The 57,671-nt window shown below is 59.9% G+C and carries 49 protein-coding genes and 1 pseudogene (1 of these 50 running past the window's edge); 23 read left to right on the forward strand and 27 right to left on the reverse strand.

Features of this window, described 5'->3' with window-relative positions; translation table 11 throughout:
• Positions 1 to 150: 150 nt before the first annotated feature.
• The 4 genes from AB4Z13_RS14575 (at position 151) to AB4Z13_RS14590 (ending at position 6,945) form a co-directional block, all read left to right on the forward strand.
• Complete coding sequence (locus tag AB4Z13_RS14575; RefSeq protein ID WP_442206251.1) at positions 151 to 1,518, forward strand: ISNCY family transposase; 1,368 nt, start codon at positions 151 to 153, stop codon at positions 1,516 to 1,518.
• A gap of 322 nt (positions 1,519 to 1,840) precedes the next feature.
• A complete protein-coding gene (locus tag AB4Z13_RS14580) occupies positions 1,841 to 3,268 on the forward strand; it encodes an ISNCY family transposase (RefSeq protein WP_439014963.1) in 1,428 nt (475 codons plus the stop codon).
• 417 nt (positions 3,269 to 3,685) lie between these two features.
• Positions 3,686 to 6,523, forward strand: a complete 2,838-nt coding sequence (locus tag AB4Z13_RS14585; RefSeq protein WP_439014961.1) for a M16 family metallopeptidase — start codon at positions 3,686 to 3,688, stop codon at positions 6,521 to 6,523.
• A gap of 194 nt (positions 6,524 to 6,717) precedes the next feature.
• Positions 6,718 to 6,945 carry a hypothetical protein gene (locus AB4Z13_RS14590; protein ID WP_113319935.1) on the forward strand — a complete coding sequence of 76 codons (228 nt, stop codon included), beginning with the start codon at positions 6,718 to 6,720 and terminating at the stop codon, positions 6,943 to 6,945.
• On the opposite strand, the gene AB4Z13_RS14595 is transcribed toward AB4Z13_RS14590, so the two are convergent.
• Positions 6,909 to 7,391, reverse strand: coding sequence for a phage regulatory CII family protein (locus tag AB4Z13_RS14595; RefSeq protein WP_439014960.1), 483 nt, complete (start codon positions 7,389 to 7,391; stop codon positions 6,909 to 6,911). The two genes, AB4Z13_RS14590 and AB4Z13_RS14595, sit on opposite strands and share 37 nt — an antisense overlap.
• A 333-nt stretch (positions 7,392 to 7,724) precedes the next feature.
• Here AB4Z13_RS14595 and fdhA point away from each other — a divergent pair, with 333 nt between their 5' ends.
• Positions 7,725 to 8,915 carry a formaldehyde dehydrogenase, glutathione-independent gene (gene fdhA / locus AB4Z13_RS14600; protein WP_439014959.1) on the forward strand — a complete coding sequence of 397 codons (1,191 nt, stop codon included), beginning with the start codon at positions 7,725 to 7,727 and terminating at the stop codon, positions 8,913 to 8,915.
• Positions 8,916 to 9,169: 254 nt separating this feature from the next.
• On the opposite strand, the gene AB4Z13_RS14605 is transcribed toward fdhA, so the two are convergent.
• Entirely contained in the window at positions 9,170 to 9,391 is a 222-nt protein-coding gene (locus AB4Z13_RS14605) for a hypothetical protein (RefSeq protein WP_439014958.1), read from the reverse strand.
• 185 nt (positions 9,392 to 9,576) lie between these two features.
• On the opposite strand from AB4Z13_RS14605, the gene AB4Z13_RS14610 reads away from it, so the two are divergent.
• The 6 genes and pseudogenes from AB4Z13_RS14610 to AB4Z13_RS14635 all read left to right on the forward strand — a co-directional run bounded on the left by AB4Z13_RS14610 (position 9,577) and on the right by AB4Z13_RS14635 (position 15,269).
• Positions 9,577 to 11,925 (forward strand): calcium-binding protein, encoded by a 2,349-nt coding sequence (locus AB4Z13_RS14610; protein ID WP_439014957.1) that lies wholly within the window; start codon positions 9,577 to 9,579, stop codon positions 11,923 to 11,925.
• A 125-nt stretch (positions 11,926 to 12,050) separates the two neighbouring features.
• Positions 12,051 to 12,358 (forward strand): annotated as a pseudogene (locus AB4Z13_RS14615) (hypothetical protein).
• Between the two features lie 63 nt (positions 12,359 to 12,421).
• Complete coding sequence (locus AB4Z13_RS14620; protein ID WP_439014955.1) at positions 12,422 to 12,928, forward strand: winged helix-turn-helix transcriptional regulator; 507 nt, start codon at positions 12,422 to 12,424, stop codon at positions 12,926 to 12,928.
• A 114-nt stretch (positions 12,929 to 13,042) separates the two neighbouring features.
• Positions 13,043 to 14,308 (forward strand): beta-ketoacyl-ACP synthase II, encoded by a 1,266-nt coding sequence (gene fabF / locus AB4Z13_RS14625; protein WP_439014953.1) that lies wholly within the window; start codon positions 13,043 to 13,045, stop codon positions 14,306 to 14,308.
• 62 nt (positions 14,309 to 14,370) lie between these two features.
• A complete protein-coding gene (locus AB4Z13_RS14630; protein ID WP_113319928.1) occupies positions 14,371 to 14,796 on the forward strand; it encodes a DUF4864 domain-containing protein in 426 nt (141 codons plus the stop codon).
• A gap of 143 nt (positions 14,797 to 14,939) precedes the next feature.
• The gene (locus AB4Z13_RS14635; RefSeq protein WP_439014952.1) at positions 14,940 to 15,269 is read left to right on the forward strand and encodes a hypothetical protein; all 330 of its coding nucleotides are present in this window, start codon (positions 14,940 to 14,942) and stop codon (positions 15,267 to 15,269) included.
• Between the two features lie 72 nt (positions 15,270 to 15,341).
• Here the strand turns inward: AB4Z13_RS14635 and tgt are convergent, their stop codons facing one another.
• The 5 genes from tgt to coaD form a co-directional block, all read right to left on the reverse strand.
• Complete coding sequence (gene tgt / locus AB4Z13_RS14640) at positions 15,342 to 16,475, reverse strand: tRNA guanosine(34) transglycosylase Tgt (RefSeq protein WP_439014951.1); 1,134 nt, start codon at positions 16,473 to 16,475, stop codon at positions 15,342 to 15,344.
• Positions 16,472 to 17,557, reverse strand: a complete 1,086-nt coding sequence (gene queA / locus AB4Z13_RS14645) for a tRNA preQ1(34) S-adenosylmethionine ribosyltransferase-isomerase QueA (protein WP_439014950.1) — start codon at positions 17,555 to 17,557, stop codon at positions 16,472 to 16,474. Before queA ends, tgt begins: the two co-directional genes overlap by 4 nt.
• A 72-nt stretch (positions 17,558 to 17,629) precedes the next feature.
• Positions 17,630 to 18,139, reverse strand: coding sequence for a peptidylprolyl isomerase (locus AB4Z13_RS14650; protein WP_439014949.1), 510 nt, complete (start codon positions 18,137 to 18,139; stop codon positions 17,630 to 17,632).
• A gap of 25 nt (positions 18,140 to 18,164) precedes the next feature.
• Positions 18,165 to 18,737, reverse strand: a complete 573-nt coding sequence (locus AB4Z13_RS14655) for a peptidylprolyl isomerase (RefSeq protein WP_113183026.1) — start codon at positions 18,735 to 18,737, stop codon at positions 18,165 to 18,167.
• A 26-nt stretch (positions 18,738 to 18,763) separates the two neighbouring features.
• Entirely contained in the window at positions 18,764 to 19,258 is a 495-nt protein-coding gene (gene coaD / locus AB4Z13_RS14660; protein ID WP_113319923.1) for a pantetheine-phosphate adenylyltransferase, read from the reverse strand.
• 92 nt (positions 19,259 to 19,350) lie between these two features.
• On the opposite strand from coaD, the gene AB4Z13_RS14665 reads away from it, so the two are divergent.
• On the forward strand, positions 19,351 to 19,626 hold the full coding sequence (locus AB4Z13_RS14665) for a hypothetical protein (protein WP_439014947.1): 276 nt from the start codon (positions 19,351 to 19,353) through the stop codon (positions 19,624 to 19,626).
• A 146-nt stretch (positions 19,627 to 19,772) separates the two neighbouring features.
• On the forward strand, positions 19,773 to 19,934 hold the full coding sequence (locus tag AB4Z13_RS14670) for a hypothetical protein (protein ID WP_442206252.1): 162 nt from the start codon (positions 19,773 to 19,775) through the stop codon (positions 19,932 to 19,934).
• Positions 19,935 to 20,164: 230 nt separating this feature from the next.
• On the opposite strand, the gene AB4Z13_RS14675 is transcribed toward AB4Z13_RS14670, so the two are convergent.
• The 5 genes from AB4Z13_RS14675 to gyrA form a co-directional block, all read right to left on the reverse strand.
• Entirely contained in the window at positions 20,165 to 20,458 is a 294-nt protein-coding gene (locus tag AB4Z13_RS14675) for a hypothetical protein (protein WP_439014945.1), read from the reverse strand.
• Positions 20,459 to 20,490: 32 nt separating this feature from the next.
• Entirely contained in the window at positions 20,491 to 21,564 is a 1,074-nt protein-coding gene (locus tag AB4Z13_RS14680) for a hypothetical protein (RefSeq protein WP_439014943.1), read from the reverse strand.
• The gene (locus AB4Z13_RS14685; protein WP_439014941.1) at positions 21,564 to 21,971 is read right to left on the reverse strand and encodes a hypothetical protein; all 408 of its coding nucleotides are present in this window, start codon (positions 21,969 to 21,971) and stop codon (positions 21,564 to 21,566) included. Before AB4Z13_RS14685 ends, AB4Z13_RS14680 begins: the two co-directional genes overlap by 1 nt.
• A 10-nt stretch (positions 21,972 to 21,981) precedes the next feature.
• Positions 21,982 to 23,475 (reverse strand): FAD-binding protein, encoded by a 1,494-nt coding sequence (locus AB4Z13_RS14690; protein WP_439014940.1) that lies wholly within the window; start codon positions 23,473 to 23,475, stop codon positions 21,982 to 21,984.
• 95 nt (positions 23,476 to 23,570) lie between these two features.
• A complete protein-coding gene (gyrA, locus tag AB4Z13_RS14695) occupies positions 23,571 to 26,372 on the reverse strand; it encodes a DNA gyrase subunit A (RefSeq protein ID WP_439014939.1) in 2,802 nt (933 codons plus the stop codon).
• Between the two features lie 225 nt (positions 26,373 to 26,597).
• On the opposite strand from gyrA, the gene AB4Z13_RS14700 reads away from it, so the two are divergent.
• Positions 26,598 to 27,245 carry a MarC family protein gene (locus AB4Z13_RS14700; RefSeq protein ID WP_113319917.1) on the forward strand — a complete coding sequence of 216 codons (648 nt, stop codon included), beginning with the start codon at positions 26,598 to 26,600 and terminating at the stop codon, positions 27,243 to 27,245.
• Between the two features lie 42 nt (positions 27,246 to 27,287).
• On the opposite strand, the gene AB4Z13_RS14705 is transcribed toward AB4Z13_RS14700, so the two are convergent.
• Complete coding sequence (locus tag AB4Z13_RS14705) at positions 27,288 to 27,851, reverse strand: single-stranded DNA-binding protein (RefSeq protein WP_439014938.1); 564 nt, start codon at positions 27,849 to 27,851, stop codon at positions 27,288 to 27,290.
• A gap of 254 nt (positions 27,852 to 28,105) precedes the next feature.
• Here AB4Z13_RS14705 and uvrA point away from each other — a divergent pair, with 254 nt between their 5' ends.
• Genes uvrA through AB4Z13_RS14720 form a run of 3 tightly spaced genes read left to right on the forward strand, consistent with a single transcriptional unit; the run spans position 28,106 to position 32,319 of the window.
• Positions 28,106 to 31,030: an excinuclease ABC subunit UvrA gene (uvrA, locus tag AB4Z13_RS14710; protein ID WP_113319916.1), complete on the forward strand. Its 2,925-nt coding sequence runs from the start codon at positions 28,106 to 28,108 to the stop codon at positions 31,028 to 31,030.
• Positions 31,027 to 31,488, forward strand: a complete 462-nt coding sequence (locus tag AB4Z13_RS14715; protein ID WP_439014937.1) for a GNAT family N-acetyltransferase — start codon at positions 31,027 to 31,029, stop codon at positions 31,486 to 31,488. Before uvrA ends, AB4Z13_RS14715 begins: the two co-directional genes overlap by 4 nt.
• Positions 31,489 to 31,512: 24 nt before the next feature.
• A complete protein-coding gene (locus AB4Z13_RS14720; protein WP_439014936.1) occupies positions 31,513 to 32,319 on the forward strand; it encodes a DUF72 domain-containing protein in 807 nt (268 codons plus the stop codon).
• Between the two features lie 4 nt (positions 32,320 to 32,323).
• Here the strand turns inward: AB4Z13_RS14720 and AB4Z13_RS14725 are convergent, their stop codons facing one another.
• Positions 32,324 to 33,796 (reverse strand): NAD(P)H-hydrate dehydratase, encoded by a 1,473-nt coding sequence (locus tag AB4Z13_RS14725; RefSeq protein WP_439014935.1) that lies wholly within the window; start codon positions 33,794 to 33,796, stop codon positions 32,324 to 32,326.
• Between the two features lie 344 nt (positions 33,797 to 34,140).
• Here AB4Z13_RS14725 and AB4Z13_RS14730 point away from each other — a divergent pair, with 344 nt between their 5' ends.
• The 3 genes from AB4Z13_RS14730 (at position 34,141) to hspQ (ending at position 36,450) form a co-directional block, all read left to right on the forward strand.
• Entirely contained in the window at positions 34,141 to 34,479 is a 339-nt protein-coding gene (locus AB4Z13_RS14730) for a P-II family nitrogen regulator (RefSeq protein ID WP_003539626.1), read from the forward strand.
• 77 nt (positions 34,480 to 34,556) lie between these two features.
• Entirely contained in the window at positions 34,557 to 35,966 is a 1,410-nt protein-coding gene (gene glnA / locus AB4Z13_RS14735; RefSeq protein ID WP_007811957.1) for a type I glutamate--ammonia ligase, read from the forward strand.
• Positions 35,967 to 36,120: 154 nt separating this feature from the next.
• Positions 36,121 to 36,450 carry a heat shock protein HspQ gene (hspQ, locus tag AB4Z13_RS14740; protein WP_007811955.1) on the forward strand — a complete coding sequence of 110 codons (330 nt, stop codon included), beginning with the start codon at positions 36,121 to 36,123 and terminating at the stop codon, positions 36,448 to 36,450.
• A 110-nt stretch (positions 36,451 to 36,560) separates the two neighbouring features.
• On the opposite strand, the gene AB4Z13_RS14745 is transcribed toward hspQ, so the two are convergent.
• The gene (locus AB4Z13_RS14745; RefSeq protein WP_113319913.1) at positions 36,561 to 37,232 is read right to left on the reverse strand and encodes an invasion associated locus B family protein; all 672 of its coding nucleotides are present in this window, start codon (positions 37,230 to 37,232) and stop codon (positions 36,561 to 36,563) included.
• 284 nt (positions 37,233 to 37,516) lie between these two features.
• On the opposite strand from AB4Z13_RS14745, the gene AB4Z13_RS14750 reads away from it, so the two are divergent.
• A complete protein-coding gene (locus tag AB4Z13_RS14750; protein WP_439014934.1) occupies positions 37,517 to 39,319 on the forward strand; it encodes an extracellular solute-binding protein in 1,803 nt (600 codons plus the stop codon).
• Positions 39,320 to 39,445: 126 nt separating this feature from the next.
• Positions 39,446 to 40,117, forward strand: a complete 672-nt coding sequence (locus AB4Z13_RS14755) for a DsbA family oxidoreductase (RefSeq protein ID WP_439014933.1) — start codon at positions 39,446 to 39,448, stop codon at positions 40,115 to 40,117.
• A gap of 65 nt (positions 40,118 to 40,182) precedes the next feature.
• Here the strand turns inward: AB4Z13_RS14755 and mfd are convergent, their stop codons facing one another.
• Both mfd and AB4Z13_RS14765 read right to left on the reverse strand, forming a co-directional pair.
• On the reverse strand, positions 40,183 to 43,689 hold the full coding sequence (gene mfd, locus AB4Z13_RS14760) for a transcription-repair coupling factor (protein ID WP_439014932.1): 3,507 nt from the start codon (positions 43,687 to 43,689) through the stop codon (positions 40,183 to 40,185).
• Positions 43,686 to 43,988, reverse strand: a complete 303-nt coding sequence (locus AB4Z13_RS14765; RefSeq protein ID WP_007811944.1) for an FAD assembly factor SdhE — start codon at positions 43,986 to 43,988, stop codon at positions 43,686 to 43,688. Before AB4Z13_RS14765 ends, mfd begins: the two co-directional genes overlap by 4 nt.
• 95 nt (positions 43,989 to 44,083) lie before the next feature.
• Here AB4Z13_RS14765 and recG point away from each other — a divergent pair, with 95 nt between their 5' ends.
• Entirely contained in the window at positions 44,084 to 46,189 is a 2,106-nt protein-coding gene (gene recG / locus AB4Z13_RS14770; RefSeq protein ID WP_439014931.1) for an ATP-dependent DNA helicase RecG, read from the forward strand.
• Here recG and AB4Z13_RS14775 read toward each other — a convergent pair.
• The 10 genes from AB4Z13_RS14775 to AB4Z13_RS14820 form a co-directional block, all read right to left on the reverse strand.
• Positions 46,186 to 46,872 (reverse strand): DUF502 domain-containing protein, encoded by a 687-nt coding sequence (locus AB4Z13_RS14775; protein ID WP_113319907.1) that lies wholly within the window; start codon positions 46,870 to 46,872, stop codon positions 46,186 to 46,188. The genes recG and AB4Z13_RS14775 overlap by 4 nt on opposite strands.
• A gap of 124 nt (positions 46,873 to 46,996) precedes the next feature.
• The gene (gene glmS / locus AB4Z13_RS14780; protein WP_439014930.1) at positions 46,997 to 48,823 is read right to left on the reverse strand and encodes a glutamine--fructose-6-phosphate transaminase (isomerizing); all 1,827 of its coding nucleotides are present in this window, start codon (positions 48,821 to 48,823) and stop codon (positions 46,997 to 46,999) included.
• 108 nt (positions 48,824 to 48,931) lie between these two features.
• Positions 48,932 to 50,293, reverse strand: a complete 1,362-nt coding sequence (gene glmU / locus AB4Z13_RS14785) for a bifunctional UDP-N-acetylglucosamine diphosphorylase/glucosamine-1-phosphate N-acetyltransferase GlmU (protein ID WP_439014929.1) — start codon at positions 50,291 to 50,293, stop codon at positions 48,932 to 48,934.
• Positions 50,294 to 50,357: 64 nt separating this feature from the next.
• Positions 50,358 to 51,131 (reverse strand): FadR/GntR family transcriptional regulator, encoded by a 774-nt coding sequence (locus AB4Z13_RS14790; protein WP_442206253.1) that lies wholly within the window; start codon positions 51,129 to 51,131, stop codon positions 50,358 to 50,360.
• A 13-nt stretch (positions 51,132 to 51,144) separates the two neighbouring features.
• Entirely contained in the window at positions 51,145 to 52,113 is a 969-nt protein-coding gene (gene yjfF / locus AB4Z13_RS14795; RefSeq protein WP_037106090.1) for a galactofuranose ABC transporter, permease protein YjfF, read from the reverse strand.
• Entirely contained in the window at positions 52,110 to 53,120 is a 1,011-nt protein-coding gene (locus AB4Z13_RS14800; RefSeq protein WP_439014927.1) for an ABC transporter permease, read from the reverse strand. Before AB4Z13_RS14800 ends, yjfF begins: the two co-directional genes overlap by 4 nt.
• Entirely contained in the window at positions 53,117 to 54,640 is a 1,524-nt protein-coding gene (gene ytfR / locus AB4Z13_RS14805; protein ID WP_439014926.1) for a galactofuranose ABC transporter, ATP-binding protein YtfR, read from the reverse strand. The genes AB4Z13_RS14800 and ytfR overlap by 4 nt, the downstream gene beginning before the upstream one ends.
• Positions 54,641 to 54,758: 118 nt before the next feature.
• Positions 54,759 to 55,721 carry a galactofuranose ABC transporter, galactofuranose-binding protein YtfQ gene (gene ytfQ, locus AB4Z13_RS14810; RefSeq protein ID WP_310389604.1) on the reverse strand — a complete coding sequence of 321 codons (963 nt, stop codon included), beginning with the start codon at positions 55,719 to 55,721 and terminating at the stop codon, positions 54,759 to 54,761.
• 146 nt (positions 55,722 to 55,867) lie between these two features.
• Entirely contained in the window at positions 55,868 to 56,944 is a 1,077-nt protein-coding gene (locus AB4Z13_RS14815; RefSeq protein ID WP_439014925.1) for a BMP family ABC transporter substrate-binding protein, read from the reverse strand.
• A gap of 52 nt (positions 56,945 to 56,996) precedes the next feature.
• Positions 56,997 to 57,671, reverse strand: the 3' portion of a protein-coding gene (locus AB4Z13_RS14820; RefSeq protein ID WP_439014924.1) for an ABC transporter permease. Its footprint extends 246 nt past the window's final position; the window shows 675 of its 921 coding nt (coding positions 247-921); the start codon falls outside the window, past its right edge — the gene reads right to left on this strand; its stop codon occupies positions 56,997 to 56,999.

Here is a 57,671-nt window from a genome sequence, read left to right on the forward strand (position 1 = left end):
CTATTTGCGCGAGGGTGGCTGATGCCCTACCCTCCAAGGCGGCCATGATGCACTTGGGTTAGCTTCTCCACCGCAAAGTTAGAATGTCCTGTTTCTGCAAAGTTGGAATGTCACTCTCCCCGGGTCCAAGCGACGTCTGGGAGATTGCGAATGGGATTGATTGCGATGAGCGAGCGCGATCTGCAGCGGATCGAGATTTTATCGAAAGTGATCGCCGGCCGGATGACCACGGTGTCTGCGGCACATATTCTTGACCTGAGCGAGCGCCAGGTGCGTCGGCTGCTGCAGCGGATACGAACCGGCGGCGCGGCTTCGATCCGGCACAAGGCGATCGGCCGGCCGTCGAACAACCGGATCAGCGATGGTGTTCGCGATTACGCAGTGACGCTGGTTCGTGAACGCTACGCGGACTTCGGTCCGACGCTGGCGGCCGAGAAGCTGACCGAGCGTGATGGTCTGCGGGTGTCGCGCGAGACATTGCGTGGCTGGATGTCGGAGGCCGGGCTTTGGCTGTCGCGCAAACAGCGTCGAACGTTTCATCAGCCGCGGCTGCGACGCGAGGCCTATGGCGAGCTGGTGCAGATCGATGGGTCCGAGCATCGCTGGTTCGAGGATCGCGGTGACCCGTGCTCGCTGCTGGTCTTTGTCGATGATGCGACTGGTCGATTGATGCAGTTGCGCTTTGTGCGATCGGAAAGCGCCTTCACTTACTTCGAGGCATTGGAGCTCTATCTCGAGCGTCATGGCGCACCGGTTGCCTTCTATTCGGACAAGCATTCGGTGTTCCGGGTGGCGAAGAAGGATGCCAAGGGTGGCCAGGGCATGACCCAGTTCGGGCGTGCGCTTTGCGAGCTAAGCATCGAGATTCTTTGCGCAAATTCCAGTCAGGCCAAGGGCCGTGTCGAGCGGATGAACCGGACGCTGCAAGATCGGCTGGTCAAGGAGTTGCGGCTGGCCGGGATCTGCAACATGAAGCCAGGCAATGCGTTGTTGCCTGGCTTCATGGAAGACTACAACGCACGCTTTGCGATTGCCCCTGCCCGGCCCGACGATCTGCATCGTCCAATGAATCTTGCGCCGGATCGGTTGAAGGAGATCCTGTGCAAACGAGAGCAGCGCTATGTCGGATCGCAGTTGACGTTTTCGTTCGAGCGCAAGCGGATCATGCTGGAGGAGACCGAGGTGACGCGTGGTCTGGTCGGACGCTATGTCGAGACCTATGCCTATGCTGACGGACGCCTGGATGTGCGCTGGAAGGGGTATTGCCTGCCCTACACGGTGTTCGACAAGGATCAGCGAGTGACACATGCGGCGATTACCGAGAACAAGCGGCTTGGCGATGTGCTGGCCTATATCAAGGAACGCCAGGATCAGCCGCAGCCGAAGGTGAAGACCAACAGCGCCAAGAATGGCTATACGCCGCGTGGCCGCAAGCCTGGGCCAAAGACGGATTTCATCAACGATCCGGCGGTGATTCTGCGGCGCGCGAAGGCGTTATCGCGACCTGCTGCGGAGTGAATGGTCGATCGGATAGTCTCAAAGCTAAAGCCGAAGCGGTGTGCCTCACCCGCCCCGATCTGATCTTGCAAGCGGGATCAGCCGCTCAGATCGGAGCTGATCGCCGTGCCGTGCCGAAGCGCAAAGTGACATTTTAACTTTGCGCACAAACGGACATTCCAACTTCCCCGCCACATTGTGTGTAGGGGCTATTTAGTAATGCGACAGTTGGGCCTGTTAGAGATGCGACAGTCTCGCCTGTCGACGTTCTGGTCAATGTCAACGTTGGGAGCAAGGATGACGATCTTCAGCCTGGTCGAGACCAGGAGCGGTCGGAGTCGTCATGTCCTTTACGATCACCATGTCGCAGAAAGAATTGCATCGCCTCGAAGTCATCCAGAAGATCCGTGACCGGCGTCTGAGCGTCGTCCAGGCCGCCGAGTTGCTCAGGCTTAGCCGAAGTCAGGTGCACAGGCTGCTGCAGGCCTATGTTCAGTATGGTCCGGCCGGTCTGGTTTCGAAGAAGCGATCGCGGCCAAGCAACCGGCGCCACAGCGAGGAGTTTCGCAATGCGGCGCTGGACCTGATCCGCGAACGCTATCTGGATTTCGGTCCGACGCTGGCACGCGAGAAGCTGATCGAGCTGCACCGGATCTCGGTGGGCAAGGAAACGCTGCGGCAATGGATGACCGAGGCCGGCATCTGGATCTCGCGCCGCGAGCGCAAGAAGCGGGTTTTCCAGCCACGCGGCCGGCGCGACTGCTTTGGCGAACTGGTGCAGATCGATGGTTCGCATCACTGGTGGTTCGAGAACCGCGGCCCCAAATGCGCCCTGCTCGTCTATATCGATGACGCCACCGGCAAACTGCTGCATCTGCGGTTTGCCGGATCGGAGAACACATTCGACTATCTGCACGCGGCGAAGGCCTATCTGCAGCAATGGGGCAAGCCGCTGGCGTTCTACAGCGACAAACATGGCGTTTTCCGCAGTACGCATGCGTCTGAGAAAGACCGGACGAGCGGCCTGACACAGTTCGGCCGGGCGCTTTATGAGCTGAACATCGACATTATCTGCGCCAACACTCCGCAGGCCAAAGGTCGCGTGGAACGCGCCAACCAGACGCTGCAGGACCGGCTGGTGAAGGAGATGCGGCTTCGCGGCATCGACACGATCGAGGCTGCCAATGCCTATGCGTCAGAATTCATTGCGGATTTCAATATCCGTCTCGGTAAGCCGCCGCGCAATCCGAAGGACATGCATCGTCCGCTGGCCGACCATGAGAATCTCGATGGCGCCATGTGTCGGAAAGAAGTCCGCACTCTGTCGCAGTCCCTGACGCTGCGTTACGACAAGGTGTTGTTCATTCTTGATCCGACAGAGCAGGCAAAGGCGCTGGCAGGAAAGAAGGTCATCGTTTGCGACTATCCGGACGGCCGCCTCGAGATCATGCACGAGAGCTTTGCCCTGCCCTACAGAACCTTTGACACCTTGCGATCGGTGCACCGACCCGAAGTGGTCGAGAACAAGCGGCTGGACGACATGCTGTCGATCATGGCCGAGATGCAGGCCGGGCGGGAACAGCGGCGCAGCAAGAGCGGGCCTCGGCGCACCGGCCAGACGGATCATATGTTCGGCATTCGCGATGGCAGCCAGAGCAACGGTTATCAAAAACGCGGCCACAAGCCCGGTCGGAGGACCGATTTCGTGAATGATCCGGAGGTCATTGCGAAACGGCAAAAGGCGCTGGCGAGGATGGAGGCTGCGGAATGAAGGGTGCGGACAGAGTCTCAAAGCTAAAGCCGAAGGGGTGCATCCCACCCGCCCCCGCTCCGCCCTTTCCACCCGGCCCAGCCGGTCGGATCGGGGGCTGACCGACGGCGCCAGTGTCGCATCTCTAACTGGCTGACCACGTCGCAGCCCTATTCAGCTTTGACATTATGTGTAGCCGGGTACATTCTATTTTCAAGCGCGACATGCCAATGATTTCAATGGCTTCCTGTCGAATGTTTTGGCGTGTCTCTATGCTATCAGCCATTGTCCCTCGCCGACGACGCGCATGGCGATGATTGTAGCGACGCATCCATCCCGTAAATAGACGTTGATGTGAGATGCAACCTGTCTGATAGTTCGCGCAACGTCACATACTCTCTTCATGCTCACCATCAGAACAGAATGCGCATTAAACATATGAGATTCCCTATTTTTCTTCGTTTCCTGGCAGCGTTCACGCTTGCTGCAGCCTGCACGCCAGAGTCGCCGGCCCACGCGGAAAGCCCGGCCGCACCATGGCCACAGACACTCAGCGATCTGCCGGCGGAACCTGGCATCCGCTTCGGCACGCTCGAAAACGGTATGCGGTTTGCGATCATGCGCAACGCCACACCGCCGGGACAGGCCGCGATCCGCTTCCGTATCGGCGCCGGCTCGCTTGATGAGAACGACAATCAGCAAGGGCTCGCGCATTTCCTCGAACATATGGCCTTCAAGGGCTCGACGCATGTTGCCGGTGACGAGATGATTCGCATCCTGCAGCGCAAGGGCCTGGCCTTTGGGCCGGACACCAACGCCAATACCTCCTATGATGAGACCGTCTATGCGCTCGATCTTCCCGAGGTCGATGCGGACACGCTTTCGACCGGCCTGATGCTGATGCGCGAAACGGCGAGCGAGCTGACGCTGGATGCTGGCGCCTTCGACCGCGAGCGCGGCGTCATCCTGTCGGAAGAGCGGCTGCGCGACACGCCGCAATATCGCGCCGCAATCGGCGTCACGAACTCCCTACTCGCTGGCCAGCGCGTGACGAGGCGCTCACCGATCGGCAAGATCGACATCATCAGCCATGCGCCTGTCGATCTGCTGCGTGATTTTTACCGCACCAACTACCGGCCTGATCGAGCCACACTGATCGTAGTGGGCGATGTCGACCCTGCTGCCATGGAAATCGAAATCAGGCAGCGCTTCAGCGACTGGAAGGCGGCCGCCCCGGCCCCGCAAAAACCCGATCTCGGGCCGTTGAAGCCGAAAAGCGAAAGCGCCGAGGTCATCACGGTCCCCGGCGGCACAACGAATGTTCAGATCGCCTGGACGCGTCCCTATGACACTTCCCCTGACACGTTCGCCAAACGCCGGGCAGAACTGATGGAGGACCTCGGACTTCTGGTGCTGAAGCGCCGTCTGGGTGCTATCGCCAGCAAAGGCAACGCGCCCTTCATCAGCGCCGCCGTCGGCTCCCAGGATCTTTTCGACTCCGCCCGTCTCGTTGTCGTCATGGCGAATTGCGAGCCCGATAAATGGCAGGCGGCGGTCACGGCCCTCGACCAGGAACAGCGCCGCTTCCAACAATTCGGGGCCGACCAGGCAGAGGTCGATCGCGAGATCCTCGAATATCGCTCGCTCCTGCAGGCCACTGCGGCAGGCGCCTCGACCCGCACGAGCACCGACGTCGCTTCGATGCTGGCCTCCAGCGTCGATGACAATCAGGTCTTCACCTCGCCAGCGGAAGATCTGTCGATGTTCGAGACCATGACAAAGGGTGTTACGGCTGCCGAGGTCAATCAAGTCCTGCAGCATGTCTTCTCCGGTAACGGCCCGCAACTCGTGCTGCAGACTGCGCAATCACCGCAGGGTGGTGCCGACGATGTCAGACAAGTCTATGACGCGTCTCGGGCGGTATCGGTCACGGCTCCATCGAGTACAGCAGCCGTCGTCTGGCCCTATACCCATTTCGGTGCGCCTGGCGCCATCGTCGAACGCCGCACGGTCGAGGATCTCGGCCTGACAATGGTGCGCTTTGCCAACGGAGTGCGGCTCACCGTCAAGCCAACCAAGCTGCGAGCCAACGAGGTGCTGGTGCGCGAGGATATCGGTCGAGGCCGCCTGGACCTGCCGGATGACCGCCCCTTGGCGATCTGGACATCGCCGGCCGTGGTATTATCAGGCACGAAAGCCATGGATTACCAGGACATGCAGAAAGCGCTGGCGGCCAATATCGCCAGCATCGATTTCTCCGTGGACGACAGCTCCTTCCAGTTCGACGGGCGTACGCGGACGGAGGATCTTGCGACGCAGCTGCAGATGATGACGGCTTACACCTCAGATCCCGCTTATCGGCCCGAAGCCTTCAAGCGCGTCCAGCAAGCCTATTTGAACAACCTCGATCAGTATGAGGCGACGCCGGGTGCCATTATCAACCGCGATTTCGCCGGCCTCGTTCATTCCGGCGACCCGCGCTGGACCTTCCCCGATCGCGCCCAATTGTCAGCCGCGAAGCCGGAAGATTTCGAGGCGCTGTTCGGGGGCCATATTTCCACGGGGCCGATCGATATCACCATCGTCGGCGATATAACGGCGGACGATGCCATCCGCCTGACGGGCGAAACCTTTGGTGCTCTGCCGGCCCGCCCGGACAAGACGTCGAGCGACGACGCAAAGAACGTGCATTTCCCGATGCCCACCGCAACACCCGTCACGCAGACCCACAGCGGCAGGGCCGACAACGCCGCGGCGATTGTCGCCGCCCCTATCGGCGACATGCTCTCGGATATGCAGCGGGGCTTTACCGCAAACGTCGCCGGCCAGATCTTCGAAAACAGGCTGATCGACCAGTTCCGCATTGCCGAAGGCGCGACTTACAGTCCGCAAGGCGATATGGACCTCTCCTGGGAGATTCCCGGTTACGGTTACGCCTATCTCTATGTCGAAACGACGCCGGCCAAGATCAACGATTTCTATGCGCTTGTGGACAGGATCGCCACCGATCTCAGGTCAAACGACGTCTCGCCGGACGAACTGGTTCGCGCTCGTGAACCCATTATCGAGACATTGAAGCACCGGCAGCAGAGCAACGAATATTGGATTCAATATCTGCACCGCGCTCAAACGGACCCTCGCCGTCTGGAACGGATACGCGACAATCTCAGCGGCTACGGCAAAGTCACCGCCGAGGATATCCGTCAATTTGCCACGACCTATTTCCGTCCGGATAAATTCTGGAAATTCGAAGTGCTGCCGGCAGCGGTACGATAGGCACAGAGTACCTCAAAAGCCGGATCCCGACGGTGGCCGCGTGCTTCGGGATCCGCTTCCGATTTTGTTTCATCCACACCGCTTAATGCCTGACAATGCCGAGCGGGATTGTCTCCGTAAAAACGTCGAGATCGTTTTGATGGCGAAGCTGCACTCAGCTGGCTAGATGCCCAAACGAATTCACCGGTCTTCGCATGGCATCCGATCATTCTCATCCCATTCAGGAATATGCGCGTATTGTGCGCGAGAAGAACCTTTTGAAGCTTCGTCTTCTTTCTGTTGACCGGCAGCTTGCCACGGCCAGCGGCGCCTGGAAATCCTATCTGGAGGAGACGCGCCTCTCGGTCATCGAAGCGATGCTTGCGCTTGAGGAAGAGGGCGAAGGCTATCTCTTGCTGATGCGCAAGGACTGCCCGACGTAAGTTCCCTTCAGGCCGAGGCGAAGGGATGCGAGCGCCCTCTCCGCCTCCTCGATCTCCTTGAGCACCAGGCGTTGCTTGCGATGATCCATTCCGCCTCCGGCAAGTGCGGCATCCACCAGTTCGAGCACGTCCGTCGCCTCGACGACCACTCGCGTCGCACCTCTCTGCAGCGACGCGACAGGCTCTGCCTGTTCCACACCGGACGAGCGCTCCGCTGCAACAAAGATACTTCCCTCGAGGAGATAGGATGCGAGGCGCGGATCGGGCACGACTTCCAGCAGATTCTGGATTTCGTCAGCGGAAAAACAGGTTCTGCTGATCAGGCGCGAGTGGAAGGCCGCGTAATTCATCCCTAGAGCAGTGGCGACGACATCCACCGGATAGGCTTTCTCTACAATGAGGATAGTGTAGACGATGTCTGCGAAAGCACGGCCGCGTTGCGTCATGATCGCCCCCAGGCTCTGTTTCTGCAACTATAGCGGAAGTCGCGTCAAAAGGGAGCGGCTGTTTTGATATCGCATCGGTCAGGGCGATGCTAACGCGGCGCCTCGGTAGGAGACACCCCACCTGCCGGGGGAAGGCCACCTGCCTTCGAGTCCATCAAGGCGGGTGGCCGGACCGCACCTATAGCAGCGACGCTTTGGTCCCGTTTGCTGGTTTCCGCCCGCAAGGCGTCGCTTTCGGAACGGCGCTGGGATCTTTCTGGTCTACTCTGTAACAGGCAACCGCTGCGGGAGGAGCTGCTGGCGCGTTGCCTTGATTCAACGGAGGAGACGGAAATGAGCAAGAACCGTGGCGTCGTCTATTTGCGGCCCGGAAAAGTGGAAGTCCGCGACATCGACGATCCGAAACTCGAGGCGCCGGATGGCCGCCGTATCGAACATGGCGTCATCCTGAAAGTCATCTCCACCAATATCTGCGGTTCGGACCAGCATATGGTCCGCGGTCGCACCACAGCGATGCCGGGCCTCGTGCTCGGACATGAGATCACTGGCGAGATCATCGAAAAAGGCATCGATGTGGAAATGCTCGAGGTCGGGGACATCGTCTCCGTACCTTTCAACGTGGCCTGCGGGCGCTGCCGCTGCTGCAAATCACAGGATACCGGCGTTTGCCTGACGGTTAATCCGTCGCGGGCGGGCGGCGCCTATGGCTATGTCGACATGGGCGGCTGGATCGGCGGCCAGGCTCGCTATGTCACGATCCCTTATGCCGATTTCAACCTCTTGAAATTCCCCGACCGTGACAAGGCGATGGCCAAGATCCGCGATCTCACCATGCTCTCCGATATCCTGCCTACCGGGTTTCATGGCGCGGTCAGAGCGGGCGTCGGCGTCGGTTCGACCGTCTATGTCGCAGGTGCCGGCCCTGTCGGCCTTGCAGCGGCGGCATCCGCCCGTATCCTCGGTGCGGCCGTCGTCATGATCGGCGACTTCAACAAGGACCGCCTCGCCCATGCCAGCCGCGTCGGCTTCGAGGCGATCGATCTCTCGAAGAGCGACCGGCTGGGAGACATGATTGCCCAGGTGGTCGGCACCAATGAAGTGGACAGCGCCATTGATGCAGTCGGCTTCGAAGCGCGTGGACATTCCGGCGGCGAACAGCCGGCGATCGTGCTGAACCAGATGATGGAGATCACCCGCGCCGCCGGCTCCATCGGCATTCCCGGCCTCTATGTCACGGAAGATCCGGGCGCCGTGGACAATGCGGCCAAGCAGGGAAGCCTCTCTCTGCGCTTCGGTCTCGGCTGGGCGAAGGCGCAGTCGTTCCATACCGGCCAGACGCCGGTACTCAAATATAACCGCCAGCTGATGCAGGCGATCCTGCATGACCGCCTGCCGATTGCCGACATCGTCAATGCGAAGGTGATTTCACTTGAAGACGCCGCCCAAGGCTACGAAAGCTTTGACCAGGGTGCAGCGACAAAGTTCGTTCTCGATCCGCATGGTGCAATTGCCAAGGCGGCGTGATCGATCGTTACGACGTGCCGGGGCTGAATTGTCCCGGCACTCCTTTATGGAAACGCGATCGGCCGCCCCCTGCGCTTTCGCCAGCCGATTACCGCTTGCGCAACGTTTGGCTGATCTGATCCACAGCGACTCCGTCATGTAGAAGATGGCGGAGTGATCCGCGACCTTTGAAGACCTCCGCCGGCATGCCAGGATAAAGTGCGATCGGTGAGCTTTTCCAAGCTTGCTGGTTCCGGCCTGACGCGCACGGGATATTAATCAACGCCGCTACACTGTTCGGTCACCTCATCGGGCGACATCGATACGACACCGCCCTTCCTTTCCGGCGTCGATCTCTGATCGAAGGCGCAGAAACGGATATCGACTTTCTGGCCAAGCGTTAGCCGGTCGATATCGCGCGCGTGGCGATCGTCGTCTCGGCGACGACGCCCTCTCGCTTCGGCAGCGAGATCCTCTCCTGACACGCTGAATAGCAAGATGCCCAGGTCCGCATAATATCGGACCCCCGCAAAGCATCAGTTCGCAATCATATTGCGAGCAATACAATATAGTTAACGCGATCATAACTTTGGCGGATTCTACTGTGAATCAGGCCCTACTTTTGAGCGAATCACCATGAAATAGAAGTAATGTTTTACTACTTCCAGGCGAGGAGGATGAAATGGCCCAAGCTACTAGAATTACAGATGTTATCGATTCATTCGGAATTGATACACATATCGACTATACCGATGGGAAATATTCCAACATCGCGGAAGTTGTTAAAGCCCTGGGCTATCTTGGCCTCGACACAGTTCGCGATCACGCGCCCACCCCTGCCTCCGACCCTTACGGTCAGGGCCACCTTGGGGACGCGGCAGATGCCGGTGTCAAATTCGTTTTCGTCTCCGGGCGGGATGATACCCCCGCTACTGTGGTCCAGCGACTGCATGCCTTCGTGGAAGCGCATCCCGGTTCGATCGTCGGTATCGAAGGCCCGAACGAGGTCAACAACTGGCCGGTCGCCTATAAGGGGCTGTCGGGAGAGGCGGCTGCGCTTGCCTACCAAAAGGATCTGTTCAACGCGGTGAATGCCGATCCACTGTTGAAGGACATTCCGGTTCTCGGCTTTACCGGTTACACGGTTGCCTCTTCCAACGATTACACGACGATCCACACCTATGCGAAAGAGGGCGACCAGCCCTTCTCCTGGCTCTCGCGCGAATCCGGCGACCAGATGCAGGCCGATCCCGGCAAGCCGCTCACCATCACCGAGATCGGCTATCACACGTCGCTGACTGCCGATACCAACGGCGGATGGGAAGGCGTCGACGAGACGACGCAGGCAAAACTGCTTCTCAACACGCTGATGGACGGCGCCTTTCTCGGATCGGAGGGGACCTTCATCTACCAGCTTCTCGATGCCTATTCCGATCCGGGAGGCGCCGATCAGGAAAAGCATTTCGGGCTCTTTCGCCTGGATTATACTCCCAAGCCGGCAGCAATGGCGATCCATAACCTGACGGAAATTCTCGAGGATGACGGCGCGGCGCAGGCGACTTTCAATCCGGGAGCGCTCAATTACACCATCAACGGGCTCCCCTCCACCGCGCGCAGCTATCTGACGGAGAAATCCGACGGAAGCTACCAGATCATCATCTGGAATGAGCCTGATATCTGGAACCAGACGACCGACAAGGCAATCCAGGCAGCGGCGACCAGCGTCACCGTCAATCTGGGCGGAGCTTTCGGGACGGTGCAGGTCTACGATCCGCTGACAGGCGATACACCGGTCAAGAGCTTCAGCGACATATCCTCCCTCAATGTGGATGTCGTCGACCATCCCATCATTATCAACATAGCAGCAAGTGCCGGCGCAGCGCCGGCGCCTGGCCATATCTATGGCGGCACCGGAGACGACACCTTTACGGTCACCTCCCCGACCGACATCGTCGATGAAAGCCGCGGCGGTGGAACCGATACCGTCCTATCGTCGATCAGCTTCAGCCTGGCGGATACCGCCCATGCGATCGGCGCCATCGAGAACCTGACACTGACCGGCAACGCCAACATCAACGCGACTGGCAATGAACTCGCCAACGTTCTCGTGGGCAATTACGGAGCCAACGTGCTGGATGGCGGTGCGGGTGCAGACAGCATGAAGGGCGGAGGTGGCGACGACACTTATATCGTCGATAACACCAATGATGTCGTGATCGAAGCTGGCGGCTCCGGCAGGGATACCGTCAAGTCCTATGTCTCGCTCAGTCTGATGGACAAGGACCATGTGACGGGAACTGTCGAGAACCTGACCCTGTTGGGTGCCGGTAACATCAATGCGACCGGCAACGTCATGAACAACGTTCTCACGGGCAATTCCGGCAACAACAACTTCGATGGCGGCAGAGGCGAAGACCGAATGATAGGCGGCCTCGGCAACGACACGTACAAAGTGGATTCGGCAGGCGACATCGTCGACGAAACAGGCGGCGGTGGCAACGACACCGTCAATGCGTCCATATCCTTCTCTCTGGAGAATGTTCTCGGAACAGTCGAGAATCTGACGCTTACAGGCTCGTCAGCGATCAACGCCACGGGTAACGGCGAAAACAACGTGCTGACCGGAAACAGCGCAGGCAACATGCTGTCGGGCGGCGCAGGAAACGACCAGCTCATCGGCGGCAACGGCAACGATATCCTGAACGGCGGAGCTGGAGCCGACCATTTCATCTTCGACTTCAAACCCAGCGCTTACAACAACATCGACAGGATCGAGGACTTTTCGGAAGGTGCCGGTGACAAGATCGTGCTCGACCACGAGGTTTTCACAGCCATCGATCCAGCGAATTTTTCCGCCGCAAATTTCGTGCTGGGCACAAAGGCTTTGGATTCGAACGACCGCCTGATCTACGACCAGACGACCGGAAAGCTTTTCTACGATGCGGACGGTAGCGGGCGCGGTGCGGCCGTGCAGATCGCGACGCTTTCCAATCTGGCGACGCTTCATCACGACGATTTCCTGTTCCTCTGAGATCGGAACCTCGTGTCTTCATGCGGCGGTCCCATGGGGGGCTCCTTTCCGGAGCCCCTTTTTCTTGTCCTTTGCCGGCCCTGCACAACATTGTCCGCAGAGCCATCAGCCGAGCGGAGAGACCATTGCCCTGGACCGCCTATATCATTCACTTTATCGCCGCTGCATTCCTGACCAATGGCGTGCCTCATTTCGTCAATGACGCCAGCGGCCGGCCTTTCCGCACACCTTTCGTCCGCCTGCAAGGGGCGAAGCTCAGCTCGCCAGTCACCAATGTCATCTGGGGCTGGTTCAATTTTCTCGTCGCCCTCCTGCTCTTTGCCAATATCGGGCCGCTTTATATCGGCACGCGGGCGATACGACTTTTGTCGCAGCGGGCGTTCTTGTAACCGGCATTTTTCTGGCGCGGATCTTCGGGCGAGACAACGCCTGACAAGTTACTTGCGCATCGCAAGTCGCTTGCATCATGCAAGTGACTTCTATAGTGACTTGCATCATGCAACGAACAAGCTTCGCCAATTTCAAATGCCCGGCCGCCCGCGCGCTCGACAGCGTCGGTGACTGGTGGAGCATGATGATCCTTCGCGACGCCTTTCACGGGCTGACGCGGTTCGACGAATTTCAAAAGAGCCTCGGCGTCGCGCCGAACATCCTGACGCGGCGACTCGCGCATCTGATCGATGAAGGACTGTTCGAGAAGCGCCTCTACAATGAGCGCCCTGCCCGCTACGAATATGTGCTGACCGCCAAGGGACGTGATTTCTTCCCCGTTCTGATGGCCCTGTTTTCCTGGGGACGACGGCACGCTCCGCAAGAAGATCTTGCCTTCCTGCTGGGTAATGCCGCTTCCGGCGAGGAGCGCCGGCCTGTGCTGGTGGACGCAGCCAATGGTGAAGAACTGAAACCCGAAAACACCTGCCTGCTGCCGGGACCGGCCGCTGATGAAGGCGACCGCGAACGGATCGCCCGCATGCGCGCTTATTACCTCGGCATCGACGCCTAGAGCATTTCCATTTTCTGCGAGGCACGGGAATGCTCTATCTCTTTGTTTTTACGCAATTCCGAACGCAAAACCGCCGCGCACTTTTGCCGGAATTGCTTTAGAAAGGACAAATCCATGGAACGCATTGTTGTCACCGGCATGGGACTTACTTCGCCACTTGGTGTCGGCGTCGAGACGGCATGGAATCGGCTCGTTGCGGGCAGTTCCGGCCTGCGCGTGCTGCCAGAGAATGTGGTCGGCGATCTCGCCGCCAAGGTCGGCGGGGTCGTTCCCTCCATCGAGGAGGACGCCGAAGCGGGTTTCGATCCCGATCGCGCCGTTCCGCCCAAGGACCAGAAGAAGATGGACCGCTTCATCCAGTTCGCGATGGCGGCAACAGACGAAGCTGTGCGCCAGGCCGGCTGGATGCCCGAGGGCGTCGATGCGCGCGAGCGAACGGCGACGATCATCGCCTCCGGCGTCGGCGGCTTTCCGGCGATTGCCGATGCGGTACGCACGGCTGAGACGCGTGGTGTGCGGCGGCTCTCGCCCTTCACCGTGCCTTCCTTCCTCGTCAATCTGGCGGCCGGTCAGGTCAGCATCCGCTACGGCTTCAAGGGGCCGCTCGGGGCACCGGTGACGGCTTGCGCAGCAAGCGTTCAGGCAATCGGCGATGCGGCGCGGCTGATCCGGTCCGGCGAAGCGGATGTCGCTATTTGCGGCGGCTCGGAAGCCTGCATCGACAAGGTGAGCCTTGGCGGCTTTGCCGCAGCCCGTGCGCTCTCGAGCGGTTTCAACGACAGGCCCGAACTTGCCTCGCGTCCTTTCGATACGGCCCGCGACGGCTTCGTGATGGGCGAAGGGGCCGGCATTCTCGTCATAGAAACGCTTGAGCATGCGCTGGCGCGCGGCGCGACGCCGCTTGCCGAACTCGTCGGCTACGGCACGGCCGCTGACGCCTATCACATGACGGCAGGGCCGGAAGATGGCGACGGCGCCCGCCGGGCGATGGAGGCAGCCTTACGACAGGCCAGGATCCCGGCTTCCGAGGTCAAGCATCTCAACGCCCATGCGACCTCGACACCGGTCGGTGACAAGGGCGAGATCGCTGCAATCGGTACGGTTTTCGGCCGCAACGGCGGCATTGCCGTCAGCGCCACCAAATCGGCGACAGGTCATCTTCTGGGTGCAGCCGGCGGGCTTGAAGCCATCTTCACGATCCTTGCGCTGCGCGATCAGATCGCCCCGCCGACGCGCAATCTGGAAAAGGCCGATCCGGCAGCCGAAGGCATCGATCTCGTAAGCAAGGTGGCGCGCAAGGTGGCGATGGAATATGCGATCACCAACGGCTTCGGCTTCGGCGGCGTCAACGCCAGCGCCCTCTTCCGCCGCTGGTCCTGACCGGCTCTTTCCTTACGCGCAAAATAGCCTACACTTCCGCTGACCTAGCCGGAGATGATCCCATGCGCGCTTTCTTCGCAGTGCTGGTTCTGTGTGCCGTATCCGTAATGTCAGGCACGGCCCGCGCCGAAGATCCCGTGCAGACAACACAGACAATGATCGAGGAGCAGATCAGGGCATTCCTCAAGGATGATGCGGATACCGCCTATTCCTTCGCCGCGCCCGGCATCAAGGCCATGTATCCCGACAAGAATGTCTTCTTCGCCATGGTGAAGAAGAGCTACGAGCCGGTCTATCATCCCGGCAACTATGCCTTCGGGCGCAGCAGATCGATCGACGACGGCGCAATGATCTATCAGGAAGTGCTGATTTCCGGCCGGGACGGCAAGGATTGGACGGCGATCTATCAGGTCGCTCGTCAGCCTGACGGTAGCTTCAAGATCAACGGCGTGCAGATCGTGCCGAATGCCGACAGCAAGGGCATTTAGTGGATTAAGCATCCCTGCATATTAAAGTTGTGTGAGGTTTCCCCGAAGAGTAGAGAGCCTATATCATTCTGTCTGGGGATTGAAACTTAATGCCTACTTCTTTCAAGTATTTGGTCGCTGTCGCGGCGATCGGTTTCGCAGCCATGCCGGGCATTGCTCAGGCGGAATCCTTTTCCAAGCTGACACAGCAAAATTATGCCATCGGCAAACTCACCAAGGGGAAGGCCGGTGGTTATGGCTGGGTCGTCTCGAACGGCAATGCACGTTTCTTCTGCCGACTGAATGCCAGCCTGGCGTATGTCAACCAGAAAGAGATGATGAGCATCCTTTCAAGCGGAAGGACCATCAAGCTGGACCGCGCCACGTTTGAGGCATCGATCGGTGGTCCTGATCCGTCTATACCGCAATGGAGCGATCTCCAGGCCGGCCGTGTCAAGCCAGCTGAGGTCGGGAGCTGTACACCTGTTCGCTGATTGATAAGAGCACAGGCGCGTCGTCTCGTTACCAGACGAGAGCCGCAGCAAGGCGGCCCTCGCCGGGATATATCAAACGGGCTCGAGATCGCCCCTCGCCCATTCCTCGATCGTTTCCGCCATGAAATCGGCGAAACGGCCTTCGGCAATCGCCTTGCGTATGCCCTGCATCAGTTCCTGATAGTAGTTCAGATTGTGCCAGGAAAGCAGCATGCCGCCGAGCGCCTCGTTGGCGCGCACGAGATGGTGGAGATAGGCGCGCGAATAATCCCGTGTGGCCGGGCAGCTCGACTGTTCGTCGAGCGGGCGCATGTCTTCCGCGTGTCGGGCGTTGCGAATATTGACCTTGCCGCGGCGGGTAAAGGCCAAACCGTGACGGCCCGAGCGGGTCGGCATCACGCAGTCGAACATGTCGATACCGCGGGCAACGGATTTCAGGATGTCATCAGGCGTGCCGACGCCCATCAGATAGCGCGGCTTTTCGCCTGGCAGGACCGGAAGCGTCTCCTCGAGCATCTTCAGCATCACGTCCTGCGGCTCGCCGACCGCAAGACCGCCGACGGCGTAGCCCTTGAGGTCGAGTTTGGCGAGTTCCTCGGCTGAGCGGACACGCAGGGCCGGCACGTCGCCACCCTGGACGATACCGAACATGGCCTTGCCCGGCTGGTTGCCGAAGGCAACCTTGCAGCGCTCGGCCCAGCGCAGCGACAGCTCCATGGCACGCTCGATTTCCTTGGGCTCGGCCGGCAGCGCCACGCATTCATCGAGCTGCATCTGGATATCGGAGCCGAGCAGCCCCTGGATTTCGATGGAGCGCTCCGGCGACATATGATGCAGGCTGCCGTCGACATGTGACTTGAAGGTGACGCCTTGCTCATCGAGCTTGCGCAGGCCGGAAAGCGACATGACCTGGAAGCCGCCGGAATCCGTCAGGATCGGGTGCTCCCAGCGGATGAGCTTGTGCAGACCGCCGAGGCGGGCGACGCGTTCGGCCGTCGGGCGCAGCATCAGGTGATAGGTATTGCCGAGGATGATATCGGCACCCGTCTCGCGCACCTGGTCGAGATACATGGCCTTGACCGTGCCGACCGTGCCGACCGGCATGAAGGCCGGCGTGCGGATGACGCCGCGCGGCATGGAAACTTCACCGAGGCGCGCGCCGCCATCGGTCTTCTTGAGGGTGAACTGGAAGTTCTCAGTCGTCATCGGTCTTTCCGGAAAAGAAGGCTCGCGTCGCCGTAAGAATAGAAGCGATAGCCTGTCGAAATGGCATGTCTATAGGCCGCTTGCATGGTCTCGAAACCGGCAAAGGCCGAGACCAGCATGAAGAGCGTCGAGCGCGGCAGGTGGAAGTTCGTCATCAGGATATCGACCGCCTTGAAGCGGTAGCCAGGCGTAATGAAGATGCCTGTCGCACCGGCCCAGGGCTTGATCTCACCGCTCTCGGCTGCAGCGCTCTCGATCAGCCGCAACGAGGTCGTGCCGACGCAGATGATGCGCCCGCCCCTTTGCCGCACGGCATTCAGCCTCGCAGCGATCTCAGCGCTGACATAGCCGCTTTCGAGATGCATCTTGTGATCGTCGGTGTCGTCGGCCTTGACCGGCAGGAAGGTACCGGCACCAACGTGAAGCGTTACAAAATGCCGTTCGATGCCGGCTTTGTCGAGCGCCTCGAACAGATCAGGTGTGAAATGCAGGCCGGCGGTCGGGGCGGCGACGGCGCCCTCCTCCCGCGCATAGATGGTCTGGTAATCGGCGCGGTCACGTTCGTCTTCCGGACGCTTGGCGGCGATATAGGGCGGCAGCGGAATATGGCCGACGCTGGCAATCGCTTCGTCCAGTGCAGGGCCGGAGAGATCGAATGCGAGTGTCACCTCACCCGCTTCGCCCTTTTCCTCGACCGTCGCATCGAGCGAGCCGATCATGCAGCTTTCGCCGCCATGGCCGAAGGCGATACGGTCACCTTCCTTGATACGTTTGCCGGGCTTGGCGAAGGCTTTCCACTTGTTGGCGCCGATGCGCATGTGGAGCGTCGCCGACACCTGCTGGCCGCCAGCGCCCTCGCGATAGCGGATGCCTTCGAGCTGGGCCGGAATGACCTTTGTATCGTTAAAGACCAGCGCGTCGCCTGCCCGCAGGAAGGACGGCAAATCTGAGACGTGGTGATCGGAAAGAACCGTCTGCGCATTCGGATCGACGACAAGCAGCCGCGCGCTATCGCGCGGCTCGGCGGGCCGCAGCGCTATGCGTTCATCCGGCAGGTCGAAATCGAAGAGGTCTACGCGCATCAAGGTACTTCCAGGCAAAGCGAAACCCGCCCCGCGCTCTCGCGCAAGGGCGGGTTCCTGCAGAAATCACAATCAGACGTCGGCGGCAACCCGCACGGAGACGATCGAATCCGGATCGGAGACGGGCTCGCCCTTCTTGATCTTGTCGATATTGTCCATGCCTTCGATGACCTGACCCCAGACGGAATACTGCTTGTTCAGCCACGGAGCATCGGTGAAGCAGATGAAGAACTGAGAGTTGGCCGAGTTCGGGCTCTGCGAACGAGCCATCGAGCAGGTGCCGCGAACATGCGGCGTTGCAGAGAATTCAGCCTTGAGATCGTCCTTCGAGGAACCGCCCATGCCGGCGCGACCCGGGTTGAAGTTCTCTCCGCCCTTCTTGCCGAATTGCACGTCACCGGTCTGCGCCATGAAATCGGCGATGACGCGGTGGAAAACGACACCGTCATAGGCCTTCTCGCGGGCGAGTTCCTTGATGCGCTTTACATGCTCGGGCGCGACCTGCGGCAGAAGCTGGATGACAACCTTGCCCTTGGTGGTTTCCAGAATGATAGTGTTTTCCGGATCCTTGATCTCGGCCATTGTCGTTCTCCTTCTTGTCTTGAACTTACTTCTTGCCCAGCGTGACCTTGATCATGCGGTCGGGATTGCTGACTTCGCCGTTCTGGCCTTCGCCCTTCTTGATCTTGTCGACGTTTTCCATGCCCGAGACAACCTTGCCGACGACCGTGTACTGGCCGTTCAAGAAGGAGCCGTCCGCGAACATGATGAAGAACTGCGAGTTGGCGGAATTCGGATCCTGGGCGCGCGCCATGCCGACCGTGCCACGGACAAAGGGCGTCTTGGAGAATTCAGCCGGAAGGTCAGGCAGGTCGGAGCCGCCGGTGCCGGCCTGGCTCGCATCGAAGTTCTTTTCCATGTTGCCATACTTCACGTCGCCGGTCTGGGCCATGAAGCCCGGGATGACGCGGTGGAAGGCGACATTGTCATATTCGCCCTTCTTCACCAGCGCCTCGATCTGCGCCACATGCTTCGGCGCGACGTCAGGCAGAAGCTGGATCACGACCGGGCCGCTCTTCAACTGAATGGTGACATAGTGATCGGCAGCCTGCGCAAAAGCGTCGCCCGCGAAGGAAGCGAGATAGAGCACGCCGGCAAATGCAAGATAAAAGAGTTTCATGTTGGCTCCATTGAGGCGGTATCCGCCTAGGCTTTGCGCTTGGATTTCAGGGCTTGCAAGACGGCCGCCGGCACGAAGGCGCTGACATCGCCGCCCATGGCCGCGATCTGGCGCACCAATGTGGCGGTAATGGGCCGCGAGGCCGTGCCTGCCGGCAGAAAGATGGTCTGGATATCGGGCGCCATCTGCCGGTTCATGCCGGCCATCTGCATTTCATAGTCGAGATCGGTACCGTCGCGCAGGCCGCGGATCAGCAGGCTCGTACCGTGCACCCGTGCGGCGTCAACAACGAGATTGTCGAAGGAGACGACGTCGATATGCGCGCTCTTTTCCGGCAGGACCTCAGCGAGCGACGCGCGGATCAGCGCTGCCTTTTCCTCGAAGGAGAAGAGTGGCGCCTTACCAGGATGAATACCGATCGCGACGATCACTTTCTCGGCGACGTTCAGCGCCTGCACCAGCACGTCAACGTGTCCATTGGTGATCGGGTCGAAGGACCCCGGATAGAAAGCTGTGGTCATATCGTCCGGCCGTTTGTTTTCACGCCTTTTGTCATGGAAGGCGGTTTCCCGCAAGTTATTTAGCCGTTCCGCCCGACGCGTCTGAACGATGAATGAACGGGGCGTTCAAGGCCCGCTCAGATGCGATCTGCTTTACTCGGATCATCAACACAGAAACTGCCGGTCCCGGCAGCGTCACTCCCCGGAAAGACCCGATCATGCTGATCATCCTCATTGCCATAGCCGTTATTTTTTCGATGTTTGCGGAGCTTTTCTACGGCTACTTCGCAGATCGGCATCAGCTTGGCTGGGTACGGCCGGAGGTCAATGAACATACGGCTATCATGCGGCAGCTTGGCCGGATGCGTTCTAATCGATTTGAATTCTGAACGGCAGATGAACACGACATTCAAGGTCGCTTCAGATCACGGTTGGTAAATCCCCCGTCAACATCCGGCGGGAACCTTTTAAAGACGGATGCGTTCAAATGATCGACACATACGAGATGCGGAAGCGCGGCAGGAAGGGAATTAAGATGCCTGGCAAGATCACCATGATTAACATGCTCTGGATGGTAATGATTACGGGCATGCTGACTGCCACAATCGCTCTCTATGACAATCAGAAGATCGATGCCTCCAAGGTCTATGGCCCGTTCGCTTCGGCTCGCTCCGTAAGCGTGCTCGGCCAGTACTGAGGGGCGTGAACGCAACTCCCTACAGAAAGGAACGCCACCATGTTCACGATCCTGACAGTTTTTACAGCACTCATCAGCATCATGTTCATAGTGTCCGTTACTTCAACGATTTCAGCGTTGCGCCGAGAAAGCGAGGAAGTGAAATCGATAAACAAGAAGCATGGCGCTTTCTAAAGCCGCTCCCGCTGCGTAGTATGTATGCAAGCCGGATGTTCTGCATCCGGCTTTTCTCATGTCGAGGATGCAGGCCGCAGCGCCAGACAGCCGCTCTTTCGCAGCGGCAGAACAAGAAGAGCCCCCTTGCCATAGAGCGCACGCACATAGTCGCTGCGTTCGCTTGTGACGACGGCAAAGCCCCTGCCCCATCGCAGGATGGAGACACCCTCGGGCAATGCGCCGGGTTCGATGCTGCCGGCGGGAAAGACTATAGCAGCCGGCGCCTCACCCGTTGCCGCGAAGACCACAGCAAACAGCGCGAAGACTGCGGCAACGACCGCAATCGCAGTGCCTGTCCTGCGTGCCAAGCGCCTGATCAAAGAGCCACCCGTCCGATGTTTCAGAAATCGAATATATGTTCGAGGCCCGGATCGGCAATTGGCCGGTCTTTGAGCAGAGGCGCGAGATCAGCCATCTCGACCGACAGCAGCAGGCGGTCGCTGTCAAAACCGGTGCGAGGCAGGCGCGCGATCACCTCACCGGGCAGATTGCCCTGCTCCATCCCTGAAGGCATGGTCAGCGACACCATGATCTCGTCATTGCCGGCAATCTCGCGGATTGTACCGCCTGCCTTAGCGACCTCCGCGAGGATATGGGTGAAGCGGTCGTAGCGCGGCGTTTCGATCAGCACACCATTGGCACTTTCCGAAATGACCGATACATCGGGAATTGCCGAAAGCGTGGTAGCCGGCAGGCCTGATACGACCGATCGGATCGTCAGCTTCGCCTCACCGGTTGCGGCAACAGCGCTGGCGATCATGCCGGCATAGGCGATCTTTGCACGCCACTCGCCGCCGAGCGCCAGACGACGCTCCCAGCCACGCAGCGGCTCTTCCACCGGTGCGGCCCAAAGCCTGTCGATCCAGAGCTGGAACGGATATTTGTACCATGGGGTCTGGCGCAGAAAGCCGGCATAATCGATCGCCATATCGCGGGCGACGATATCCTGCGGCGTCTTTTCGCTGCCGCGCCAGAGCGCAAAGACCCGGCCGATCGCTTCCTCATAGGCCGCCTTGAGACCCATTTCGAGCGTGAAGCTGACACCGATGGTCGCGATCATCATTCGCGTCTCGCTGTCGGCGCCGCCGTGGCGATCGGCAATACGGGTCAGCGCGCAGTCTGCGACCCAGAAATCCTTCACGCTGGAGAAATAATCGAAGCCATATTCGTCGCCCGTCTTCAGGGTTTCGGCGAGGCCGTCATAGGCATAGACGATATGCCACTCCGGATAGGTGAGATAGGTATTGGCCTCCTGCCGGCGGAATTCGGGATCCGATATCAGCGGCTTGTAGCTGTCGGGTTCGGAATCGGCATGGCAGAAGGTCTCGACGTAAGCAGCCGGGCTGAGCACCAGCAGGACGGCGACCACGAGAACCGCCAGGAGCCAGCCGATGATTTTCAGAAGGCGCCGCATCACGGGGCCTCGCGGCGGAAGATATAGCTGGATGCGATTCCCACACCGCCAAGAAAGAGATGCGGCAGGTTGGCGAGTATCTTGAATGTAAAGGGGAGATCCTGAATGCCGTAGTTGACGATGCCGAGATCAAGGTAACCCGACCCAGTGATAAGTCCAAGCAGACCATCGCTGAAATAGAGCAGACCGAAATAGAAAAGAAAGTTTCGGGATGCGCGGGCCGACAGGAAGGCTGCGATGCCGGCCAAGGCAGCCGAGGCCAGGTGCAGGCTGTCGTCATAGATATCGAGCGCAAAGATGCCGAATGCGCGCCCCTCCGCATCCGTCAGTCCCGGAATGTAATTCAATGTGGCTGCAAAGAGCAGAGCCACTGTATAAAGCGCAGCAATCAGCCGAAGCCTGGACATCATGCTCTCCCTAGAGGCTTCCGAGATAGCGATCCCAGAAATGATTGCGGAAGGTAAGGCCGGGATCCAGCTGACGCTTGGCCGCTGCATATTCCCCAGCGCGGGGATAGGCGCGGGTAAACTGATCCAATCGAGCATGCGGCCGATACGGCAGATAATAGTTGCCGCCGATTGCGAGCACGCGCTCGATAAGCGCTTCCGTCATGCGCTGCATGTCGGCCTCGCCCCTGACCGTCTTTTCCTGCGAGAAGAGCATGACCGCGGCAATGCGGGGTTCCGCGGCGTAAGCCAACACACTGTCACGATCAGTATCGACATAGCGCAGCGTGATGTTGAAGAGCTGTTGATAGGAAGCCGGAATGACATCCTGGCAGGCTGCAACGAAATCAGCGAAGCGGGACGGTGAGACGAAATATTCATGCAGGATATCCGTGCGGGACGGATCCCGGTCATCGAGCGTGACGACGGGTTCGTTCATCAGGCTGTTGCGCGTCGCCTGCGCCGCAAGCGATGGATTGATGACAGCCTCGGTCCACCAGCGAAGATGTTTGGCCGTATCCGAACCGAGCTGCGCCCGGAAGATTTCACGAGACACGTGGCTGATGAAACCGGAACCGGAGGCCGGAGGTATTTTCGTCTGGTCCGGAGCGGCGCGATAGGTGATCAGCAGCGCCTCTTCAAAGAAACGATCAAGCGAAACATCCATTCGGCCATAGGCCATGTTGATCGCGCTATCGCTCGCCAGAACTTCGGCAAAGCGCCGTCCGAGATCCTCGCCCGCCAGATGCTCGAAGGTCGGCTCAAGGAGCACATTCGGCACCATGTCGAGCTCAAGCTCGGTGATGACACCGAAAAGGCCGTATCCGCCCATGGCATGGTTGAAGAGCTCCGCATTCTCCGTGCGTGAGCAGGTCAGCAGATTGCCGTCCACCGTCATCAACCTGATGGAACGGACGGTGCTGCCGCAAGCACTGAATGGAACGGGCCAGCCATGGGCATTGACCGAAAAGGTGCTGGCAACGCCGAAGTCGTTGTTGGACTGCATGACGGCGGGCGAAAAGCCGATGCTATCGAGCTTGGAAATGATCGCCGACCAACGTGCGCCGGCAGCGACACGGTAGGTCTTGGCGGCTGTATCTGCCTCCAGCCAATCCTGATCGAGCGTCAGTGCCGTACCATTCTCGACAAGGCTCTGGCCGCCCATCGAATGGCGCGCGGCGCTGGCGATGAAGGGCCTGTTTGCCTTGACGGCTTCAGCGAGCGCCGCGCGCAACCGGCCGATCATGGCCTCCTGCGGCGGCTCCTTGACGGTCAGATGTGCCGCAACCCGGGTCGGTGTCAGTTCTCCGGCATCATTGAGAATGGTCGCGCCATCTTCAATGCGAAGTTCCGCTGGAAAGGCTGGTCCGGGATCGCTTTGCGGCTGAAGCAAAAAACGCCCCGCCGCCACACCGGCTGCGGCCGAAATGCCGGCCAGCACCCCTCGCCTTGTCCACCTGCCCACAACATTCCCCCTCCGGATGAATCGGCAAGCTCTTCATAGCGCAATAAAAAACCGGGCGGCAGGGGCCGCCCGGTCCGCAATGAGAAAGTGGTGAATTATTCAGCCGATGGGGTTTCGTCGGCTTCGCCCGCTGCAGGAGCTTCGCCTTCGGAAACCACGGCTTCGTCACCGTTTTCCGTCGTCTCTTCTTCTTCCGGCTCGCTGATGCGCTCGACCGAGACGACCTTCTCATCCTTGGCAGTGGAGAAGATTGTCACGCCCTTCGTCGCGCGGCTGGCGATACGGATGCCGCCGACCGGAACGCGGATCAGCTGACCGCCATCCGAGACGAGCATGATCTGATCGCCATCGTCGATCGGGAAGGCGGCGACCAGTTCGCCGATTTCGCCGGTTTTCGACGTATCGGTGGCGCGGATACCCTTGCCGCCCCGGCCAGAGATGCGGAAATCGTAGGAGGACGAGCGCTTGCCGAAGCCCTTTTCCGAAACCGTCAACACGAACTGTTCGCGTGCCTTCAGCTCTTCGTAGCGCTCGTCAGAGAGCTGTCCCTCTTCGGTGACTTCTTCGCCGACCAGAGCGATATCCTCTTCATCCACGCCCGTCGCACGCCGTTCGGCGGCGGAACGCTTGAGGTAAGCTGCGCGTTCCCACGGCTCGGCATCGACATGGCCGACGATCGTCATCGAGATGATGCTGTCGCCACTGCCGAGATTGATGCCGCGCACACCGATCGAGTTGCGGCCGGCAAAGACGCGGACGTCATCGACCGGGAAGCGGATGCACTGGCCGAGCGCTGTCGTCAGCAGAACGTCGTCCTGATCCGTGCAGGTCTCAACAGAGAGGATTTCATCGCCCTCCTCGTCAAGCTTCATGGCAATCTTGCCGTTGCGGTTCACCTGGACGAAGTCCGACAGCTTGTTGCGACGGACCGTGCCCCGTGTCGTCGAGAACATGACGTCGAGATTATCCCAGCTATCCTCGTCCTCGGGCAGCGGCAGGATGGTGGTGATGCGTTCGCCTGACGCCAGCGGCAGCATGTTGATCAGCGCCTTGCCACGCGAGGTCGGGGTGCCGATCGGCAGGCGCCAGACCTTTTCCTTGTAGACGATACCACGCGACGAGAAGAACAGAACCGGCGTATGGGTATTGACCACAAATAGCCGGCTAACAAAATCCTCGTCACGGGTTGTCATTCCCGAACGGCCCTTGCCGCCGCGGCGCTGCGCACGGTAGGTCGCCAGCGGCACGCGCTTGATATAGCCGAGGTGTGAGACTGTCACGACCATGTCTTCGCGGGCGATGAGATCCTCATCGTCCATCTCAAGGCCGCCATCGATGATCTCGGTGCGGCGTGGAGTGCCGAACTCGTCACGGACAGAGGTCAGCTCGTCCTTGACGATCGTCTGGATGCGCACGCGCGACGACAGGATATCGAGGTAGTCCTTGATTTCCTCGCCTATCTTATTGAGTTCGTCGCCGATTTCGTCGCGGCCAAGAGCCGTCAGGCGGGCCAGACGGAGTTCGAGGATCGCGCGAGCCTGCTCTTCCGAGAGATTGTAGGTCAGATCCTCGTTGATGCGATGACGCGGATCGTCGATGAGACGGATCAGGCTTTCGACGTCCTCCGCCGGCCAGCGCCGGGTCATCAGTTCTTCGCGGGCGGACTGCGGGTCCGGAGCCTGACGGATAACGCGGATGACTTCGTCGATATTGGCGACGGCGATTGCGAGACCCACCAAGACGTGGGCGCGCTCACGCGCCTTGCGAAGCAGGAACTTCGTTCTCCGGCTAACGACCTCCTCACGGAAGGAGACGAAAGCGCGGAGCATGTCGAGCAGCGTCAGCTGTTCCGGCTTGCCGCCGTTCAGCGCCACCATGTTGCAGCCGAAGGAGGTCTGCAGCGGCGTGTAGCGGTAGAGTTGGTTCAAGATCACGTCGGCATTGGCGTCGCGCTTCAACTCGACGACGACGCGGTAGCCCTGACGGTCGGATTCGTCGCGCAGATCGGAGATGCCTTCGATGCGCTTCTCGCGCACCAGTTCGGCCATCTTCTCGATCATCGTCGCCTTGTTCACCTGATAGGGAATTTCGGTGATGATGATCTGTTCTCGATCGCCGCGCATCGGCTCGATGGTTGCAACACCGCGCATGATGACCGAACCACGGCCGGTTTCATAGGCCGAGCGAATGCCGGCGCGGCCGAGGATCTTGGCGCCGGTCGGGAAATCCGGACCGGGAATGATCTGCATCAGCTCCGGCAGTTCGATTGCCGGATCATTGATCAGCGCGATGCAAGCGTCGATGACTTCAGACAGGTTATGCGGCGGGATATTGGTCGCCATGCCGACGGCGATGCCGCCTGCGCCGTTGACCAGCAGGTTCGGGAACTTGGCAGGCACTACGACCGGCTCTGACAGAGTGCCGTCATAGTTGTCGCGGAAGTCGACCGTTTCCTTGTCGAGGTCGTCGAGCAGCGAATGGGCGGCCTTCTGCAGGCGGCATTCGGTGTAACGTTCGGCCGCCGGCGGGTCACCGTCGACCGAGCCGAAATTGCCCTGGCCGTCGATCAGCGGCAGCCTCAACGACCAATGCTGCGCCATGCGGGCGAGTGCGTCATAAATCGCGGCATTGCCGTGCGGATGGTATTTACCCATCACGTCCCCGGTAACGCGGGCGCATTTGACGTATTTCTTGTTCCAGTCGATGCCGAGCTCGGACATGCCGTAAAGGATGCGCCGATGCACGGGCTTCAGGCCATCGCGCACGTCGGGCAGCGCACGTGACACGATCACGCTCATGGCGTAATCGAGATACGACCGCTGCATTTCCTCCATAATGGAGATGGGCTCGATGCCTGGCGGGAGCTTCCCGCCGCCGGGGGGTGTTTGCTCAGTCAAAACGGTTCACGTTCTCTTCTAGAATCACTCGAAGATTTATAGCGGAAAGCCTGTTCCCACGCCAATTTGGCCAGGGGTTTTGAACAGGCTTTTGCGTTCGAAAGAGGGCAAATCATGGTATTTGCCCATGGCAGGGAGACAATCAGCGATCATGCATTTGCCAAATCGGAATCGGCACAGCACAATCATGAAAAACAAGCATCTATATGGGGTTTTGGAGAAGCGATGGCAAGCGCCGACCAACTGATCAACGCGTTCACGACGCTTCTCGTCACCATCGATCCGCCGGGACTTGCCCCGCTCTTTCTCGGCCTCACCGTCGGCATGAGCCGCCCGGAGCGAAAGCAGGTGGCGCTGCGCGGTGTAACGATCGCTTTCATCATCCTTGCCGTTTTCGCCCTGTTCGGCTCCAGCGTGCTCGGCGTGCTCGGCATTTCCATCGGCGCTTTCCGCCTGGCGGGCGGATTGCTGCTCTTCTGGATTGCCTTCGAAATGGTTTTCGAGAAGCGCCAGGACCGCAAGGAAAAGACCACGGAAGTGGCGATCACCAAGGATCATATCGAGAATATTGCCGTCTTCCCGCTGGCACTGCCGCTGATTGCCGGGCCGGGCGCCATTTCGGCGACGATCCTGCTCGGAGGGACTCTGCCCTCCACCGTCGAGCGGGCGCAGCTGATCGGCGTCATTGCCGCCTGCCTGCTGATCACGCTGGTGGTGCTTTTCCTGGCTGACCGGCTCGACCGCTTCCTCGGCGTCACCGGCCGGGCGATCCTGACCCGTCTTCTCGGCGTGATCCTGGCCGCACTCGCCGCGCAGTTCGTTGTCGACGGTGCGAAATCTGCTCTCAACCTGATCAGCGCCACGCCGACATGAAAACGGCGCCCGAGGGCGCCGTTTACTACTGAATAAGACCGATCAAAACGGAATGTCGTCGTCGAGATCCCGCGAGAAGTTGCCGCCGCCAACGCTACCGCTGCCGCTGCTTCCGCCGCTACGACCACCACCGCTGCGACCACCACCGGACGCTGGAGCGGGTGCGCCGTAATCGTCGCCATAACCACCGCCACCGAAATCGTCGCCGCCACGGCCGCCGCCGAAGCCGGAGCCAGCACCGCCGCCCTCACCACCGCGCCCGTCGAGCATCGTCAGCGTCGAATTGAAACCCTGCAGCACGATTTCCGTCGAGTAGCGGTCGTTGCCGGTCTGGTCCTGCCACTTGCGTGTCTGCAGAGCGCCTTCGATATAGAGCTTGGCGCCCTTCTTCACATATTGCTCGACCACCTTGCAGAGGCCTTCGTTGAAGACCACCACCGTGTGCCATTCGGTTTTTTCGCGGCGCTCGCCAGAATTGCGGTCGCGCCAGGTTTCCGAGGTCGCGATGCGAAGATTGGCGATCGGCCGGCCATCCTGCGTGCGCCGGATTTCGGGGTCGGCGCCCACGTTTCCGATAAGAATTACCTTGTTCACACTGCCAGCCATATCATTCACCTTACTGCCGCCCTGACCGGCGGCGTTCAAAAATCATCGGCGCACCTTAAACCATAGAGGACAAGCGATGCGCATCCAGCCCCTCTTAATCCACAAGGAATTTTGTTCTTTATTTGTTCTAATTATTCGCTATGATCCTGTCAACAGAATCGAAAACCTTTGTTGTTCCGGACTTTCAGCCTCGACTCGCCCGCTGGCATCACTAAATAAGGGCTGTTATCCCCAAACCATCTGAAGCAGAGACGATGAGCGAACTGAAGACGATCTCCATCCGTGGCGCGCGCGAGCATAATCTGAAGGGCATAGACCTCGATCTGCCGCGGAACAAGCTGATCGTCATGACCGGCCTTTCCGGCTCCGGCAAATCCTCGCTCGCCTTCGATACGATCTATGCCGAGGGCCAGCGCCGCTATGTCGAAAGCCTTTCGGCCTATGCGCGCCAGTTCCTGGAAATGATGCAGAAACCCGATGTCGACCAGATCGACGGGTTGTCGCCGGCAATCTCGATCGAGCAGAAGACGACCTCGCGCAACCCGCGCTCGACGGTCGGTACGGTTACCGAAATCTACGACTATATGCGCCTGCTGTTTGCGCGCGTCGGGGTTCCCTATTCTCCTGCCACCGGCCTGCCGATCGAAAGCCAGACGGTTAGCCAGATGGTCGACCGTGTGCTGGCCTTCGAGGAAGGCACGCGTCTTTACATCCTGGCGCCGATGATCCGCGGGCGTAAGGGCGAGTACAAGAAGGAACTGGCGGAGCTCATGAAAAAGGGCTTCCAGCGCGTCAAGGTGGACGGCCAGTTCTACGAGATCGCCGATGCACCTGTTCTCGACAAGAAATACAAGCACGATATCGACGTGGTCATCGACCGTATCGTCGTGCGGCCTGACATGGCCTCGCGCCTGGCCGACAGTTTCGAAACGGCGCTGAAGCTCGCTGACGGCCTCGCCGTTGCCGAATTCGCCGACAAGCCGTTGCCGCCTGAGGAAACCTCGGCTGGCGGCTCGGCCAACAAATCGCTCAACGAGACACACGAGCGCGTGCTGTTTTCGGAAAAATTCGCCTGCCCGGTCTCCGGTTTCACCATTCCGGAAATCGAACCACGGCTCTTCTCGTTCAACAATCCCTTCGGCGCATGCCCGACCTGCGACGGTCTCGGTTCGCAGCAGAAGATCGACCCTGACCTGATCGTGCCCGAGCCGGAGCGTACGCTGCGCGACGGCGCTATCGCGCCCTGGGCCAAGTCCACTTCGCCCTATTACAACCAGACGCTGGAAGCGCTCGGCAAGCATTTCGGCTTCAAGCTCGGCAGCCGCTGGAACGACCTTCCCGAAAAAGCCAAGGATGTCATCCTGAACGGCACCGAGGAGAGGATTGAATTCCACTATGCCGATGGCGCGCGCTCCTACACGACCTCGAAGAATTTCGAAGGCATCGTGCCCAATCTCGAGCGGCGCTGGAAGGAAACGGATTCGGCCTGGGCGCGCGAGGATATCGAGCGCTTCATGTCGGCGGCCCCCTGCCCGGCCTGCAACGGTTTTCGCCTGAAGCCGGAAGCGCTGGCGGTCAAGATCAACAAGCTGCATATCGGCGAAGTCACGCAGATGTCGATCCGGATCGCACGCGACTGGTTCGAGACGCTGCCGGCGGCATTCAACGCCAAGCAGAACGAGATTGCCGTGCGCATCCTCAAGGAAATCCGCGACCGCCTGCGGTTCCTCAACGATGTGGGTCTCGAATATCTGAGCCTGTCTCGTAATTCCGGCACGCTTTCCGGCGGCGAGAGCCAGCGTATCCGTCTTGCCTCGCAGATTGGATCAGGCCTGACCGGCGTTCTCTACGTTCTCGACGAGCCGTCGATCGGCCTGCATCAGCGCGACAATGCCCGTCTTCTCGATACGCTGAAGCACCTTCGCGACATCGGCAATACGGTCATCGTGGTCGAACATGACGAAGATGCGATCCTGACGGCTGACGATGTGGTCGATATCGGCCCCGCCGCCGGTGTGCATGGCGGCCAGGTAGTGGCGCATGGCACACCGCAGGAAATCATGGCCAATCCAAAGTCGCTCACCGGCAAATATCTGTCGGGCGAGCTTGGTGTGACCCTGCCCGATGAGCGGCGCAAGCCTAAGAAGGGCAAGGAGATCAAGGTCGTCGGCGCACGCGGTAACAATCTGAAGAACGTCACGGCGGCCATTCCGCTTGGCGTCTTTACGGCTGTGACGGGTGTCTCGGGTGGCGGCAAGTCCACCTTCCTGATCGAGACTCTCTACAAGTCGGCGGCACGGCGTGTCATGGGCGCTCGTGAAATCCCTGCCGATCACGACCGCATCGATGGTTTCGAGCATATCGACAAGGTGATCGACATCGACCAATCGCCGATCGGCCGCACGCCGCGTTCGAACCCTGCGACCTATACCGGCGCCTTCACACCGATCCGCGACTGGTTTGCCGGCCTGCCGGAGGCGAAGGCGCGCGGTTATCAGCCAGGTCGTTTCTCCTTCAACGTCAAGGGCGGCCGCTGCGAGGCCTGCCAGGGCGATGGCGTCATCAAGATCGAGATGCACTTCCTGCCTGATGTCTACGTCACCTGCGACGTCTGCCACGGCAAGCGTTACAACCGCGAAACGCTCGATGTCACCTTCAAGGGCAAGTCGATTTCCGACGTGCTCGATATGACGGTGGAGGAAGGTGTCGAGTTCTTCACGGCAGTCCCGGCCGTGCGCGACAAGCTGCAGTCGCTCTTCGATGTCGGCCTCGGGTACATCAAGGTCGGTCAGCAAGCCAATACGCTCTCGGGCGGCGAAGCGCAGCGCGTCAAGCTCGCCAAGGAATTGTCGAAACGCTCGACCGGGCGCACCCTCTATATTCTCGACGAGCCGACGACCGGCCTGCATTTCCATGATGTCGCCAAGCTTCTGGAAATGCTGCACGAACTGGTCAATCAGGGCAATTCGGTCGTTGTCATCGAGCACAATCTCGAAGTCATCAAAACCGCCGACTGGATCCTCGATTTCGGCCCCGAAGGTGGTGACGGCGGCGGCGAGATTGTGGCTTTCGGCACGCCAGAGACGATCGTCAAGGAGAAGCGTTCCTATACCGGCCAGTTCCTCAAGGAGCTGCTGGAGCGGCGACCGGTCAAGAAGGCGGTCGCAGCGGCGGAATGACCATGCGGCTCGCCACGATTGCGGACCTGCCCGCCGTCGTCGCGCTGACGACGGCCGCCTACCAGCCCTATACCGATCTGTTCGGCTGTCCGCCGATTCCAGTGACGGAAGATTACAAGCCGCGGATTGAGCACGGCGAAGTCTGGCTGCGGGAGGCTGACGGTGCTGTAGCGGGGCTCTCGGTCGTCGAGCGCCATGTCGACCACGTGATGCTTTTCAGTATCGCGGTATCGCCGGACTTCCAGGGAGCGGGACATGGTGTGGCCATGTTGCGCTGGCTGGAGGACAAGGCGCTGGAGTGGGAAACGCCCGAGATTCGGCTCTACACCAATGCACGGATGGAGCGGAACATCGCGCTTTATTCCGCCTTCGGTTTTCAGGAAACGGGTCGCCGGCCCAATCCCTATCGGCCAGGATGGACCATCGTCGATATGACGAAAAAGGTTGGTGCGATCTGAGAGATCGCAAGCGAGGAGGAACAGATGAGCAAATCGGGCACGATCCGCGTAGGCATCGGCGGCTGGACGTTCGAGCCGTGGCGCGGCCATTTCTTTCCCACCGATCTCAAGCAGAAGGACGAGCTGAACTATGCCAGCCGCCAGCTAAAGGTCATCGAGGTCAATGGCACCTATTACAGCACGCAGAAGCCGGCGGTTTTCGCCAAATGGGCTGCCGACGTGCCTGACGGCTTCATCTTTTCGCTGAAGGCGACGCGTTACACCACGAACCGCCGTGTGCTAGCCGAGGCCTCGGAATCGATGGAGAAGTTCCTCTCGTCCGGCATCAGCGAACTCGGCGATCATCTCGGCCCGCTGCTCTGGCAGTTTGCGCCAACGAAGAGGTTCGAACCAGATGATTTCGAGGCGTTCCTGAAGCTGCTGCCGGAAAAGCAGGACGGGCTGAAGCTGCGCCATGTCGTGGAAGTCAGGCACGATTCCTTCAAGGTGCCGGAATTCATTACACTCCTCGAAAAATATGGCGTGGCACCCGTCTGCGCCGAGCATTTCGACTATCCGATGATTGCCGATGTGACAGCGGATTTCGTCTATACGCGGCTGCAGAAAGGGTCCGACGATATCCCGACCTGCTATCCGGAACCGGAGTTGAAGGACTGGACCAAGCGGCTGCAGATCTGGGCCGAGGGCAAAGTGCCTGACGACTTGCCGCTGATCGACAAGGACAGGAAGGTCAAGGTCGAGCCGCGCGACGTCTTTGCCTTCATGATCCACGAGGGCAAGGTCAATGCGCCGCACGGGGCGATCGCCCTGCAGAAGCGGGTCGATAAGTAATTATTCAGTAGGGCAAGACGTGCGCGGCGAGGTCTTCGGCTGTCAGGCCCTTGCCGGCGCGATGGCCTGCCTCTCCATGCAGCCAGACAGCAGCGGCCGCGGCCTCGAAGGCCGGCAGGCCCTGGGCGAGCAGACCGCCGATAATGCCTGCCAGCACATCGCCGGAGCCGGCGGTAGCAAGCCAGACCGGTGCGTTGGTGTTGATCAGCGCCCGGCCGTCTGGCGAGGCGATAACGGTATCCGCCCCCTTATAGATGATAGCAGCATTGGCGCGGCTGGCAGCGGCGAGCGCCTTGTCGACCTTGCCCGCCTTCTCGTCGGCGGCAATATCGGGAAAGAGGCGGGCAAACTCGCCGTCGTGCGGCGTGAGAACGAGGCGCGGCACTCCCTTGAACAGCTCGAAAAGCGCCTGCGGATCGTCCTTGAAGGAGCTGATGCCATCGGCGTCGAGAACGAGATGACGGTCGCGCAGTAGGGATACGAATTTGCGGGCCTTCTTTCCGATGCCGAAACCGGGGCCGAGAACGAAGGTTTGAAGGCGTGTGTCCTTCAGCCATCCTGCCAATGCTGCTGCATCATCAATGGCGTGCAGCATGACGGCTGTCAGGTGCGCGCTATTGGCGGAAAGTGCTTCGGTCGGCGCGGCGATGGTAACGAGCCCTGCCCCGGCCTTCAACCCCGCCATGGCCGACATGCGGGCGGCGCCCGTCTTGCTCGCCTCACCCGAAAATACGACAAGGTGACCACGCTTATATTTGTGGGTCTCCAGCTGCCCGGTCGGAATGACAGCGCGCCATGCGGCAGGTGTATTCTCGTCCACACGGCCATCCGTCTGCGCCCTGATGATGCGTCCGGGGATGCCGATGTCGAAGACCTCGAGCGTGCCGCAAAGCTCCCTGCCAGGCATCAGCAGATGGCCGGGCTTGCGGGTCATGAAGGTCACCGTATGCGCCGCTCGGAAGGCGCCGCCGAGCACGGCGCCGGTGCGCCCGTCCAGGCCAGATGGCAGATCGATGGCGATGACGGGAGTTCCTGCCTTGCCGACCTTGTGGATCAGATCGGCGACCTCGGATGGCACATCGCGTGCGAGGCCGGCTCCGAAGAGGCCGTCGATGATGACATCACCTATCTGCTGGTCATAGCACGCGATATCCTGCCCCTTCAGCGCACAGGCTGCCCTAGCGCTGCCCGCATCGCCCGTCAGCTTTTCCGGGTCGCCAAGATGGAAGATCTCCACCCGTCCACCACTCTCCTGCAGAAGCCGGGCGACGACATAACCGTCACCGCCATTGTTGCCGGGGCCACAGAACACCGCGAAACGTTGTGCGCCGGGATAAAGACGCAATGCTGCAGCGGCGACCGCGGCACCTGCCTTTTCCATCAGGCCATAGGAATCGATTCCGGATTCGGCTGCAGCCTCATCGGCCGCAGCCATTTCGACAGGTGTCAGGAGAAGATCGGCGAGGCGTTTGCTCATGCCCCTATTCAATTCAAAAAGCGCCTAAAAAACAACCGCATGATTATCACAACGAAAGAGCAAATATTGTGCATTTGCCTATTTTTCGACCCGTCCGCCGCGAGCCATAAGAATTTATGAGTCGAGGGATTTTTTCAATTTTCGCGTCATTTTTGATCGAAACGCACTATTGTTCACCTCGTTTTTCATCAAAACGACACGGAAACGCAGGCAAACAAGGTCGCACGCACAAAATTCCGCGATTTTTTGCGTCAGACGGATTTCAAACTGGCACGATATCTGCATCATATCCCGCGAGCGGGAAGGTTCCTGCTGTAACGGGAGAAGCGGAGAGACATTTTCTCATGAAAAAGATCGAAGCGATCATTAAGCCTTTCAAGCTGGACGAGGTGAAGGAAGCCCTTCAGGAAGTCGGTCTGCAGGGTATCACTGTCACGGAAGCGAAGGGCTTCGGTCGCCAGAAGGGCCATACCGAACTCTACCGCGGCGCAGAATATGTCGTCGATTTCCTGCCGAAGGTGAAGGTTGAGGTCGTGCTCGCAGATGAAAACGCGGAGGCCGTCATCGACGCGATCCGCAAGGCCGCGCAGACGGGGCGCATCGGCGACGGAAAGATTTTCGTTTCCAACGTCGAAGAGGTCATTCGCATCCGAACCGGTGAAACCGGTATCGATGCCATCTGACCGGCTTTGCCTTCGCGAAGCTTGACCATCCTCATCGCACATAACGTAACATCATCACAAAACAGAGGAAGCATCTTATGGCGAGTGCAAGCGAAATCCTGAAGCAGATCAAGGACAACGATGTAAAGTTCGTCGACCTGCGCTTCACCGACCCCAAGGGCAAGCTGCAGCACGTTACGATGGACATAGCCTGCGTCGATGAAGACATGTTCGCTGACGGCGTCATGTTCGACGGTTCCTCGATCGGCGGCTGGAAGGCCATCAACGAGTCCGACATGGTGCTGATGCCCGACACGGACACGGTGCATATGGACCCGTTCTTCGCCCAATCGACCATGGTCATTGTCTGCGACATCCTCGACCCGGTTTCCGGCGAAGCCTATAACCGCGATCCGCGCGGCACCGCCAAGAAGGCCGAAGCCTATCTGAAAGCATCCGGCATCGGTGACACGATCTTCGTCGGCCCGGAAGCCGAATTCTTCGTCTTCGACGACGTGAAGTACAAGGCTGATCCGTATAATACCGGCTTCAAGCTCGACTCCACCGAACTGCCGTCGAACGACGACACCGACTATGAGACCGGCAACCTCGGCCACCGCCCACGCGTCAAGGGCGGCTACTTCCCGGTTCCGCCCGTCGACAGCGCCCAGGACATGCGTTCGGAAATGCTGACGGTTCTCTCCGAAATGGGCGTCGTCGTCGAAAAGCACCACCACGAAGTGGCTGCCGCCCAGCACGAGCTCGGCATTAAGTTCGACACGCTCGTTCGCAACGCCGACAAGATGCAGATCTACAAGTACGTCGTTCATCAGGTCGCCAATGCCTATGGCAAGACGGCAACCTTCATGCCGAAGCCGATCTTCGGCGATAACGGCTCTGGTATGCACGTGCACCAGTCGATCTGGAAGGGTGGCAAGCCGACCTTTGCCGGCGACGAATATGCAGGCCTTTCCGAAACCTGCCTCTACTATATCGGCGGCATCATCAAGCATGCCAAGGCGATCAACGCCTTCACCAACCCGTCGACGAACTCCTACAAGCGTCTCGTCCCGGGTTATGAAGCTCCGGTACTGCTCGCCTATTCCGCCCGCAACCGCTCGGCCTCCTGCCGCATTCCGTTCGGCTCCAACCCGAAGGCAAAGCGCGTCGAAGTCCGCTTCCCGGATCCGACTGCCAACCCCTACCTCGCCTTCGCTGCCATGCTGATGGCAGGCCTCGACGGCATCAAGAACAAGATCCATCCCGGCAAAGCCATGGACAAGGATCTTTACGACCTGCCGCCGAAGGAACTGAAGAAGATCCCGACCGTCTGCGGCTCTCTGCGCGAAGCGCTCGAAAGCCTCGACAAGGACCGCAAGTTCCTGACGGCCGGCGGCGTCTTTGATGACGACCAGATCGACGCGTTCATCGAACTGAAGATGGCCGAAGTGATGCGCTTCGAAATGACGCCGCATCCGGTCGAATACGACATGTACTACTCGGCATAAGACAAGACAGGAAGCCCCGGTTCGCCGGGGCTTTTTTCGACCCCGAGGTCATGAAAGCCGATGGGCAGACATGACGATCATGTGACGAAATCCCGTAAAAATCTTGATTTGCGGGGGACCGATCACCAAATCAGGTGAGAAAGGAAGTCGTACCATGAAAGAAAGAGTTGCAAAGTTCAGTATAGGCGAAGTGGTCCGGCACAAGGTTTTTCCGTTTCGCGGCGTCATCTTCGACGTTGATCCGGAGTTCGCGAATACGGAAGAGTGGTGGAATTCCATTCCCGCGGAAGTCCGCCCCAGCAAGGACCAGCCGTTCTACCATCTGCTCGCCGAAAACGACGACAGCGAATATGTCGCCTACGTCTCCGAGCAGAACCTGGTGAGCGACGAGAGCGACACACCGCTTCGCAATCCGCAGGTCGAACAGATCTTCGACCGCGGCCCGACAGGCCAGTTCAAACCCAAGATGAGCTTCGCCCATTAAAGTCGGATCACATAACCTCCATGACAAGGCCCCGCATGTCGGGGCCTTTCTTTTGGCAACAAAAAACCCGGCCTGAAGCCGGGCTTTTCGTCAATTCGTTAAAGTCCCGATTACTGGGCCTTTGCTGCCTTCTGGGCGTCTTCCAGCTTCTTGCGGGCTTCTTCAGCCTTCTTCTGCATGCTGTCCTGCAGGCTGCGCTGGCTTTCGGCGAGCTTCGATTCGGAAACCGGTTCACCGTCATAGGCGCCGGTGAAGCCTTCGAGCGAAACCTTGATCGGGTTCGCAGCACGGCGGAAGTTGATCGAGGTGAAGACCACGTCGCTGCCCTTCTTGAGGCTTGCGATCATGGCGTCCGTCAGCGGAATTTCAGCGGTGCACTTGTCCGGCAGGCAGACGGCGTAATCGAGCTTCTGGCCCTTGCCACCATCGATCTGCATGCTGATGCCCGGAGGGATCAGGCGTGCGGCCGGAACCGAAACCTGAAGGATCTTGCGGTTGATCTTGCCTGAAACCGAGATCAGGCCGACAGCCGTCACCAGCTGGCCGCCGTTGGCGAGAACCAGATTCTGAACAACGCAGATGTCGTTGTCTTCCTGCTTGCTGCAGGTCTTGTACCAGCCGAGGCGCGGTGCGCCGACGGCCTGTGCGGGAGCGTCAGCCGACGCTGCCGGAGCCTGGGCGGCTGCGTCCTGTGCGAAGGACGAGACCGGAGCCGAAGCACCGAAGATCACTGCCATAACGGACAGTGCTGCCCGCATTTTCTTTTCAGACTTGAACATCATAACGAATTCCGTCTCCTGATATCCGTTTCGGGGCTACGTTCGGCCGCCCCAACCACCGGGTCGTTCGGCACTCCACCTCTTAAAAAAATAAGGCAAATGCATGACCCCAAAACTTCGGGTCACGTGTTACATCGCAGCGTTGAAGATATCCAGCATTTCTTTGGCAATTTCGCGGGCATTTTGGCACATAGGTAAAGAAAGCGGCGGCTCCGGTTGGAATTGAGCGCTCCCATGCTACCCTTCCGGCGAATCGTGCCCGTCGCCACGCATCAAGGAATTTCAGAATGCTTCGGATCGTCCTCCTCGCCGCTTTCATGCTTACCTGCGGTGCCGCCACCGCGGAACCCGTGCATGGTATCGCCATGCATGGTTCGGCAGCGCTGCCTGCCGATTATAAGCACTTCCCTTACGTCAATCCCGACGTGAAGAAGGGCGGGAAGATCACCTACGGCGTGGTCGGCACTTTCGATAGTTTAAACCCCTTTATCCTGAAAAGCATGCGCACGACGGCGCGCGGCATGTGGGATCCGCAATTCGGCAACCTCATCTACGAATCCATGCTGCAGCGTTCGAGCGACGAGCCCTTCACGCTCTACGGCCTGCTGGCGGAAACGGTGGAATGGGATGAAGACCGCACCTTCATCCAGTTCAACCTCAATCCGAAAGCCAGGTGGTCGGACGGGCAGCCGGTCACGCCCGAAGACGTGATCTTTTCCTTCGAGCTCCTGCGCGACAAAGGGCGCGTGCCCTTCTCCAGCCGCCTCAATCTCGTTTCAAAAATGGAGAAGATTGGCGACCACAGCGTACGCTTCACCTTCAATGAGAAGGCAGACCGCGAGACGCCGATGATCTTCGGCCTGTTTCCCATCCTGCCAAAACACGCGATCGACCCCGATAGCTTCGACCGCAGCTCGCTCACGCCACCTGTTGGATCCGGTCCCTACAAGATCAAGAGCCTGAAGCCGGGCGAAAGCATCACCTATGAGCGCGACCCGAATTACTGGGGCAAGGACATTCCGGCCAAGGTCGGAATGGACAATTACGACCAGCTCACCGTGCAGTATTTCTTGCAGGATACGACGCTTTTCGAGGCCTTCAAGAAAGGCGACGTCGATATCTATCTGGAAGGCAATCCGGGGCATTGGGCCAATGCCTATGATTTCCCGGCCGCAACGTCGGGCGCGGTCGTGAAGGATGTGTTCAAGCCGAAACTGCCGAGCGGTATGCTCGGCTTCGTCTTCAATACGCGGCGGCCGGTCTTTAGCGATATCAAAGTGCGCGAGGGCCTGTCGCTGGTCTTCGATTTCGAATGGGCCAACAAGAATCTCTATTCCGGCGCTTACAAGCGCACGCAAAGCTTCTGGCAGAATTCCGATCTCTCGAGTTTCGGGGTACCGGCGGATGCACGTGAGCTGGCGCTGCTCGGACCGATCAAGGACCAGATCGACGCCGCCATTCTTGACGGCAGCTATAAGCTGCCGGTGACCGATGGCTCGGGACGCGACCGCAACGTGCTGAAGCAGGCCGTCGACCTCCTGAAACAGGGAGGCTACACGATCCAGGGCGGCAAGATGGCCGATCAGAGCGGCAAGCAGCTCGCCTTCGAGATCATGACCCAGAATGCTGACCAGGAGAAGCTCGCCGTCGCCTACCAGCGATCGCTGCAGACGATCGGTGTCGCCGCGTCGATCCGCACCGTCGACGATTCGCAGTATCAGAGCCGCACGAACAGCTTCGACTATGACATGATCATGAAGGCCTACACTTCATCGCTCTCACCCGGCAACGAGCAGCTCGGCCGCTGGTCGTCCGCTGCACGCACGCGTGAAGGGACGGACAGTTTCGCCGGGGCCGACGATCCCAATCTCGATACGCTGATCGATCATCTGCTGCGCTCGCGCTCGACAGAGGATTTTACGGCGTCCGTCCGCTCCTATGACCGGCTGCTGCTCTCCAACCACTATGTGCTACCCCTCTACCACATCGATCAGCAGTGGGTTGCGCGCAACAAGCGCATCGGTCACCCGGATGTGGTGCCGCTCTATGGCTATCAGTTGCAGACATGGTGGGATACGAGCGCGCAATAATCACATCATCAGGCGCGTCGTTCTATTTCCTTTCTCTTGCCTCGACCTTCCTCTAAAGATCGTCGAAAACATCTTCTATGCGATTGAGCCAACCGTCATTGAGGGATGGCAGAATAAGGAATCACAATGGAACGCATCACCATCGACGTTGTCTCTGATGTCGTCTGCCCCTGGTGCTATCTCGGCAAGGCGCGGCTGGAGTTGGCGATCGCCGAGGTGCAGGATGAAATCGGCGTCGATATCAACTGGCGCCCCTACCGCCTCAACCCGGACTATCCGCCCGAAGGTGTCGACCAGAAAAAGATGCTGGAGCAGAAACTCGGTGGCGCCGAACGCGTGGCTGAGGCGCACAGGATGCTGACCGGCTATGGCCGCGAAGTCGGCATCAAATTCAATTTCGAGGCCATCAAGATCGGGCCGAATACGCTCGATGCGCACCGCCTGATCCACTGGGCTGGTGTCGAGGACCGGCAGAAGCAGGAGGCAGTCGTCTCGGCGCTGTTCAAGGCCAATTTCGAGGAGGGCCGCAATGTCGGCGATCATGAGGTGCTGCTCGATATTGCCGAGAAGTCAGGTCTGCAGCGCTCGGTCATTGCCGCCCTGCTCGCTTCGGACGCCGATAGCAGCGTCATTCTCTCGGAAATCGACGCAGCGCAGCGCATGGGTGTCAACGGGGTGCCGTTCTTCATCTTCGACCAGCAATATGCCGTCAGCGGCGCACAGACACCTGATGTGCTGGCGGGCGCTCTCAGGGAAATTGCCGCAGCTAAGGCCGAAGCACGTGCCGGGATGAACTGACGCGCGTCAGGATCGACAAACTGAAAACGCAGTTGGAGGGCAGTCCGGTTTTCGTCGGGCTGCCCTTAGCTTTTCGCGAGTTCCGCAAGCTGCGTCATGATAACGGCTGCACCTTGCAGACGCTTTTCCGGAGTCGGCAGGTCGCGGGTCAGGAAGAGGCTGTGGTCAGGGCGGATCTTCGCCATCGCGCCCTGCTTGCCAATATAACCGACGAGATTGGCGGGGTTGGGGAATTCCTTGTTGCGGAACTGCACGACGACGCCCTTGGGGCCGGCATCGAGTTTCTCGACATTGGCCGAGCGGCAGAGCGACTTGATGTAGACGATCTTCAGCAGGTGCTGGACCTCCACCGGCATCGGGCCGAAGCGATCGATCATCTCGGCACCGAAGCCATCGATCTCCTTGAGATCGGTAAGTTCGCCGAGGCGGCGGTAGAGCGCCATCCGCAGGTGCAGGTCGGGTACGTAGCCTTCCGGGATCATCACGGTCGTGCCGACGGATATCTGCGGCGACCAGCCGGTATCCTGGATCTCGTCGACGCCCTTCACCTCGGCGACTGCCTCTTCCAGCATCTGCTGATACAGCTCGAAGCCGACTTCCTTGATGTGGCCGGACTGTTCCTCGCCGAGCAGGTTGCCCGCACCGCGTATATCGAGGTCGTGGCTTGCGAGCTGGAAGCCGGCGCCGAGTGTGTCCAGCGACTGCAGCACCTTGAGGCGGCGCTCGGCAGTTGCCGTCAGCACCTTGTTGACCGGCAGCGTGAAGAGCGCGAAGGCGCGCACCTTCGAACGGCCGACACGGCCGCGCAGCTGGTAGAGCTGCGCGAGGCCGAACATATCGGCGCGATGGACGATCAGCGTGTTCGCCGTCGGCACATCGAGGCCGGATTCGACGATGGTGGTCGAGAGCAGCACATCGTAACGGCCTTCATAGAAGGCATTCATGATGTCCTCCAGTTCGCCGGCCGGCATCTGGCCATGGGCGACAGCAACCTTCAGCTCCGGCACGTCGGACTGCAGGAAGGCGTGGACGTCTTCCAGATCGGCTAAGCGCGGGCAGACATAGAAGCTCTGACCGCCGCGATAGTGCTCGCGCATCAGCGTCTCGCGGATGACGAGGCTGTCGAAGGGCGAAATGAAGGTGCGCACCGCCATGCGGTCGACCGGCGGCGTGGTGATCAGCGAGAGTTCGCGCACCCCGGTCATGGCAAGCTGCAGCGTGCGCGGGATCGGCGTTGCCGAGAGCGTCAGCACATGCACGTCGCTCTTCAACTCCTTCAGGCGTTCCTTGTGCTTGACGCCGAAATGCTGCTCTTCGTCGATGATCAACAGGCCGAGATTGGCAAAGTTGATGCCGGCGCCGAGCAGCGCGTGGGTGCCGACGACGATGTCAGTCTTGCCGTCGGCGACTTCCTTCTTGGTGAGCGCCAGCTCCTTGGAGCCGACGAGGCGCGAGGCCTGCTGGATGCGGATCGGCAGACCACGGAAGCGCTCGGAGAAAGTCTTGAAATGCTGGCGGGAGAGCAGCGTCGTCGGCACGACGACGGCGACCTGCACGCCGTTCATGGCAGCGACGAAGGCGGCGCGCAGTGCGACCTCGGTCTTGCCGAAGCCGACGTCGCCGCAGACCAAGCGATCCATCGGGCGGCCGGCGCCGAGATCTCCGCGCACGGCTTCGATGGCGTTGTCCTGATCTTCCGTTTCGTCATAGGGGAAACGGGCGGCGAATTCGTCGTAGAGCCCTTCCGGCGTCGTCAGCACGGGCGCGTGGCGCGTCAGGCGCTCGGCGGCGATGCGGATCAGCGCATCGGCCATATCCAGCAGCCGCTTTTTCAGCTTGGCCTTGCGCATCTGCCATGCGCCACCGCCGAGCTTGTCGAGCTGTACTTCCGTGCCCTCACCGCCAAAGCGCGATAGAAGATCGATATTTTCGACCGGCAGGAAAAGCTTGGCATCATCTGCATATTGCAGCTCGAGGCAGGCATGCGGCGCACCGGCCGCCTCGATGGTGCGAAGGCCGACGAAACGGCCGATGCCGTGTTCGGCGTGGACGACGATCGATCCTTCATCAAGGCCGGCGACTTCGGAGATGAAGTCTGCCGCACGCTTCCTGCGGCGGGAGCGGCGCACCATACGGTCGCCGAGAATATCCTGCTCGCCGATGACGATGAGATCGCCGGTTTCGAAACCGGATTCGAGGCTGAATACAGCCGCTGCCGCCTCACCCTTTGCCAAGCCGCCGAGATCCTTCAGCGCGGTGATCGGCTTGACCCGCTCAAGGCCGTGTTCGTTCAGCACTTGCAGCAGACGCTCGAGCGACCCCTCGGTCCAGGCGGTGATGACGACCTTCGCCCCGCTGGCGCGCTTGTCGGCAATATGTTTGACAACGACGTCGAAGACGTTGACGCGCTCGGCATCGCCGCCGCCTTCGGCATTGGAGCGCGCCCATCGCGGCCCCTGGCGTGCATCGAGATTGACGACGCGGCGTGCTTCGCCCTCGTGTTCGTTGAAAGGCGACACTCTGATAGCGTTGATCGCATCGAGCGTGCGCGCGAAGGTCTTGCTGTCGAGATAGAGCTGACCGGGCGAGACCGGCTTATAGGGCGTGCCCTGCGCCATCTGGCCCTTGCCCGGCTGGCCGGAATTCAGGCGCGCATCGTAATAGTCGTAGACGAGCTTGGAACGCTCTTCGGCCGCCTCGCGAACCGTATGATCGGTGACGATGCGGAAGCCGGAGAGGTAATCGAACACCGTCTCCAGCTTCTCGTAGAACAGCGGAAGCCAGTGCTCCATGCCGGGATAGCGGCGACCTTCGGAGACGGCGAGGTAGAGCGCATCGTCGCGCGTAGCGGCACCGAAGGTGGAAAGGTAGTTCTTGCGGAAACGGCTGATCGTATCCGGCGTCAGCGTCACCTCGCTCATCGGGTTGAGATCGAGGGAGCGGACCTGCCCGATCGTGCGCTGGCTTGCCGGATCGAAGCTGCGGATCGATTCCAGCGTGTCGCCGAAGAAATCGAGGCGGACGGGCTCTTCCGACCCGGGCACGAAGACATCGAGGATGCCGCCGCGCACGGCATATTCGCCGACCTCGCGCACGGTCGCCACGCGCTCGAAGCCGTTGCGCTCCAGCCGGCCGGCAATATCCTCCATGCGCACCTGATTGCCTGGGCGCGCCGAGAAGGTCAGGCTTTCGATGATATCCTGCGGCGCCACCTTCTGCAGCATGGCATTGGCCGTCACCAGCACGATTGCCGCATGCGGCTTCTTGCGGTGGGCGATCAAGCCCGAGAGCGCGGCCAGACGGCGTGCCGAGGTATCGGCGCTTGGCGACACACGGTCATAGGGAAGACAGTCCCAGGCGGGCAGTGTCAGGACCGGAATATCGGGCGCGACGAAGCCCAGCATCTGCTCCAGATCAGTCATACGATGACCGTCCGACAGAACATAGGCAACGGGTTCGCCGTTGCGGGCGAGCTCGGCAAGCAGCAGCGGTTCCATGCCGGCAGGCACGTTGCCGATCGTCAGCGGCTCGGCGGCGGCTGCAAGCTTCTTGGCGTCAAAACCAGGGATCATTCAGGCATCCGGGGCGTGTCAAAATCGGGCTTATAGGCAGCGATGCGGGCAAACATGGGTGTCTTTAAATGCTCGGGCGTCGGCCAGGTTCCCATGATCCAGCGCACGAGGTCATTGTCCTCCTCGGCCATGATCGTCTCGAACTCGTCAAGCTCGGCTTCGCTCATGGTGGGGAGTTCGTTTTCAGCGAACTGGCCGAAGACAAGATCCATCTCTCTGATACCGCGGTGCCAGCAACGGAAAAGAATCCGGCGGCGGCGCGGGTCAAGACCGGCGCTCGTGAGCGTTACACCTGTCATGGCATTCACCTTCTTTGTTGATGCGCCTCTATAGACCCTCGAAAGCGGCTTGTCAGCCTTGCCAAGGCCCTATTGTTCATCGCATTTTGGCGCCCATGCGCCCCGCCATTCTCGATCCGCTGTTTTCTCCCGTTTCGGGCCTTCCTGGCGTCGGCCCGAAGATCTCGGAGCTCTTCGTCAAGCTGCTCGGACGAGAGACGCCTGACGATTGCCGGGTCATCGACCTCCTGTTCCATGCGCCCTATTCACTGATCGACCGACGCAACCAGCCGGGGATAGCCCGTGCGCCGCAGGGCGCTATCGTGACGATCACCGCCCGTGTGGACCGACATCAGGCGCCGCCACGCGGCAAGAGCAATATTCCCTACCGCGTCTTCCTGCACGATGAGACTGGCGAGCTTTCGCTCGTTTTCTTCCGCGGACAGGCGGCGTGGCTGGAAAAACAGCTGCCGATAGACGAGGAGGTAACCGTCAGTGGCAAGGTCGATTGGTTCAACGGCCGCGCCTCCATGGTCCACCCCGACTATATCGTCAAGGCGAGCGATGCCGAGAACCTGCCGCTGGTCGAGCCGATCTATCCGCTGACGGCGGGGCTTTCGCCGAAGACGCTACGCAAGATCATCGACGCGGCCCTACCCCGCATGCCGGAACTGCCGGAATGGATCGATCTTTCGCTGGCGCAGAAGCAAGGTCTGCCATCGATCCGCGACAGCTTTCATATGCTCCACGAGCCGCGGGATCCATCCGACATCGATCCGCAAGCCCCTGCCCGCCGGAGGCTTGCCTATGACGAGTTCCTGGCCGGTCAGCTGTCGCTGACGCTGGTGCGCCAGAGGCTGCGCAAAGTGGCCGGGCAACCCGTATATTCCACTGGAGAAATCAGCGATAAAATATTGCAAAACCTTCCCTTTTCGCCAACGCGCAGCCAGACAGAAGCAGTTGCCGACGTCCTGAAGGATATGGCCGGCACGGAGCGCATGCTGCGGCTGCTGCAAGGCGATGTCGGCTCCGGCAAGACGCTGGTCGCGTTGTTGTCGATGGCTGCCGTCATCGAGAGTGGCGGACAAGCCGTGCTGATGGCGCCGACGGAAATTCTCGCCCGCCAGCATCATGCGACGATCTCGAAATTTGCGGGTGCCGCCGGTCTTGGCGTCGAAGTGCTGACGGGCCGTACCAAGGGTCGCGAGCGCGAAGATATTCTCGAGCGTATTGCATCGGGCGAAGCGCAGATCGTCATCGGCACGCACGCTCTCTTCCAGGACAGCGTCAATTACAAGAACCTGATGCTGGCCGTCGTCGACGAGCAGCATCGTTTCGGCGTGCACCAGCGCCTGCGGCTAACGGCAAAGGGCATCTCGCCGCATATGTTGGTCATGACGGCAACGCCGATCCCACGCACGCTGGTGCTGGCAGCCTTCGGCGACATGGACGTCTCGAAGCTGACGGAGAAGCCGGCTGGCCGCAAGCCGATCCAGACGATCACCGTTCCGACCGAGCGGACCGGCGAGATCGTTGGCCGCCTGAAGAGCGCGCTGATGGAAGGCAAGAAGGCCTACTGGATCTGCCCGTTGGTCGAGGAATCCGAAGAGCTGGATCTGATGTCGGCGGAGGAGCGGCACGCGACGCTGGTCTCTGCGCTCGGTCCAGGCATTGGCCTCATTCACGGGCGCATGAGCGGACCAGAGAAGGATGCCGTGATGCTCGCCTTCAAGAGCGGCGAATTGCGGCTGCTGGTGGCGACCACCGTCGTCGAAGTCGGGGTCGACGTGCCGGATGCGACGATCATGGTGATCGAACATGCCGAGCGCTTCGGGCTGGCACAGCTCCACCAGCTTCGCGGGCGTGTCGGACGAGGCGACGAGGCCTCGACCTGCATCCTGCTCTATAAGGGGCCTCTCGGTGAAACGGGCCATGCGCGGCTCTCCATCATGCGCGAAACGGAAGACGGCTTCCGGATTGCGGAAGAGGATCTGAAGCTGCGCGGCGAAGGCGAAGTTCTCGGGACACGTCAGTCAGGTACGCCGGGCTTTCGTATCGCCAGTCTCGAGGCGCATGCCGACCTCCTGGAGATCGCCCGCAAGGACGCGGCCTATCTGATCGAGCGCGATCCGGAATTGACGAGCGAACGCGGCGAGGCAGTGCGCACCCTGCTCTATCTCTTCCGTCGAGACGAAGCGATCCGGTTTCTCAGAGCCGGTTAGTCGACCTTGGATATCGCTTTCGGCTTGGGACGGACGACCGGCAAATGTTCCGGGGCGACGAGGCCGCCTGAAATCAGGAATTTGGCGGCATCCTCCGGGTTCATGTCGAGCATAACGATCTTCTCGCGCGGCACGAAGACGAGGAAGCCCGCCGTCGGCACCGGTGTCGGCGGCAGGAAGACCGCGACCATATCCTCACCCATCGCATTGAACTTCGAGCCAATCTCGCCCTTGGCATCGGTGGCGATGAAAACGAGCGCCCAAAGGCCTGGGCCAGGATATTCGATCAGGCCGACCTTCTTGAAGGAATTCGACTGTTCCTTCAGCACCGTTTCGAAGATCTGCTTCACGCTTCTGTAGATAGTGCGCACCAGCGGCATGCGTTGAACGATAGATTCGCCGAAGCGGACGATGCTCTGACCGATGAGGTTCTTGCCGAGGAAGCCAACGATCGTGATGATAATCACCGCGGTCAACAGACCGAAGCCGGGAATGGCGAAATTTATGTAGCTTTCCGGATTCCAGCGCGCCGGGATATAGGGCCGCACCCAGCTGTCAGACCAGTGGATGAAGGTCCAGGTCAGCCAGATGGTGATCGCGATCGGTGCACAGATGATAAGGCCGGCGAGAAAATTATTCCTCAGCCGCATTGCGACCGGCACTCGGGGAGCCTTCTCGGTCATCTTTTCTGATGAACTCCGTTTCAGTCTTTAGACAGTCCGGTTCACCCGGCCTTCCCCCTGTGTCCGCAGGCACAAAACTGCCAGAATTCGGCTTATCATACAATATATTTCGGCCTGTTAGGACTTACTCCACAGTCACCGATTTTGCGAGGTTGCGCGGCTGGTCGACGTCCGTGCCCATGAAGACCGCCGTGTGGTAGGCGAGCAGCTGGATCGGCAGCGAGAAGATCATAGGCGAGATGATTTCATCGACATTCGGAAGCGTGATCGTCGCCATCGTCGGCAGTTTCGAAGCAGCCGCACCGTTCTCGTCGGTGATGAAGATGATTCGGCCGCCGCGGGCTGCGACTTCCTGCATGTTGGAGACCGTCTTCTCGAAGAAACGGTCATAGGGTGCGATGACGATGACGGGCATGTTTTCGTCGATCAGCGCGATCGGTCCATGCTTCAACTCGCCGGCGGCATAACCTTCGGCGTGGATATAGGAGATTTCCTTGAGCTTCAGCGCGCCTTCCATGGCGAGCGGGAAGCTGGTGCCGCGGCCGAGATAGAGCACGTCCTTGCACTTTGACAGTTCGCGGGACAGGCCTTCCATCTGCGGCTGGATGAGATTGAGGACGCGGCTCATGATGCGCGGCATTTCCGCAAGATGGCGTACCATCGCCTTCTCGTCGTCGGCGCTGATCGTGCCGCGCGCACGGCCGGCACCGATTGCCAGCGAAGCAAGCACGGCAAGCTGGCAGGTGAAGGCCTTCGTGGAAGCGACGCCGATTTCCGGCCCGGCCATGATCGGAAAGACGGCGTCGGATTCGCGGGCGATGGTCGATTCCCGCACGTTGACGACGGCGCCGATCTTCAAACCGTTGTCCTTGCAGTAGCGGAGTGATGCCAGCGTATCGGCGGTCTCACCCGACTGCGAGATGAAGAGGGCTGCCTGCGAGGGCTGCAGCGGCATTTCGCGGTAACGGAATTCCGAGGCGACGTCGATTTCGACCGGCAGGCGCGCATAACGCTCGAACCAGTATTTGCCGATCAGGCCGGCGAGATAGGCCGTGCCGCAGGCCGAGATTGCAAGACCGGTCGCGGCCTTGAAATCGATGGCGGATGCATTCGGGCTGATCGTGTTGGCGGCGAAATCCACATAGTGGCTGAGCGCATGGGAGATGACCTCGGGCTGCTCGTAGATTTCCTTTTCCATGAAGTGGCGGTGATTGCCCTTGTCGACCACATAAGCGGTCGCCTGGGAGATCTGCCGCGGACGCTTGACCACCTTGCCGGAGAAATCGAGTACGGTCGCGCCCTCGCGGTTGATGATCGCCCAGTCGCCATCGACGAGATAGGTGATCTCGTTGGTGAATGGCGATAGCGCAATGGCATCCGAGCCCAGGAACATTTCACCCTTGCCGTAACCGATGGCCAGCGGCGGGCCGGAGCGGGCCGCCATGATCGTGCCTGGGTCATTCTTCAGCATGACCGCCAGCGCATAGGCGCCGGTGACGCGGTTCAGCATCTTCAGCACGGCTTCGCGCGGGGAAAGACCCTCGCGCAGATATTTCGCCATCAAGTGGGCGACTACTTCCGTATCGGTCTGGCTTTGAAAGGCAGCGCCCTCGTGGCTCAGCTCGTCACGCAGCTCGGAGAAGTTCTCGATGATGCCATTGTGGACGACGGCGACGCCTTCGACGAAATGCGGATGGGCGTTGGTCTCGTTCGGCACACCATGGGTTGCCCACCGCGTATGGGCGATGCCGGTCGTTCCCGGCAGCGGCTCGCTGTCGAGACGCTTTTCGAGATTGAAGAGCTTGCCCTCGGCGCGGCGGCGATCCATCACACCTTCATGGATGGTGGCGACGCCGGCGGAATCGTAGCCGCGATATTCCAGCCGCTTCAGCGCATCGACGAGACGGCCCGCAACCGGCGCATTTCCGACGATCCCCACAATTCCACACATGCAAACATCCCCTCAGACCTGTCCAGTGAGGCCACTCCTAGCGATTCTCGCTTATTTCTCAATTGGTACGGCGGTCACTTTCGGTTTCCGCCCGTTACGCAAAAAGGCTCAACCCTTGGCCTTTTTCGCCGCCTTAATGGCAAGCGCCCGCTCGCGTAGCAGCTTGGCCCGCTCGGGCTTGATTTCCTGCCGCGCACGGCCGAAAGCCAGCGCATTATCAGGCACATCTGCCGTGATGACGCTACCCGAAGCGATATAGGCGCTGTCCCCTATCGTGACGGGGGCAACCAGCGACGAGTTCGAGCCGATGAAGGCATCCTTGCCGATGACAGTCTCGAACTTGTTCACGCCGTCATAATTGCAGGTGATCGTGCCGGCACCGATATTGGTGCCGGAGCCGATGACGGCATCACCGATATAGGTCAGGTGATTGACCTTGGCGCCCTCGCCGATCTTGCCGTTCTTGACCTCGCAGAAATTGCCGACCTTGGAGCCAACAGAGAGATCGGCACCCGGCCGCAGACGCGCAAACGGACCGACCGTTGCGCCTTCGCTGACATGGGCGCCCTCGATATGCGAGAAGGCATGAATGACCGCGCCGCTATCGATGACGGCGCCGGGACCGAAGACGACGTTCGGCTCGATCAGCGCATCCTGGCCAATCACGGTGTCATAGGAGAGGAAGACCGTTTCCGGAGCGATCATCGTAACACCCGAGAGCATCAGTTCATGACGGCGGCGCTCCTGCCAGAAACGTTCGATCGCAGCGAGTTCAGCACGGTTGTTGCAGCCGGTCATCTCGACTTCAGGCGCATCGACGGCAGTGACGCGGCCACCGAGCGAGCGGGCGATCTCGACAAGATCCGTCAGATAATACTCGCCCTTGGCATTGCTGTTGCCGATGCGTGACAGAAGGTCGAGAGCCTTGCGGCCGTTGATCGCCATCAGGCCGCTATTGCACCACTTGACGGTGCGCTCGGCATCGGTCGCGTCCTTTTCCTCGCGAATGGCAATCAGTTCGCCGTCCTTGACGAGCAGACGTCCGTAGCCGGTCGGACGATCCGTGTGAAAACCAATCACGACGATGTCACTGCCTTCGGCAATCGCCTTGCGCGCCTCGAGCAGCGGAGCCGCCGTCTGGAGCGGCACATCACCGTAGGTCACAAGGATATCGTCATAGCCTTCGGCAATCGCCTCGCGGGCGGCGAGAACAGCGTGGCCAGTACCGAGACGTTGTTCCTGAATGTAGGATTTGATCGTCACGCCGCCGATATCGGCGGCCCTCGCCACTTTCTCAGCATCGCGGCCGACGACGAGGGCCACGGATGAAACGCCTGTCGCGGCCACGGCATCGACGACATGGGCGATCATCGGCCGGCCGGCGACCTCATGAAGCACCTTCGACTTTGCGGATTTCATTCGCGTGCTGTCGCCGGCGGCGAGAATGACGGCAAGGCAGGTGCGTTCCATGGGCAGACTCCGAGAATCCATTGCTAGTCGGCTGTTCTGCCGCTCATAGCAGCAAGGCGAGGCTTCAAAAAGACGAAATCGGCAGGGAAACGATGGGCTCGGAGAGCGCGGAGAAGGCCTCGTGGACGTGATCCCTGCCCTCGACGATGACATCTTCCATCGCCTTGCGTGCCGCTGCGGCATTGCCTGCGGCGATGGCATCGACGATGCGCATGTGGGTTTCGGCGATGTTGGCGAAACCGTTCTGCGAGGGCGGCGTGCTCATGCGGAACATGCCGACAAGTGCCGCCTCGATGAGCCCACCGAGCGTGCGCATGAAGGGATTGTGGGATACCTCGGAAACGGCGAGATGGAAGCGCAAGTCGGCAAGTGCCAGGCTGTCGGACGTGTGGCCGCTTGCGGCCATGTCGAGCGCCAGACCGCGCAGCAATTCGATATCGGCCGCGTTTGCACGCTCGGCCACGAGACCGGCAGCAAATGGTTCGAAAGCCAGGCGGATATCGTAGAGTTGCAGGAGGAATTCTTCGCTCACACCGTTGGCGAAATGCCAGGAGATGATTTCGGTGTCGAACATGTTCCAGAAGTTCTTTTGCGTCACACGCGTGCCGACACGCGCCTTTGCAACGACCATGCCCTTGGCGGCAAGCGTTTTCATCGTTTCACGCAGCACCGTGCGTGAGACCTTGAAGCGCTGCGCCAGCTCTCCATCTCCAGGCAAGATCGTGCCGACGGGATAGATGCCGGCAACGATTGAACGGCCGAGTTCGTCGACGACATGCGCGTGGCTTGTTCGGGTTCTTCGCCCTGCCTTACGGGTTTCAAGCTGTCTGTTGCGCAATCCGATACTCCTCCTAGCCATATCTCCTGTTCAGACTGGAAAGGAAAAGGATGGCCTTCTGCATTACCATGAATGCAAAAAGCAGCAGGCCAATCAGGATTTTCGTCCACCAGCTCGACAGCGTACCGTCGAAGGTGATGTAAGTCTGAATGAGCCCCTGGATCAGCAGACCGATGAAGGTCCCTGCCACGAATCCCGCTCCTCCTGTCAGCAGCGTCCCTCCGATGACGACTGCCGCGATGGCATCCAGTTCGACGCCCACCGCCGCAAGAGAATATCCGGCAGAGGTGTATAGGGAAAAAACGATTCCGGATAGGCCCGCCAGGAAACCCGACAATGCGTAGATCTGGATCGTCGTGCGCGCCACCGGAACGCCCATCAATTGCGCCGTCTGCACGCCGCCGCCCAGCGCATAGACGTTGGTCCCGAAACGGGTGCGGTGGGCGATGAAGATGCCGGTTGCGAAGACGACCAGCATGATGCCGCCGATCAGCGTCAGGCGTCCACCGCCCGGCAGACGGTAGTAGAGGCTGGTCAGCGTCGAATAATATTCGTGATCGATCGGAATGCTGTCGATCGACAGGACATAGGCCATGCCGCGAGCAAGGAACATCCCGGCAAGGGTCACGATGAAGGGTGGCATCTGCAGGAAGTGGATGATCATGCCCATGACCGCACCGAAGGCCGTGGTAATGATGAGAACGATTGCGAAGGCCGCCAGCGGATGAATGCTGGTGTTCTGCAGGACCACGGCCAGAAAGACGCCAGTGAAGGCGATAACGGACCCGATCGACAGATCGATACCACCGGAGATGATGACGAAGGTCATTCCGACGGCGGCAATGCCGAGAAATGCGTTATCCGTCAGCAGGTTGCCGATGACGCGTGTCGACAGCATGTTCGGATATTGCAGCGTGCAGACCGCATAGGCGAGCACGAAGATGACGATCGTTGCAAGGAGCGGCAAATATTTGGAATTCATTTGTGCCCTCCTGCGTCCGTTCGGCGAGTGAAGAAGCTGGCGAGCGATTGCATGGCCGGCGACTGGATGACCAGGATGACAATGATGATGACCGCCTTGATGATGAGGTTGAACTCCGGCGGAAAGCCGGAAAGCAGGATACCGGTGTTGACCGCCTGGATGATCATCGCGCCGATCAGCGAGCCGATGATGCTGAAGCGGCCACCGAGCAGCGAATTGCCGCCGACGACCACGGCAAGGATGGCATCGAGCTCCAGCCAGAGGCCGGCATTGTTGGCGTCCGCCCCCTTGATGTCGGCGGCGACGATGATGCCGGCGATGGACGCGCAGAGGCCGCTCAGCATATAGACCGCCATCAGCAGCACCGGCGTCTGTACGCCTGAAAGCGTGCTCGCGCGCCTGTTGATGCCGACTGCCTCGATCAGCATGCCGAGCGCCGTGCGGCGAACCAGCAGGATGACCAGCAGGGCGGCGATCAGCCAGATGACGACGGGCATGGGCAGGAAGGCGAAGGAGCCGCTGCCGAGAAAGATCAGCCCGTCATCGTTGAAGGTCATGATGACACCTTCGGTGATGAGCTGGGCTATCCCGCGGCCGGCGACCATCAAAACAAGGGTCGCAATGATCGGCTGGATGTTGAGGACGGCAACGAGAAAGCCGTTCCAGAAGCCGCAGAGCAGACCGATGATAACGGTAAGGGCCAGCGTATAGGCAAGCGAATTACCTTCGACGATCGACGAAGCCGCGACGGCGCCGCAGATCGCAATCACGGCGCCGACCGAAAGGTCGATGCCCTTGGTGGCGATGACGAGGGTCATGCCAATCGCCAGCAGCGCCACGGGCGCGCCGCGATTGAGCACATCGATGATGCTTCCATAAAGCCGGCCGTTTTGAATAATCACATCAAGAAACTGCGGGAAGAAGCTGAAATTCAAGAGAAGAACAACTAAAAGCGCAATCAATTGCGGCGCAAGACGAGAGCCCAGCACCTTCAGCGAGGCAGTCATGCATCCTCCGTTCGTTTGTCGGCGGCAGCAATGGCGTCGACGATGCCGGCGGCGGTAATGCGCTCACCGGTCAATTCAGCGATATGTTCGCGATCGCGCAGCACGATGACGCGCGAACTGTAGGCGACCAGTTCTTCCAGTTCCGAGGAAATGACGATCAGCGACATGCCCTTGGCGCACAATTGCTCGATCAGCTTGATGATCTCGGCATGGGCGCCGACATCGATGCCACGGGTCGGTTCGTCCAGGATCAGGAAATCCGGATTTGTGGCGAGCCAGCGGGCAAGGATCGCCTTCTGCTGATTGCCGCCCGACAGCAGCCGGATGGGTTTTTCGCGATCGGTCGTGCGGATATCGAGCGCCTTGATGTATTCGTCGGCAATCGCATTCTGTTCTGCGCGCGAAAGCGGCCGTGCCCAGCCTCGGCGGGCCTGCAGGGCAAGGACGATGTTCTCGCGGATGGACAGGTCGCCGATGATGCCATCGGTCTTGCGGTCCTCCGGGCAAAAGCCGAAACCCTTGCCGATCGCAGCACGCGGGCTTGACAGCGTCACCGGCGATCCATCGATCCTGGCGACGCCGCTGTCGGCGCTTTCGATACCGAACATGAGTTCGGCGGTCTCTGTGCGCCCGGAGCCCAGAAGTCCGGCAATACCGACGACTTCGCCGACACGGACCTCGAGATCGAAGGGCTTCACCTTGCCGCGTTTCCCAAAGCCCTCGAAAGTATATTTGACCTCGCCGGCGGCAATGGTGCGTTCTTTGGCGGCATGTTCCGTCTGGGCGAGTTCGCGCCCGAGCATCATGGCGATCAGGTTCTGCCGTGGCAGTTCGGCCGCCTCGTGCGTACCGACGAGCCTGCCATTTCGCAGCACGGTGATGCGGTCGCCGATTGCATAAACCTGTTCAAGAAAATGTGTAATAAATACAATACCTAATCCGCGCTTCTTCAAGTCATTTATGACGCCAAAAAGCATTTCGACTTCATGCGTATCGAGACTTGCCGTTGGCTCATCCAGAATGAGCACCTTGCCGGAGAGATCGACAGCCCGGGCGATCGCCACGATCTGCTGGACGGCGACCGAGAATCGGTCGAGCTGCGCGGTTACATCGATATCGAGGCCATAGCCTGCTAGAAGTTCGCGGGCATTCCGATTCATGGTGCGGGCATCGATCATGCCGAAGCGCTTCGGCTGGCGGCCGAGGAAAAGGTTTTCCGCAACGCTGAGATTCGAAAGGAGGTTGACCTCCTGGTAGACGGTGCCGATGCCGAGCTTCTGGGCGGCCAGCGTATCGGCCGGATCGATCTCGTGACCTTCCAGCGTCAGGCTTCCGCCGTCGCGGCGATAGGCCCCTGTAATGCACTTGATGAGCGTCGATTTGCCGGCGCCATTTTCGCCGAGAAGCGCATGTACCTCGCCCCGGCGTAACGTGAAATCCACCTTGTCCAGGGCAACGGCGCCGGGGAAGAATTTCGATATGCCTGAAGCTGCGAGAATATTCTCGAAATTGTGAACCATGAGGGTTGCTGTTTCCTGATATTGCGCCTTACGCCTGTACCAAAAACGGGCATGACGCCCTACTGGTACCGGCAGTTCCGCACCGGTCCATGATGGACCGGTGCGGTTCCAGCTGCAATCAGTAACCCTGACCCTTCTTCTCTTCGTAGACCTTCATCGGGTCGTCGGCAGGCGTGTAGAGCTTGGACTCGGTCTGGATCCACTTCGGCGGAGCCTTCTTGTCCTTCAGATAGGCATCAAGCGCATCGAAGGCCGGACCTGCCATGTTCGGCGTCAGCTCAACCGTGGCATTGGACTCACCCTCGGACATGGCCTTGAAGATATCCGGCACGGCGTCGATGGAGACGACGAGGATATCCTTGCCGGGCTTCAGGCCAGCTTCTTTGATCGCCTGGATGGCGCCGACGGCCATATCGTCGTTATGGGCGTAGAGAGCGCAGATATCCTTGCCGCCATTTTCCGCCTTGAGGAAGCTTTCCATGACTTCCTTGCCCTTGGTGCGGGTGAAGTCACCGGTCTGGCTGCGAACGATCTTCAGGTTGTCGTGACCGGCAAGGGCCTCTTCGAAGCCCTTCTTGCGAGCGATGGCCGGCGACGAACCGGTCGTGCCCTGCAGCTCGACGACATTGCACTTCTTGTCGCCGACGGTCTTGACCAGGAAGTCGCCTGCAACCTTGCCTTCATGGACCAGGTCGGAAGTAACAGCTGTCAGATAGAGATCGTCGGGAGCCTTGATGGTACGGTCGAGAAGGATAACCGGAATCTTGGCTTCCTTGGCTTCCTTCAGAACGTCGTCCCAGCCGGTTTCAACGACAGGAGCAACGAGAATGGCATCGACGCCCTGTGCAATGAAGGAACGAAGAGCCTTGATCTGATTTTCCTGTTTCTGCTGTGCATCGGCAAACTTGAGATCGATGCCGCGCTTTTTTGCCTGTTCCTTCGTCACGGTCGTTTCAGCCGCGCGCCAGCCCGATTCCGAGCCGATCTGCGAGAAGCCGACGGTCAAGCCGGCAGCCGAAGCCGAACCGAACATGCAGGCAGCCAAAATCGTGGCACTCAAAAGTGCAGTCTTCAATTTCATGATGTCCTCCCAATGCCGCGTCTCGCGGCGCAGGATCAAAAAATCATATAGTAATACTTTTGTAAATGAGCATTTTAGTATGCACCGCAGCAAAAAAGGCGCCCTTTTCAGGGCGCCTTTTCGCAACTGCGAGTTACAAACTCTGCTTATTGCGCCGGCAGCTTGTCGTCCACGCCTTCGATGTAGAAGTTCATGCCGAGCAGCGTGCCGTCATCGGCCTTCTCGCCGGCCTTCAGCCAGGGCGTGCCGTCCTGCTTGTTGATCGGACCGGTGAAGGGATGCAGTTCGCCGGACTTGATCTTGGCCTCGGTTTCCTCAGCCATCTTCTTTACGTCGTCAGGCATATTCGTGTAGGGCGCCATCTTGAGGATACCGTCCTTCAGGCCGTCCCAGCTCTGCTCGGACTTCCAGGTGCCATCCAGAAGCGCGTGAACACGCTTGGAGTAGTAGTTGCCCCAGGTATCGACGATTGCCGTCAGCTGCGCTTTCGGGCCAGCTGCGATCATGTCCGATGCCTGACCGAAAGCGTGGATGCCACGTTCTTCGGCAACCTGCATCGGTGCGGTCGTGTCGGTATGCTGCGTCAGCACGTCGACACCCTGGTCGATCATGGCCTTGGCGGCGTCGGCTTCCTTGCCTGGGTCGAACCAGGTGTTGACCCAGATGACCTTCAGCTTGAAGCTCGGGTCGATCGACCTGGCGCCCTGCTCGAAGGAGTTGATGCCCATTACGACTTCCGGGATCGGGAAGGAGGCGATGTAGGCAGCGCCGTGGTTCTTCGAGGTTTTGGCAGCGATCTGGCCGAGGATGTAGCGACCTTCATAGAAACGCGAGTTGTAGGTCGCGAGATTCGGGCCGGACTTGTAACCGGTGCCGTGCTCGAACTTGACCTTCGGGAACTTGGCAGCGACCTTCACCGTCGCGTCCATGAAGCCGAAAGACGTGGTGAAAATCAGCTGGCAGCCAGAGCGGGCAAGGCGCTCGATGGCGCGCTCGGCATCCGGGCCTTCCGGAACGTTTTCGAGATAAGGCGTCTCGATCTTGTCGCCGAATTCGGCCTGGACCTGCTGGCGGCCGACATCGTGCGCCTGCGAATAACCGCCGTCATTGTGTGCCCCTACATAGACGAAGCAGACCTTCGTCTTATCCGCTGCCGCGGCAGCAGAGGAAATGCCAATCACGGCTGCTGCCGATGCGGCAAGTGTGAGTGCGAACTTCTTCATGATGACCCCTGTTGGTTTGAAGTTATTCCGGAAACCCGTCCGTGTTCTTGTTTTATCGCTCCGGTACGAAGGCTTTTCCAAGCGACGCGGGCGTGTTGATCAACGTCGTGCGTCGATTATGAGAAATGATGATGAGAACTACAATAGTCGCGGCGTAGGGCAGCATCGAGAGGAACTGCGCGGGAATGCCGAGGCCAAAGGCCTGCGCATGAAGCTGCAGGATCGTGACCGCGCCGAACAGATAGCCACCGGCAAAAACCCTCCACGGACGCCAGGAGGCAAAGACGACAAGCGCCAGCGTGATCCAGCCGCGGCCGGCCGACATGTTCTCCACCCATTGCGGCGTATAGACGAGCGAAAGCTGCGCACCGGCGAGACCCGCGCAGGCACCGCCGAACATGACGGCCAGATAGCGCGTGCGGATGACGTGAATGCCAAGCGCATGGGCCGAGCCGTGACTGTCACCTATTGCCCGGACCTTCAGGCCGGTCCGGCTCTTGAACAAGAACCAGCTGACGCCGAGGAGCAATGCGATTGACAGATAGAAGATCAGGTCCTGCTTGAAGAGCACCGGGCCGATAACCGGAATACCGGACAGGAGCGGAATGTCGATCTCCTCCAGCCGGATACCCGGTACGCTGACATAGGGCTCGCCGAGCTGGCCGGAGACGCCAAGGCCGAGAAGGGTCAGCGCCAGGCCGGTTGCCACCTGGTTTGCCACCAATGT

It is taken from the genome of Rhizobium sp. YAF28 (assembly GCF_052113285.1).
Lineage (GTDB): Bacteria > Pseudomonadota > Alphaproteobacteria > Rhizobiales > Rhizobiaceae > Rhizobium.

Excerpts from the sequence above, each read along its gene's own strand:
- AB4Z13_RS14575 (WP_442206251.1), top strand. The coding sequence starts at position 151 with ATGGGATTGATTGCGATGAGCGAGCGCGATCTGCAGCGGATCGAGATT.
- AB4Z13_RS14580 (WP_439014963.1), top strand. The coding sequence starts at position 1,841 with ATGTCCTTTACGATCACCATGTCGCAGAAAGAATTGCATCGCCTCGAA.
- AB4Z13_RS14585 (WP_439014961.1), top strand. The coding sequence starts at position 3,686 with ATGAGATTCCCTATTTTTCTTCGTTTCCTGGCAGCGTTCACGCTTGCT.
- AB4Z13_RS14590 (WP_113319935.1), top strand. The coding sequence starts at position 6,718 with ATGGCATCCGATCATTCTCATCCCATTCAGGAATATGCGCGTATTGTG.
- AB4Z13_RS14595 (WP_439014960.1), bottom strand. The coding sequence starts at position 7,391 with ATGACGCAACGCGGCCGTGCTTTCGCAGACATCGTCTACACTATCCTC.
- fdhA (WP_439014959.1), top strand. The coding sequence starts at position 7,725 with ATGAGCAAGAACCGTGGCGTCGTCTATTTGCGGCCCGGAAAAGTGGAA.
- AB4Z13_RS14610 (WP_439014957.1), top strand. The coding sequence starts at position 9,577 with ATGGCCCAAGCTACTAGAATTACAGATGTTATCGATTCATTCGGAATT.
- AB4Z13_RS14620 (WP_439014955.1), top strand. The coding sequence starts at position 12,422 with ATGCAACGAACAAGCTTCGCCAATTTCAAATGCCCGGCCGCCCGCGCG.
- fabF (WP_439014953.1), top strand. The coding sequence starts at position 13,043 with ATGGAACGCATTGTTGTCACCGGCATGGGACTTACTTCGCCACTTGGT.
- AB4Z13_RS14630 (WP_113319928.1), top strand. The coding sequence starts at position 14,371 with ATGCGCGCTTTCTTCGCAGTGCTGGTTCTGTGTGCCGTATCCGTAATG.
- AB4Z13_RS14635 (WP_439014952.1), top strand. The coding sequence starts at position 14,940 with ATGCCGGGCATTGCTCAGGCGGAATCCTTTTCCAAGCTGACACAGCAA.
- tgt (WP_439014951.1), bottom strand. The coding sequence starts at position 16,475 with ATGACGACTGAGAACTTCCAGTTCACCCTCAAGAAGACCGATGGCGGC.
- queA (WP_439014950.1), bottom strand. The coding sequence starts at position 17,557 with ATGCGCGTAGACCTCTTCGATTTCGACCTGCCGGATGAACGCATAGCG.
- AB4Z13_RS14650 (WP_439014949.1), bottom strand. The coding sequence starts at position 18,139 with ATGGCCGAGATCAAGGATCCGGAAAACACTATCATTCTGGAAACCACC.
- AB4Z13_RS14655 (WP_113183026.1), bottom strand. The coding sequence starts at position 18,737 with ATGAAACTCTTTTATCTTGCATTTGCCGGCGTGCTCTATCTCGCTTCC.
- coaD (WP_113319923.1), bottom strand. The coding sequence starts at position 19,258 with ATGACCACAGCTTTCTATCCGGGGTCCTTCGACCCGATCACCAATGGA.
- AB4Z13_RS14665 (WP_439014947.1), top strand. The coding sequence starts at position 19,351 with ATGAACGGGGCGTTCAAGGCCCGCTCAGATGCGATCTGCTTTACTCGG.
- AB4Z13_RS14670 (WP_442206252.1), top strand. The coding sequence starts at position 19,773 with ATGCCTGGCAAGATCACCATGATTAACATGCTCTGGATGGTAATGATT.
- AB4Z13_RS14680 (WP_439014943.1), bottom strand. The coding sequence starts at position 21,564 with ATGCGGCGCCTTCTGAAAATCATCGGCTGGCTCCTGGCGGTTCTCGTG.
- AB4Z13_RS14685 (WP_439014941.1), bottom strand. The coding sequence starts at position 21,971 with ATGTCCAGGCTTCGGCTGATTGCTGCGCTTTATACAGTGGCTCTGCTC.
- AB4Z13_RS14700 (WP_113319917.1), top strand. The coding sequence starts at position 26,598 with ATGGCAAGCGCCGACCAACTGATCAACGCGTTCACGACGCTTCTCGTC.
- AB4Z13_RS14705 (WP_439014938.1), bottom strand. The coding sequence starts at position 27,851 with ATGGCTGGCAGTGTGAACAAGGTAATTCTTATCGGAAACGTGGGCGCC.
- uvrA (WP_113319916.1), top strand. The coding sequence starts at position 28,106 with ATGAGCGAACTGAAGACGATCTCCATCCGTGGCGCGCGCGAGCATAAT.
- AB4Z13_RS14715 (WP_439014937.1), top strand. The coding sequence starts at position 31,027 with ATGACCATGCGGCTCGCCACGATTGCGGACCTGCCCGCCGTCGTCGCG.
- AB4Z13_RS14720 (WP_439014936.1), top strand. The coding sequence starts at position 31,513 with ATGAGCAAATCGGGCACGATCCGCGTAGGCATCGGCGGCTGGACGTTC.
- AB4Z13_RS14725 (WP_439014935.1), bottom strand. The coding sequence starts at position 33,796 with ATGAGCAAACGCCTCGCCGATCTTCTCCTGACACCTGTCGAAATGGCT.
- AB4Z13_RS14730 (WP_003539626.1), top strand. The coding sequence starts at position 34,141 with ATGAAAAAGATCGAAGCGATCATTAAGCCTTTCAAGCTGGACGAGGTG.
- glnA (WP_007811957.1), top strand. The coding sequence starts at position 34,557 with ATGGCGAGTGCAAGCGAAATCCTGAAGCAGATCAAGGACAACGATGTA.
- hspQ (WP_007811955.1), top strand. The coding sequence starts at position 36,121 with ATGAAAGAAAGAGTTGCAAAGTTCAGTATAGGCGAAGTGGTCCGGCAC.
- AB4Z13_RS14745 (WP_113319913.1), bottom strand. The coding sequence starts at position 37,232 with ATGATGTTCAAGTCTGAAAAGAAAATGCGGGCAGCACTGTCCGTTATG.
- AB4Z13_RS14750 (WP_439014934.1), top strand. The coding sequence starts at position 37,517 with ATGCTTCGGATCGTCCTCCTCGCCGCTTTCATGCTTACCTGCGGTGCC.
- AB4Z13_RS14755 (WP_439014933.1), top strand. The coding sequence starts at position 39,446 with ATGGAACGCATCACCATCGACGTTGTCTCTGATGTCGTCTGCCCCTGG.
- mfd (WP_439014932.1), bottom strand. The coding sequence starts at position 43,689 with ATGATCCCTGGTTTTGACGCCAAGAAGCTTGCAGCCGCCGCCGAGCCG.
- AB4Z13_RS14765 (WP_007811944.1), bottom strand. The coding sequence starts at position 43,988 with ATGACAGGTGTAACGCTCACGAGCGCCGGTCTTGACCCGCGCCGCCGC.
- recG (WP_439014931.1), top strand. The coding sequence starts at position 44,084 with ATGCGCCCCGCCATTCTCGATCCGCTGTTTTCTCCCGTTTCGGGCCTT.
- AB4Z13_RS14775 (WP_113319907.1), bottom strand. The coding sequence starts at position 46,872 with ATGACCGAGAAGGCTCCCCGAGTGCCGGTCGCAATGCGGCTGAGGAAT.
- glmS (WP_439014930.1), bottom strand. The coding sequence starts at position 48,823 with ATGTGTGGAATTGTGGGGATCGTCGGAAATGCGCCGGTTGCGGGCCGT.
- glmU (WP_439014929.1), bottom strand. The coding sequence starts at position 50,293 with ATGGAACGCACCTGCCTTGCCGTCATTCTCGCCGCCGGCGACAGCACG.
- yjfF (WP_037106090.1), bottom strand. The coding sequence starts at position 52,113 with ATGAATTCCAAATATTTGCCGCTCCTTGCAACGATCGTCATCTTCGTG.
- AB4Z13_RS14800 (WP_439014927.1), bottom strand. The coding sequence starts at position 53,120 with ATGACTGCCTCGCTGAAGGTGCTGGGCTCTCGTCTTGCGCCGCAATTG.
- ytfR (WP_439014926.1), bottom strand. The coding sequence starts at position 54,640 with ATGGTTCACAATTTCGAGAATATTCTCGCAGCTTCAGGCATATCGAAA.
- ytfQ (WP_310389604.1), bottom strand. The coding sequence starts at position 55,721 with ATGAAATTGAAGACTGCACTTTTGAGTGCCACGATTTTGGCTGCCTGC.
- AB4Z13_RS14815 (WP_439014925.1), bottom strand. The coding sequence starts at position 56,944 with ATGAAGAAGTTCGCACTCACACTTGCCGCATCGGCAGCAGCCGTGATT.